This is a genomic window from Brevundimonas sp. (genome assembly GCF_041648115.1).
In the GTDB taxonomy this organism is placed as follows: Bacteria; Pseudomonadota; Alphaproteobacteria; order Caulobacterales; family Caulobacteraceae; genus Brevundimonas.
In genome coordinates, this window is sequence record NZ_JBAZPR010000009.1 from 1 (window position 1) to 57671 (window position 57671).

A 57671-nucleotide genomic window follows, 5' to 3' on the forward strand; every position below is an offset into this window, starting at 1 on the left:
GAGCGGCTTGAATCCCTGATGAGAAGGCCCCGCCGTTTCCGGCGGGGCCTCGATCTATTCAGCGGTGAGGCCGAAACTTGCTCACGCGGCCGTTGAGCGGATCTTCCCAACGTCGCCTAAGAGTCAGTGGCAGTCATTTCAGAACTGGTGCGGGCGTCCGAACTCGAACCAGCACTCCATAAGATCCGAGTTTTAAGCGCAGTGCGTCTACCATTTAGCCACGCCCGCCTGCGGGGTGCAGCCGGAAGCCACGACGAATTCATTGGCTCCGTCTCGACGCTACACAGCGAGCTCTATTCCAAATCCTTGGCCGAACCTTAGCCAGCTCACGGGAACCATTATGATTTTGTCCCGCCCCCGCTCGACTGTAGAATGGCGGAACGAGCGATACCCACGAAGGCCTCCACGCTCAGTAGTTAATGCTTGGGCGTTACGCCGCTATTGCACGGTCGGCGACGAACAGTTTCGGATCCCAACGACTGGTGGTCTGACCTACGGCGTTGCGGCCGAGCTCTATGATGTTCAGCCGGTCGCCTTCGAAGGCAGGGCTGAGTTCCAAAGCTAGATAGTCGAAGAGGGACCGCTCATGCACAGCGATGATCACCTGCCGCTTCATCTGCTTTGACAGCGTCCGGAGAAGCGCCGCGAATTGCGCGATATGGACCTCGTCCATGCTTTGAACCGGATCGTCGATCACCAGCATGGGCAACTTCGCGTCCATGGAAAGGTGGAGAGCGAGGAAGAGAGTCAGAGCAGCAGTGTTCAGATTTCCCGCGCTCAACATTGCTCGAGGGTTACCACCCTTGCCACCGCGTCTGTGGTGGGTCTCCAGAATAGCCTCAATATCTGCGGCGCCGACGTCCGGAATGGCGAAGGCGGGAATGAAAGGCTCCTCCGGGGCCAAGCGCACGAACAGGTCACGCCACACCGCGTTTAGTTCATCGTTGAACACCCGCCGGACAACGTGACCACGCGCTTCGCGGGTTTGCCTCACGAGATCCTTTCCAAGCTCGATAATGGCATCCGCCGAGCTCTTTTGATGGCGGAGGATCGTCAATCTGGCCTCGGCTTGCTGCCGGAGCTCGCCCAGTCGTTTGCGCTCGATAACGTCCTGGCTCAGGATGGACACGGCCTCTATTGCGGAACGGCGCGCGCCTTGTCGGCCAGTCAGCGCAACCTCCTTCTCGACGAGCTTGATCCGGACTGCGTCGAGCAGGGCGCTTGTCGGCATGCCGTCGAGGACGGCTACATCGAAGCGTGCCGCGAGCTCTTCTAGGCTCAACCTCAACACGACGGACGATTGATCCGCGCTTTGAACCGCTATGACAGATCGAGCGACGCGCTCCGCTTCGGAGCGAAGACCATCACCCGACTGCATCGCTGGCAACATCTGCACGAGTTGGGTGGCTACCTCGGAGAGATCCGCGGCACGGCGTTTGAGAAGGTTGAGATCCGTGTCCGCGACGACCTGGGCTGATGCGGCCACCAGTTCGCGTTCGAGCCGGTTCACCTCGGCGTTGTTTTGCGCTCGTCCCTGTACGAGCGACTGTAGCCGGCCAGACTGCTCGACCAACGAGGCGATCTTTGCAGTCACATAGGCGTGCAGCGGCGTCGTGGAAATCTGCGAAAAATCCCGGTCGCAGACTGGGCACTGTTCCCCGTGGATATGCTCAGCGAGTTCCGACAGCCCCTCCGCCAAGCCGCCATCGCTCTCGGCGGCGGCTTCAATCTCCATGTCCAACCGTGCGACACGCGCGCGAACTTCGTCGAGCTGTTGAGATATCTCGTTGCGCCGCGCGAGCGCCAGTTCGTGGCTTGAGATAAGCTGACCTACCCGAGTGAGGTCACCCGTGATCCGTGTTTCCAGAGATCTGGCTCGATCCACAAAGGACGCTTCCTCCGAAACAGAGAGGTCGGCGAATAAGCCGGCGGCGCGCGTCAGGAGGGCGTTGATCGCAGGAGCCTGCGATTGCCTCCAAGCCTCGAGATTACTGCGGGCGATTTGTTGGTCGGCCTCGGCCTTGGCCCGTTCAGCGGCTCCGGGTGACGTACTCGTTGCCGCCATGCTCGCTTGCGATACGTCAAGCTCGCGCCGCGCCCGAACCAGGTCCACAAGCTCGAGCTCTTCTGGGTCGGTCTTCAGGCGGCGTGCAAGTTCTGGAAGATCGGCGACGATGACGAGCAGCGACGGATCGACGGTCGAGAGCGTGTCCCGCAGCTTCGGCTCTGTTTCGGCCAGACGCGCAGCGATCTCATCGTCTTGTCGCCGGAGATCGGCGACGCTTTTCTCGATTACGGGAATGTCGTCTCGGGCGAGGCCATAGGCGGGCACCGGGATCTTGAGCCTGGCGATGTTTCCTGCAGAATACAGGCCGCCGATCATCGCTTCCATCCGATCCAACCCCAGCAGCTCCTTCACGAAGCGCGTCAGCGGCGAGTCCGATTTCTTGTCAGTGTGCTGATAGATCTCAAGAAGGCGACCTAGAGTCGACTGAGCGAGGTAGCTGCGCTCGCTGAAAAAACTGGCTTCAGGTTCCTGAAGAAGCGGCGCTCCTGAGATGCCGCCAGTCGTAACCCTGAACTCCCCGGAACGAATAGCGCCATCGGCCTCTGCGATCTCCAGACGGATTTCTCCGAACGGTCGATCCTTGTGGGGAAGATAGGCTAGATAATCCGGCTCTGCGCGCGACAGCGCAGGAACGCCACCCGTCAGAGCCAGTTCGATAGCCGATAGGAGGCTAGTCTTTCCGGCACCGTTTGGGCCGTGGATGAGAACGATCGGCGCATCGAGCGAGACGTCGACAACCCCGTCGATACTGCGAAAATCCTTCACGTAGAGCGACTTCAACCGATACATCAGACGGTCTCCCCGTCATCCGGATCGCCGGGATCGAAGATTTGGGATATGGCGGCGTGAAAACGGGCGCGCACCGAGTCTTCGCCGAACTTCGACGCCTCGAACAGCTCACGCGCGAGCGGGTCGTCAGGTAGCGCCAACGACTCGCCTGTTCCTAGGTCACGATCGAGCGAGAGCGAGGCAGGCAGCTCAAGCGGTAACAGGATCGCCAGCTGGTCCCTGAGGTCGGCGGGATTGGCGGCTTCCTCCACCGCCAGAACACGGCCGACCTGAGCCAGCGCTTCCAGCGCTTTACCCACAGGCCGGGGGCCGACGACGATCGTGGTTAGAGGGCGATGGGACCGCATCACATCGAGCGCTCTGGCGATTCCGTCTACCTGCAACAGAACCTTGCGCTCACCATCAGCCATATCACCGATGATGACGAGGTCCGCCGAATGATCGACACCGGTGAAGGCACCTGCCACATCGAAGGTGAGGCCGGCAATCTGAAGAGGCGTGCCGATCCGTCGGTATCCGGCGCTGACGAGAACGTCGGCCACGCGCTCTGCAGGAACAACAGCTGTCACAGCGCCACCTTGCTGCGGAAGCGTTCGAGAAGATCCTCAACCTCGGAACCTGAAGCCAGCAACTCCTCGAGGCTGACCTCTCGCACGGTCGCGAGGCCCGTTCGGCCAGGAGGCCGGCGCGGAGACCGCGGCATTGCCGGCGGATTCTCGTGACTGTGGATGATCACCGCGTCGTCATTGTCCGCAATCAGTCCATTTGTGCCGAGGCGGATCGCCGCGCGCTGACTGGCGGCGAAATAGACGCGGGCGGGTCCGCTCCGTCCGGACAGTAGAAGCGCGCCTGAAGTCGCATCCGCCGCGTCCGGCTTCTCCGCGGTCCACAGACCACGCTCCAGACCCAGGCCGATCAGGCCTGAAGCAATGGCGAACTCGCAGACGCCGCTGCCTGCCAGTGTCGGATCGGCGGGCATGCGGTCGATGGCATCCGGCGAGATCGGCTTATAAACGCCACCCGATGCGTCCGGCAGGGTTCCATCACGCAAGATGGTCATCGCGCGGCCTGAAAGGGTGAGAAGCTCGCTCACCGCAATGGCAGTCGGCTCAAGCCCTTCGGAGATATGATTGCGCGCGTGTTCGAGCCCTCTGTGCAGCTTTTCCCGATCTGCATCCGCCAGATCCGGCAGCTTGTGGGTCACCAGCATCTTCAGCTTCGCCGTGATGACAAAGAGGTACAGCGCGAGAAGTAGCGGCTTGGCGTAGGCCTGGACCAGAGCCTCGTCTTCCATCAGCGGTCGATGTTCGGGGGTGTAGTCAAGGTGGTAGACGTTCTGAAGCAGGCTTTCCTGATCGCCTCCGAGTGCATTCTCGGAGAAGGCGTACGCCGGCGGATGGGACGGCCAACGCCACGCCAGCTGAGCTTCGGCCGCAGCGAAGAGCCCCTGAATGTTTGAGTCCTGAGCCGACAGACCCAGCATGAGGGTGGGTCTGGTGACGATAAGATGAGTGAGGAACGGCGCCACGACAGGGTTGTTCGCCACCCAGCCATTGATCTGGCTCTGGCGCGCTATGAGATGCTTGCGGAATTCACCGGGGTTGTTGAGCGCAGCCAGGGCGCAGCCGTGAAACTTGTAGAGATTGGCGCGGCGCCGAGCGCTTCGGACATCCGACGGTGCGACTGCGACGCGCAATATCGGCTGTGCGCCAGCGAGCGAGCTTATCGCCCGCTCTACCAAGGGGTCCCAGTTCGCCGACGGCATTTCAGAGGCGGCGCCCTCAATCGCCAGCGCCGCAAGGCAGAGGTGTTCAGCATCCGGCTCTATCGTCGCGTCGGCGTAGATACTGGCCGCATTGAGAATGTCCCAGAGCAGATAGTCGGCCTCTTCCCCGTCCACGGTCACATTCAGCATGCGGGCGTAGTTGTTGATCAAGCGGGCGGCCAAAATATCAAACGCCGGCCACTGGTCGGGGGAGAGGGAGAAATCGATCCCCGACTGCTCATCATCGCTCGGAGTGGTGAGCGCAACGACAGCAGTAAGCGCCTTGCGGAAGCGGCAGGCGTTGTCCGCCGACACGACCCGCGCTTGCAGTTCGATCAGGATACGCTTCGCCAGGTCTCGGAGGTCAGGCATCCGCTCTCGCGAGATCCCTGACCCGAGCCAGAAGACGTAACGATCATTGGCGACGCCGTCCGCAAGTTCGCGTTTGGGTCCGTCCAGCATGTCGAGCGTGGCGCGGACCGATATCGTAGCTGCCGGCGGCGCGGGCATTCAGCTCGCCGCCCGAGATGGCGTGGAAACGACGCTTATGCATCTGGGCGCCTGCCGCCAGCTGCATGGTCCATATTCGGGGTGAAGCCGGGACTCAGTCATCCTCTCATCATTAAACAACCGGAAGGACACGTCGATGACCGTTTCGTCCTTGGCGCAAAATGCGGTCAGGTCGGAGGTGAGGCGGCGGCACCGCCTCACCTCCACATTTCGTCTACCTATGCCCAGACTTTGTTCAACACGACTGCCGCCAGCGCTGCCTTGTCCTGAGGAAGAAACCGGCCGTAGTGCGCCTGAACGGTGGCCGGCGTGTCCTGGATCGCATAGCTGGCCTGCTCATATGAGCCTGTCGTCTTCAGAATATGGGTCGCGAGCACATCTCGGACACTGTGAGGACCGTGCGGCAGGAGTCCTGGAATCGCACCCCTGCCGGTGTACGGGTTGTGAATCCCGTAGCGCTGGATGATCAGGCGCCATGCCTCATAGAAGGTGGTCTGATTGTAGGCCGCGTTTGTGGACGTCCTCTTCCGAGTCTTCACAAAAAGCGTGCCGGGATCCGAGGCTCCTGCGAGCAGGACGGCGCGGTGCCTCGCGACATAGGCTTCCAGATACAGGTAGAGATCGCCAAGGTTAGGAAGCAGGAGGCGAAACGGCTTCTTCGAGAAGTAGGCCGATCCTGCGTTCTTGAACGCGGCGCAAGGCACGAAGACTTCCCAGCCCTCGTCCCGATCGCTCCATCGCAATTCGCCGCACTTCAGCCGTTCAAGTTCGCGTTCGGTCGTCGGCGTGCGCTCCCTCGGGCACAAGAGCATTTGACGCAGATTCTTCTGGCGAAGGCCGAGGTGCAGACCCAGCCTGATCATCAACAGCGACCGAACGCTTTCGGCAGTGGCGCGCGGATAGCGTCTCTCATCCGGCATGCGCCTGAGTATCTCCTCGGTGATCTTGCGATACTCCCCGACGGGACTGGCGGCCTCAAGGATCGGCAACAGAGGCTCGAACGGGTCACGGTGGATGCGGGCAACACGCCCGATTTCCCTTGCCCTCTGCAGCGCGTGCACCTTCAGCCGTTCGCAAGCGCCCTCCCAATCGTCGCGAGCGGTATCGACGTCGTCCGCGCTGACCAGGCAATCCAGTGGAACCAGGCGATCCGCCAGGGCCGGACTCTGGCGAATCCACCCGGTTTTCTCGCGGGTGAGCGCGGCTGCCAGGAGCAGCATCTCTGCCTCCCAACCGGTAAAGAAGCCCCGACGACGCTCACGCCACTGAACGTACCAGTCCCAAACCGACGGGAAGACGAGGTGAGCGAACGAGAGGTGTTCGACATTCGCCCCGAAGCCCTTCACCTCCCCTGACGGGGACGCCGCCAGGGCACCGAACAGCAGCGCAAGGTGTTCTCCGCGCTGGGCTGCCGTTTCATCTCCCCAGACGCCGGACCGCTGATATCCAATCTCCGTCAGTGTCGAGGACTTGAACCGGATAAGGGCGATCATTTCGCGCTGGAGCTCCGGAGGGGCCACCAGCTCCACGCATCCCTTCATCCCCCGTCCGCGCCGTTGCGGAAGAACCTCGGCGTCGAAGCGGAGCGCGAAGCGGTGTTTGGAAACCGCCGAATGGTACTGGCTGTACGCGGTCCCCCCGGAGAGGACATTCGTCCTGACCCATGCCAGGATTTCCGCGCGCTCACGCGCTGTACGCCGCGTGAAGTCGTCCGGAAGATGCCAGGCCAGTCGCCTCGCTTCCGATGGCTCAATATTTGAAGGTGCCAGACCGGCTGTGGCGCGAGGCTGCGCGAGACGAGACCGGAGGTAGCGGTTCGGCAGTCGATAGCGCTCCTCGATCATATCGATGACCTTCAGGCTGGCCGGCGTCTGGGGCGTCTTTATCCCGCGTCGCCAGTCAAAGATTGTCTTGCGGTCCGTCAGTCCGCCGGCTGCCTTGAGGGCCCTGTGAAGCCGGTGGGCTGGCTCGCCGTGCCGCCGCATCTGCAGGTCGAGCGCCGCATGGAAATCCAGCGGGTGGACATCGACTGGCCACAGCGGCTCCGGATGGGGGATGATTGGAATAGGCGGGCGGCCTCTCGGCCGCTTCGTCTCAGGGGCAACACTCGGGACAGACATGGTTTCTCCGCGGATCGTCGCCTCATGGCGACGCGGAGAAGACGAGCGGGAAGCCGTGGGCCCCTAAATCAAGTCCCCCAATTCTGATCAGGTTTTCACCAGCAGCCAAAGTTGCCTGTCTGCCCGACGCAAGCCAGCAGCCGTTGGCGGGTGCGACTGTCTGCTGGCAATTGCAGGGTCTTTGCGTGCGGCCCCTGCCCCTAAAGCTCAGGTGAGCCTGGCCCAGGCCGGCATGCGCTGATCCCGGAGCTCCCTTCCGAAGAAGGTCGCAAAATCCAGCACGTTGGAGTGCCGGTCGTATTCGGTATCCTTGGACTTCTTCAAAGTCTCAGGCACGACCAGACGGATATTCATGGCGGCCATGGCTTCGATCGCGGTCGCCGCAATGTTCTCGTCAACAGTCGCAAGGAAGAGATCGGCGCCCCCTCCCATCTCGTTCTCGACCTGCTTCCAGCGCTCCCGAAGTGTGGTCTTGGCGCTCAGGATCAGGCCGCGCTCGGCCCCACTCAGCGGGCGTCTGAAATGCGGCAGAGAGGGCAGGACGAAATCAGGTCTGCGCTTCGTAGCGTCCATCACGACCTGTTTCCCGAACGGCACAGCGGCTGCAGTTAGCATCGCCTCGATCTGGTGCTCGAAGGAGTAGCCGGCGCGGGATTTTCGCTGCTGGCTGGCCGACAGCATGATGGCGTCGATCTCCGGGACCGCGTCGACGATCCGGCGAATGACAGCCTTCATACCTGGTTCACTGGGCGTATCGCCGAAAATGGAGCGGACAAGCTGGACGGCCCGTTCGCGACGCTGGAACTCGCGGAACAGATCCCACTCGATCACCCGGCTGATCTGGCGGATGGCGTCGCCTGGTTTCGCAATCACAAACGGGTCGAGCGCCTCCAGGCCTGCATCCTTCAGAAAGGCTGTTCGAGCGAGCCCAGCCAGGTCGGCCGTGGCCGGCATGATGGCCCGCGCATCGGCGAACGAAGCGATGCTCCCGCTTATCCAGGCGAAGGCCACCTCTTCCGCGAAGTCCATCAAAAGATCCCGCTCGTTCGCGGCGATCGTCGCAGGCTCCAGCACCCCCACGACGAAGTCTGCGTCGAGGCCGAGCATATCAAGCAGTTGCCCGGCGGTCTCCGAGGCGGAATCAATCGTAAGGCATTCGTACGTGGAGAGGTCAGGCGCGAGGGGAGCCATCACAAGCCATGACGCCGGAGCCAGGGCGCTGAACGCGGCCTTCGGCAGCCGGGTCATGTGGGTTTCCTCGCCCTTGCTGGTGTAGTTCACCAGCCGGGTGTCATCCTTGGCCTCTCCGGTCTGGGGCCATTCAGTGCGGACCCACGCTTCCCGGATCGGATCGGCTCCCGGATCGGCACGTGTCTTGGCGATCAGCGGCGGGAAGAATCCGCCGTCACGCTCGGCTGCCGGAATGTAGACGCCGCCCTGGTGCTTGTTCGGGTTTGTCGACCAGTCGCGATCGTTGTTCGAGAGCTTCTTGACGAACACGCGCCCAGCCCGCGCGAGAAGCGCGGTCAGGAGGGCCCCATCCGGGTCCCCGGCAGCGAACAGATCGGTCTGGTCAGTCATCGATTCCCCAGCGTTCTGACACCCGTCTTAGAACAGGCCACTGATCCCTCCAACGGCGGCCGGCTCTCCCCGGCCGTGTCCACCGGAACAGTCCGGTCCGCGCCCACAGCGGCGAATGCGGCGTCCCCCTCCAGAAAAGCCGCGCATGCGGCGAGCACCATCTCGAGGGGCTGCCGTTCCCGGCCGCGCAGGGCGCATTCCCAGACGTCCATCACCCGCCAGCCGGCGGCGACAAGTTCGGCCCGGACGCGTGCGTCGCGCGCGATGTTGCCGCCGATCTTGTCGCGCCAGAACTGCGGACGCGTGCCCGGCCAGCGAAACAGGTTGCAGTCATGCCCGTGCCAGAAACAGCCGTGGATGAAGATTACTGCACGCCGCGAGGGAAAGACGAGATCGGGCCGGCCAGGAAGCCGGCGATCGTGAAGGCGGTAGCGATACCCAAGGGCGTGGACACCTCGCCGGATCATCATCTCCGGGCGAGTATCCCGGGACCCGATGCCGGCCATCATCCGGCTGCGGACCTCGGGACTTACGACATCAGGCAACGGCCTTCAAAGCCTCCCGCGCGCGGTCGCGGGCCAGCATCTCAGTGAGAGAAGGTTCCATGTAGCGGGCGATCGCCTCAATGACCGGAACGGCGACTGCATTGCCGAATTGGCGATAGGCCTGGGTGTCGGACACGTCGGCAGGGATGGTCCACTCCCGCTGATGACGGTCCCTTCCCTCCCCCGTAACGTACTCGAAGCCCATCAGGCGCGCGCACTCGATTGGCGTCAGGCGACGGGGCCGGGGCTGCTGGTCGATCAGGATTTCCGATCCATCCTTGTGGTAGCGGGCGGACAGGGTGCGGGTGACGCCTTCAGGGCCGAACAGGCTGTATCCGAAACCGTTTCCGGCCTGTTCGTGCTTGGCGCGGTAGTCCTTCAGATACTGCCAGAGCTTTGGCGTGAGAGTGTATTTTGAGTCCACCTCATTGTGGGACTGCAGGATCGAACCGAGCTTCGGCCATGTCTTCTGGTCCGGGATCATCCGGTCGAAGCCGCTGAAGCTGAAACCCACATCTTCGCGGAAGCCCACGATGAAGATGCGCTCCCGCTTCTGCGGCACCCATGGCTCGGAGCTGATCACCCGAACATCGATTTTATAGTTGAGTTCATTTTCGAGGATGTCGCGGATCACCGCAAATGTCCGCCGTCCATCATGGCGCTCGAGATGTTTGACGTTCTCCAGCAGGAAGGCCGGTGGCCTGTGATGCTTGAGGATGTCCCGGATGTAGAAGAAGAGGTTGCCCTGCTTCTCGTCGTCAAACCCGTGGGCACGCCCGAGCGAGTTCTTCTTGGAGACGCCGGCGAGAGAAAACGGCTGGCAGGGGAAGCCCGCCAGAAGTACGTCATGGGCCGGGATCAGCGCAGGGTTGTCGCCATAGGGCCGAATGTCGCCGGCCAGAACATGGTCGTCGCCGTCGAGAAAGTTGGCTGCGTAAGTCTTGCTGGACCACCGGTCCCACTCACTGGTGAAGACGCAGCGCCCGCCGATGCCTTCGAACCCCAGACGCATCCCGCCGATGCCGGCGAACAGGTCAATAAACCGGAACTTCCCTTCAGGTCGCGTGGCGAGCCGTGCCTCCGCCAGGGCGCGAACCCGATCAGCCACCAGTTTGGGAACAGGCGCCTCGCCGGTCACGTAGCGGCCGACCTGTTTCCACGAATAGCCCAGCTCGTCCTGGACGGTTTCGGGAGTGATGCCGGACTGCTTCAGCCAGAGGGCAAAGGGTTTCTCGGTGCTCATGTCGGCCGAATCTCATAACTGGGAGTCCTGAGGACGGGATGGCACGGTCACACCCAGCCTGCAAGGCAGATGTTCCGGTTTTGTTTACGCGCGAGCCCCGGACCGGCAGGTCACCAGCAGCGCCTGGGTGGGTATCAGCTGGTGAATACGGCGCCGGTCCGGACCGGCGATCGTGCACAGCTTTCGGCGCAGTATCCTGACACCGTCCGAATCGACGAGGATGATCGCGCGATCATTGATGGATCGGACGCAGCTCCAGTGCTCCATCCGCCCCGAAAGCCGGATCAGGACCGAGCCCGGACCTTCGGCCTCCACATGGTCGGACAGCTTGCGCCAGAAAAGATCAAGGCTTTCGGGCGACTTTCCGAACGCCCTGCGGCACTCCAGCTGCAGCCCCCGCATGTGCAAAAGCCAAACGTGAGCGTCACGTGTCATGGCCTGGAAGGTCCGGATCGTCGTACCGTCCGTGAGCGCGTCAGCCAAAAGCCCTCCGTCGGCCAGAACGCCGCAGAGCTGTCTGAAAAGCTCACTGCATTCCCAACGTCGAAGGCTGAAGCCGCGGGTGTGGGCCACAGCCTTGACGCTGTTAATCACAGCGTAGACACCGCACAGGCTGTCGAGACTGCCCTGTCTGTACATGCGCTCCCTTCCGAATGCGGCCTCAGCGGCCGTCAGGCCATGCGCCGGACCGCCGCTTCAGCATCCACAAAGACCGCATCGACGATCTCCCGCAGTTCCTGGGCCGGCAGCGCCCCCAGCGCCATGATCTCATTCCGCATTCGGATGCGGATGACGGCCGAGCGCATGATGGGCTGCATTGCTGCGCGGCCGTAGCGCTCGGCGGCGGCCAGCCACCCCTCGGCAAGAGCGAGGGCCAGCGTCCGGTTCGCTGCGATGGCGGGCCGCTCCAGGATCGCGACAAAGGCGTCCTCGGTCAGACCTTCTACGAGTCCCCAGCGCTCGCCGTGGCCTGTTCCACGGTCAAGGACCGTTCCGCGCATCCACAGGCGCTGGAAGGTGTTGCGAACCCCGCCGTGATGACGATCGGGCGCCTCTGCGTATCGCCACAGGGTAATCGGCCGAAACAGATAGGCGGCCATGAAGGCCCATACGTCATCGCGATGCGCTTCACCCGACTGCAGGATCGGCACCTGCGCCAGATGCCGGGCGCAGGCGGCATCGAACGCAGCACGTGCCGCGACTGTCGTGGCAATTGGGTAGCCCGCCTCCCGCGCGACCTTTTCCACGCCCTCCTTGAGGACGATGAGGTCTGCGCCGTGCAGCCGGCTTCCGCCTACCGCGCCATAGGTGATGGCGTCAGGCAGGTCGATGACCCCCGCAGCGCTGGCGGATCCCGGAGTGCCGGACAGGAGCTGGTCCACGGCCGCGGCGCTTAGCCGGGGAAGAAGGGTGACCGCCATCGTCAGAGCCTCACACTGGCGAGAATGGCGGACCGGAACTCGCCGGGCCGGTTCTCAAGCGCGGTCTTCGCTGCGGCGACGTCCGGGAAAGCCTGCTCAAGCCAGTGCGCCACCCGACCGGCGACGGAAGCCGGTTCAGCGCTGTCGAAATCCTCATGCCAACCCGCCCTCAGCGCGGCTTCGCACATCTGCGACACGACATCACCCATGAGCGCCTGAAGCGTCAGTTCGTCTCCTTCCTGAACGCGCTCCACGAAATCCTCCTCGTCGGCGTTGAGGTAGAGGCGTGCGGCGCCGTGGAAGTCGCGCCCCGGACTGGCGGGGCTCCAGGAGAGCATCCAGGGCGCGGCTTCATGTGGGCGACCGGCGAACACGGTGGAGAAGCTTATGACCTCCATGGGGAATCGTGGATCATCACCCTCGATCCGGGTGACGCACCGCTCATCCCACAGACGGGACGCCGCACGCCGGGGCGCGAGAGGATCGCCCGGCTCCAGGGCGGATGCCAGCAGGACAGAGGTCCTCAGGCTGAGCTGCGCCGACAGTCGGGAGGGATCAACGTGGATGGCGATCGCGCAAGGCTCTCCGGGTTCCAGGGAAAGGCGCGTCTGCCGCACGACTTCCCGGGGCAGGTCGCCCGGCCCCGTGCCGACTTCGATCAGGACCTCCAGCGTGTAAGGTTCGTCAGCGAGCCCAAGTTCGGCTGCGGCCTTCAGGTGGTCAAGCGTGATGACCCGTTCGAGACTGACGGCACTGGCGTAATCCCAGTCAGGCGTGATCTCCCCGAGGGGAGCTGGCGACTGGTTACCCACGGTGATCATCCAGGGTCGGGCGACGATGGCCGCGTCCAGTCGGTTGAAGGGCGCAGCGGTCCGGCGGCTCATGCGGATTCCGCCGGAAGCAGGGAGGCCCTGAGGCCCACGGCGCAGTCATCCGGCACGGAGACGCGAACGGTGAGTTCGCCTTCGAAATCCCCGATGTCCACCAGCGGCTGGACCTGGAAGATGTCGTCGCCGTCGCCGTCAACCTCGATGACGACAGGCGGGCTGACGACGTCCAGTCCGGCAGCCGCCACGCCGCCGCCATCCATCGAGATCGTGGGGGTGAGGTCCAGCCGGGTCAGGGCTCCGCGGCCCAGGACGGTGAGGGTGAACAGGGCGGTGCGTTCGCCCTCGAACATCTCCAGCCGCTGAAACGTCGGCTGGCTGACGCGGCGGCGTCCTGACGGCCCGCCGCCGCCGCCGCCACCGCCCCGTGTTGGCCCGCCGGCGCCGACGCCTGCGAGGAAGGCGCCGAGCATGCCGGCGACCGCCGCGACCGACCCTGTCGATCCTTCGCTCCCGCCCGAGGCCGCCCCCGGAGCGGCGACTTCGCTGGCCGCCTCCTTCAGTCGGGCAAGAGCCATTCTCACCCAGGTCCGCGCCGGCCCCTTCGGCAGGGCGGATGGGTCCCAGACGTCGTGGGCGGCTGGCTCAGAGCTTGCGAAAGCCTCTTCGACCTCCTTCTGGTCGCTGGTCACGAAGACACCGGCCCATTCGGTCCGCTCGTCCGCAAGCACAGGCCCATCCATGTAGCAGACAACCATTTCCGCCGGACGCATGAGAGCGATGCACGACGATCGTTTTGGCAGGAGACCTTCGGCACGGAACGCCGGCAGGCGATCGGCGCGCACGCCCCGGCTGATCGCCAGGCGTCCGAGGAAGGTCTGGGGTCGGTAGCTTCTGATTTCACGCCCCTTCCCGTCCCGGATCTCGTTCATGGCCCGCGCGAAGAGGTCGAGCGGCGGGCAGTCTTCAGGCCTTGGAGTTTCGAGGGTTACGCTCTCGACCTCCACGGTCAGGTGAATGCGCCGGTGCTCTGGCGTCGTGCCGAGCATGCGCGGCCAGAAGTTCCAGAGCACCCGCTCCAGGATGTGGACGCCGATGTCTGACACATCCGCTGATCCTGCACTGCCTTCAGTCCCGTCCTGATCCACGACGTCCAGCCGCAGGTCGGGGTCAAGGATCAGGATCGAAGTTCCCGTCGCGCCAGCCATGGTCCGCAGAGGAGCTCCGAGGGCTTCGGAGAGCGCCGCTGCCGCGTCGCCTGTCTGCGGCTCGCCAACTTTTCCGGCGTCGTCCGCCGCTCCCTGCACGCCCCACCAGTGCCGCCCGGTGTAGCGGCTCAGGAAACCGTTGCCCTCATCACGCTCGCCGGATTCGCCCAGATGGCAGGCCATCAGTCGCCGGGCATCCGCCCCTGCGCCGGGATCCTCGGCCAAGGTGTCGACAAGGACCGTGGAACACCGGCTCGTCCGGTAAAGGGACGCCTTGCCAAATCCATAGGTGCCGCCGCCAAGATCAGTGTTCCGGCGCGTGCCGACGTTGCGCATGAAGTCGATGAAGTCGGTCCGGTCGACACCGGCCGGGATCCGGTCAGCCCGCGTGGGACCGCCGAGACCGGTCGTCCCGAAGTCGCAGATCTCGAGCACGCGAGGGGTCTCTGCGTCGAGGAAGGCCGTAAGCGCGTCTGCGGAACTGCTGATGAAAGGCAGCTCGGCCAGCACCTGATTGCGCAGCACCGCAAGCTGATCGGGCGTCAGCGTGCGAAGCCGGATCAGGATTCGCGGCCCTTTTCCGAGCTTGGCGGCGTCACAGCTGTTCTGGATCGCTTCGCGCAGCACAAGCTGCAGCCCGTCCAGACGCGGAGCTCCGAGGAGCCGTTCAAACCCTCCGTCGCCCATGTTGCCGGTCGGCGCGTAGGGCTCTGAAAACAGACCAAGACGCGTCATGGGAGGGAGGCCGCCAGTCGCGCTTCCTGCGCCTGCATCTCCGCCTCATCAACCCTGAAGGCATCCGCTACGGCCGGGTCCAGCTCATAGGACAGGCCCTGAATGCCGGCAGGTATGACCCCTGCCGTAAAGGCGGAGGCGACAATCCTCGGGAAGCCCGGCTCGACTGTCCAGGCGTCGATGGCCTCGCAGTTGAACGAAATGCGGTTCCAGTCTTCGTCATCCGGATCATGGCATCCAAGGGCGACGAGCCCGCTTCGCAATCCAGCTGAACGTCCGGAATGATGTTCGATGTCGGCCACAAGCGAGGATACGGTCGCGCCACCCTGGGTGCGCTCCAGCGCGACGCGCCAGAGCTGCAGGGTTCCACCGACTGGCGCCTCCAGCTGGTCGGCGGACGAGATGGTGACCCGCCCCGCCGTGCGGCTCGAGGACTTCACCTCGATGGCGTGTGATCCGCCGCGGAAGTCATGGCGCTCGGGAACGGGTCCGAACCAGAGCGCGGGCGCGCCGGAATGACGCGCTGTGAGCCGTCGAAGGACAATAAGCTCGGCGACAAGGCCGCGAATGATGCGGTCATCCACCGCATCGGCTTCGCGGCTGGCGAACAGGGCACCCAGATCATTGATCGCAGTGACCAGCGCATCTTTTGCTGGCTCCCCACTGACGACGCGGGTCAGCACCGCCTCCACCAGATCCGCGAACGCCCGGTCGAGCAGCGGGTCAACGCAGGTCACGACCAGATAGGCGCGACGCTGTCCTGCACCGGTCAGTGATGCGGCGCCGACTTCCAGGGCGGGTGGCGTGTCTAGGGCCGGCCGTCGCGTGCCCGCCGCCACGGGAAGGAGCAACTGGGCTTGCCCCCGCTCGTTCAGCGCAAGCGCGGTCAGGCCATGACCCGTGCCGATTGTCAGCGTGCTCACCGGCAGCCCGTCAGAAGTGGCGACGGCGCCGCTACGCAGGGAGGTCCAGCGGGCGTGGATCTCGTTGACCAGACTAGACATCGGCAGTCTCTTCGAGACCGGCGGCTTCTACCGCTTCCATGTCTTCCTGCTCCATCGCCTCGAGTTCCTCGGCGGATGGGGGCGCCAGCTCGACGCTGACGAGGTCGCCGCCGTGATCCTTGGAAAGGGGCATCACAAGCCCCAGGCCAATAATGTCGTGGACGGCGTCCATGGCGACCCGCGCCGTGCTTCCGTTTTTCGCCGGGGAGGCCCGGTCGATCGGGTAAAGAAGGAGAAGCGGACGCTCGCCCAGCGCTTCCCGACGTTCCGTTTTGAGCGCCTCCCAGTCGCCGTCACCGGCGTCTCCGGGGACATCAAAGGCAATGTCGGGACGCGACATGAGGCCCTTGATGTCGGCCAGCGCGTCGACACCCTTGAGCCGGGAGCGCCTGACCATGCTCACCGGGCCCAGATCCCCGAGGGGCTCGGCCGACGGCGTTCCGTCGAGCGCGGTGACGACCCCGACATTCCAGTGCTGTAGGGCCGGGTGATCCTGCTCCAGGAACTGCAGAAGAAGTCCGGTATCAAGATCTTGATGGGTCGGATCGATGCGATAGTCCCGGATGAACCGGATCACGGCGCTGCGCGGAACGTCGCGGAAGAGCAGGCGGGTGAAGCTGGCGTCGCGGCTGCCTTCCGCGCCTGCAGCCTCGACCAGCCGGCCGGCGGCCTTCCAGTTGGCTTCGAGCAGCTCCGCGTTGTTGCGGGCGAAGCGGATGGTCTGGAGATGTCTGCCCCAGTAGCCGATGCTGACACGACGGGCGTGCCGCATCTTGTTCCTCGCTACGATGGCCATTCCCGGTATCCTCCGGATCCGAACGGCGAAGTCCATGGGGGTCACCAGAGGCCTGCGACTGTAGCTGCCGATGTCCTCGCGGATCTCTGCTTCAACGGCGGCGAGAGACTGGAAGCGCACGCGCAGCGCTTCCGGCATCCAGAGCCGCGGCAGGTCCTCATAGCCATTCCGGTAGCCAAACCACCGCCCCATCTGAAGGAGGGTGTCGTACTGATTGGACGTCCGAAGGAAGTAACTGACGCAGAGGCCTTCGAGGGTCAGTCCCCGTGCCAGGATGCTGCCGCCCACCACGATGTAGGTGACCGGCCCTGAGGTGTAGTCGATCCGGTCATCGCTGGCGCCGTTTTCGACCGGCACGTGCAGGGCTCCCAGGACCGCGGGCACGAAGCTGCTGATCTGGCTGAAGCTCTCGGCGCCGCCAGAGCGGGCGACGCGCCCGGCCTCCTCGTTCCAGACCTGTTCAAGCGCCGTCCAGACGGCGCCCGTCCCGTTCACCAGCGCCTTGCGGTTCTCGTCCAGCCAGGCCTCGATCAGTGCGGCGACCCTTTCATGCATGACGATCGCCGACGATGTGTGGACCAGCATCGACATGTGTTCCTGCTCCTGACCTCTCGCCCGCCGGGCAGCGCAGGATGCGATGAAGTACAGGATCGCCTTCTCGAGGCTTGCGGTCATCTCAACCACAAAAGTGGCCTGGGCCTTCTGACTGGGCGCCTGAAGCCTGGCTTCCTCGTCGGCCGTCACCTCGCGCACGACATCCATGCCGTCCTCGTCCGGCTGCGGGTTCGCCGGATCGACCGGCGTGCGCCCGAACAGCTTCTGGGTCCCGAAATAACCATCGGGCAGCGGCAGGGCAGTGATGAAGTCCCGCGGATAGAGATCGTCCAGTGTGTCGGTCTGGTCGGCGTAGGGATTGATCAGGACATTGGCGAAGGGCGTGGCGGTGTAGCCGACGTAGGACACCGACGGCAGCGCCTTCAGGATCAAACGGATCTGTTCATTGATCCGGGACATGTCCATTTCCCGCGAGGCGGAGTTCACCGTCGCCTGGTCACATTCGTCATCGATCAGCAGAACCTTCAGCCGGCGCATGTCCGATGCAGGCGTTTTGGCGATCACCTTCAGCAGGCGTTCGAGCGGTGCGACGTTCTTCTTCATCACGGCGATCTGGGCGCGGTCCATGCCCATCAGGTGGCCCTGCGCCGGGATCTGGAACTCCCCCTTGATGTCCGTGGTCGTCAGCAGATGCCACAGGGTGGGATGGCGTTTGACGATGTCCGCCTCGAGCCGGCGCTGGGTCTGCTGACGCAGTTTGTCGGTCAGGCCGGCGAAGACGAGGATCAGACTGTAGCCGCGATCGACCGCCTTGGAGATCACCGCCGTCATATTGGCGGTCTTGCCAGACTGTACATATCCGACGACGAGACCGCGCGACGAGAAGGTTTGCTGCCGCGGATTTTCCAGCAGCGAGACCACCTCGCTCGACGCTTCGTCAATGACATCGACGGTATCTTCGTCCCAGCCCTTCGCCCCGGTCAGATAGGTCTTGAGCGCGCTCCAGTGGTGATCGCCCGGCTGGGGTCCGTGATACCACTCCGGCCGCTCGCGCAGGATCGAATTGCGGCGGAGAATGGTGATCCGGAACTCCTGCTTCAGAAGCTCTGCGGCCTCCGCAAGATCCGCCCACGCCGGTGTGTCGGGCGGCAACACCCCTTCCAGACTTCTGCGCACCGAGAGCACGGCTGCGTCGATATCCCCGGTCCCGGGCAGGGCATCCCGGACAAGTTTCAGGAAGTGAAGGGCCTGAGCAGACGGCAAGATTGTTTCTCCGTGAGAACAGGGTTCTGCTTGAACTGATTCGCAGCGGTCGAGAGGAGAAGGCGAACTGGCTGGGGCCGTCCCGCACCGGTTGCAGGCGACCAGCCGGCAAAAGCGTCCCGCACGAAGTCGAACAGGAGGATCGACTCCGGTCGGAGTGCGATCATAGACTGCGACGCGGCGGGCTCCGGAACGGATAGGCCCCGATCCTGAGCCGGGGGACGCATGGCGTCGGCGACGACCAGGGCTGAAGCGTCCGGCTTCCGTACAGAAGTTCCAGGCCCGCCCCCTTCCTCGTCAACGCACCAAACGGCTTAAGGAGTCTTCGGGTCGATGAGACCAGTGCGAACCGCAAAGGCGACGGCCTCGATCCGGGTCCTGACACGGAGTTTGGCGCAGGTCTTCTCGATGTAGCTGTCCACAGTCCTCGGTGACAGACCGACGATCTGGCCAATGTCGGCGGAGCTCTTGCCCCGACTGACCCACAACAGGCATTCGGATTCGCGCGGGCTCAACGGCGCCGGGTCACGGGGCTGGGGTGAGGTTCCGCATTCCATGAAAGCTCCTTGGGTGTTCATGATTCACGTTGGGCGGGAATCGCGGTTTCTGGCAACGACAGTGAATTGCGGAGCGCCCGCCAAAAACTTGCGGAGCGGGAGCGATGCGGGTTGCGACCGGGTGCGGCTTGCACATGCAGCCCCTTTGATTCATGCTTCCGTCGCCGACGCCTGCGTTGGTGGGGCCTGGAATCCCCTGTGCGACATCAAATCATCGACGACCCCGTGCGTGGCGCGGATGTCGGTTACCGACGCCTGAGGGGGCGTGTGCTGACGCGCGCGTATCCGCTCGCGCCGTCTCGCCCGGATTCCGGACCTCTTTTGAAGAGGCCGGAGAGCCGTGGTGGCAGACACGAAACAGCTGGGGGTGGAGGGGCAGGACGGTTTGAACCGTCTGTACCGTCAGTACGCCGTCTGGCTGCGGCGACGCCTGCGCGCGCGGATCGGCGCCGATGCGGCGGCCGATGTCGTCCAGGAAACCTACATCCGGGCCGCGCCGTACGCGCTCGCCGACATCCGGCACCCGAAGGCCTTTCTCCTGCGGATCGCCATGAATCTGTTGCGCGACGAGAGCCGTCGGCAGGGCCGGCACCAGCGTTATACCGAAACCACGGCGGCCCCGGAGAGCGAGGCCGCGTCACAGATTGACGCGCTGCTGCTATCGGAGATGATCCGTTCGATGCCGGCGCTCTACCGGAACGTCTTCGTTCTCAACCGCTTTGGCGGTATGACCTATCCCGAGATCGCCCGGACGCTCGACATCAGCGTAAAGACCGTGGAGTGGCGGATGGCCCGGGCGCTCGAGTACTGCGCGTCTCGGCTGGACCTTTAGGCAGGACGGATGACGATCGAGGCGGATGCCGACATCAGGCGCAAGGAAGCCGTCGAGTGGTTCGCTCGGCTCAATCAGCGCAAGGTCACGACGGCCGACGTGCGCGGTTTCAGCGACTGGCGACGCGACCCCGAAAACGCGCGAGCCTTCCAGAAGGTTGAGACGATGTGGGAGGCGGCGGGCGCCCTCGCCGGCAATCCCGACATGGCCGCCCTGACGGCCGAGGCGGTTCGCAGCGGCAAGGGGCGCAGACGGGCGACATCCGGCCTCCTCGTTCCACTAGGCGTGGCGGGGGCGGTGGCGGTCTGCGTGGTCAGCCTCGTCTGGTTTCAGCAACGCCCAGCATCCTACACGACGGAGATTGGCGAGCAGCGAACCGTCCAGCTGGACGACGGCTCGCGGATCGTTCTCGATACAAACTCGGCCGTCGCGGTCCGATACACGCGGGAAAGCCGCTCGGTCACCCTGACGTCCGGCCAGGCCATGTTCGAGGTCGAAGGCGATCCCCAGCGTCCTTTCATCGTGGCGGCGGGCGACACCCGTGTCACCGCCTTGGGTACGAGGTTCGACGTCCGTCGATCCGGGTCCGGGGCGCGTGTCATTCTCGTCTATGGTCGCGTGGCCGTTCGGCAGGAGGTGGCGCGTCCTTCCGGGTGGTCCCTCGAGCCGGGCCAGCAGGTGACCACATCGGCCGACAAGCCACGCGTGATCGAGGCCAACGTCCCCGCCGCGACCAGCTGGACGGTGGGACGGCTAACCTTCGAGAGCACGCCCATCTCGGTCGCCGTCGCGGAAGTGAACCGTTACAGCCGCGAGCCGATCGAACTGCGCGACCCCCGAATCTCTGAAATCCGGGTCAGCGGTGTCTTCAACGCAGGGGACATCGACGGATTCGTCGCCGCACTGACAGATCTCTATCCGCTTGAGGCGACCCGAAGCCCCGACGGTCGTATCGTCCTGGCTGGCGGCACCTGAAAAAATAATCTGCCCCCGGACTTAGGGGAAAGCCCGCGACCCAACGTCTCCTCCCCGCCCCGCAAGTTCGCGGGTAACTAACGGGGGAAACCATGGGCCACGGATACACTTCAACCGCGCTTGCCGCGCTGATGATGGCAGTCACGACGCCGGTCATCGCACAGTCGCCGGACAGCGTCCGGCGGTTCGACATCGCTGCCGGGCCGCTCGAACGCACCCTGCCCGCCTTCGGTCGCCAAAGCGGGCTTCAGATTCTGTATCCGAGTGCGCTTGTCGCCGGTCGCCAGTCCCCGGCCGTCAGCGGGGACTACACGCCGGAGGCAGCTCTCCAGCTGATCCTTCGGGAATCCGGGCTGACCTACCGGCAGAGCCGTCCCACAGTCTTCGTTCTCGTCGATCCTTCGTCCCGCGCCGAGACCGGTCCGACGACCGAACTGGATGAGGTGGTGGTCACCGGCACCTATCTGCGCGGCGCCGACAGTCCCTCGCCTGTGACGATCGTCACCCAGGCGGATGTCGACCGGCAGGGGCGCGGCACAGTCGCCGAAACCCTGGCGGCCATGCCTCAGAACTTCACCGGCGCGGCCCATGAAGGATCGACCAACACCGGAGCCGATCGCTCGGGGCGCAATGTCGGCTCTGCAACCGGCGTCAACCTTCGCGGTCTCGGTGCGGATGCGACCCTGGTCCTCGTCAACGGCCGGCGGGTCGCGGGAACCGGGAACGCTGGAGACTTCGCCGATATCTCGAACATACCGTCCAGCGCCATCTCCCGAGCGGACGTGCTTCTCGACGGCGCATCGGCGCTCTACGGCGCGGACGCCGTAGGCGGTGTCGTCAACATCATCCTGAAGTCCCGCTTTGAAGGCGCCGAGACCCGTGTCCGGGTCGGCGGAACCAGTGACGGCGGAGCGGAGGAAATCCTCTTCTCTCATGCCGGGGGGCTTAGCTGGGGGAGCGGGAGCGTGGTGGCCGCCTACGAGTATCACGAACGCGGCGAGCTCAGGGGGGCAGACCGGGACGCGACTTCTGACGCCGATCTGCGGCGGTTCGGCGGGACCGATCACCGGCCCCTCATGGCTTCGCCCGGAAACATCGTCCGCCTCGATGTGGCCACGGCGACTTATGTGCCCCTTTTCGCAATCCCGGCCGGACAGGACGGTGTCGGCCTCACCCCCGGAGACTTTATCCCAGGTCAGGTAAACCGCACCAACCAGCTCGAAGGTCAGTGGTTCCTGCCACGGCAGGAGCGCCAGAGCCTCTTTCTGGCCGCCCGACAGGACCTCCCCGCCGGATTCAGCGTCGACGGAGATATCCGCTACACCCAACGTGACTTCTTCCTGAGCACGAGTGCAGACGCGGGAACGCTGACTGTCACGCGCGCCAACCCGTATTTCGTCTCGCCGAACGGCTCGGCCTCCCATGACATCGCCTACTCCTGGATCAACGACCTCGGACCAGGTCGCTCGGATGGCACCTCGACGAGTTTGGGCGGCGCGCTTGGCGTCTCCGGCGAACTGGTCGGATGGAACATTTCCGCCTACGCCAGTGGTGCGGAGGAAACGACTGGCCGTCGTCTTTCGAACCGGGTCCAGACCACATTCCTCCAGGAGGCTCTGGGAGCTCGGGCTGACATCCCCACCACGTCTTTCACGACAGCGGCAGACGGCTTCTTCAACCCCTTCGGTGGCCCGGCCGCGAACTCGGCGGCGATCCTTGCGCACATTGGCTCCGGCTACACCGACACCGAATGGGTGAGCACGGTCGCCTCGTTCAACGTCAAGGTTGATGGCACAATCCTTGATCTTCCCGGCGGTCCGTTGCGGGCCGCATTCGGCCTGGACTTCCGCGCTGAGCAGTTCGAGACGGGGGGCGAAAGCTTTCTGTCAGGCACCGCGCCTCGCGTGACCGCGCCGGTGTCCTACGAACGGGATGTATCGTCGGCCTTTGCCGAACTCCGGATCCCGTTCGTCGGTCCGGAGAACGCACGCGCCGGCATCGAGCGACTGGAGCTGTCACTGGCTGGCCGGGTGGAGGACCATGAGCGGGTCGGGAGCACAGGCAATCCCAAAGTCGGTTTGTTGTACGGCCCAACGTCCGATCTGCTGCTGCGCGCGTCGTGGGGTACGTCCTTTCGCGCGCCATCCCTGAGGGAGCTGCAGAGCACCTACCAGATCGGCCCGTCGTTCCTGAGCAGAGGTGGGGGGAACGTCCTGACGCTCATCCAGTACGGCGGAAACCCCGACCTCCGACCGGAGACTGCGGAGTCCACCACGGCGGGCTTCGTCTGGACACCGGCGGCTTATGAAGGCCTCCGGCTCGAAGGAAGCTGGTTCAGGACGCGGTTCAACGACCGTATCGGCAATCCCATCATCCAGAATCTCGCCAATGCCCTGAACGATCCGTCCCTTGCGCCCTTCGTTCGAAATGTCTCGCCCACGACGTCCGCCGACGACCGGGCGCTCGTGCAGTCGCTGCTCGATCATCCCGGCAACTTCAATCCGACGGTCTTCCCGGCGACATCGTATGGCGTGATCGTCGATAACCGCTTCGTCAACGCTGCAGGTGTCGATGTTGAAGGTCTGGACCTGTCGGCGCGTTACCGCTTCGAAGTGTCGGACTGGCAGGCAACGATCGACGGAACGGTCACTCATCTCCTGACCAATGACCGCAAGGTCACCACGGCCGCGCCGGTTGAAGACCTTCTCGGCGACCCGAACTTTCCGGCGCAATGGCGCGGTCGCGTCGGGACCCAATGGGTGCGGGGGCCGCTGAGCCTGGGATTGATCGCGAATTACGTCGGCGGGGGCCGCGACCCTCTGACCAACCGTCAGATCGACGACTGGACCACCTTCGACGGTCAGGTCCGCTACGACTTCGCCACAGATTGGGGCGAAGGACTTTCCCTCGCTCTGAACATTCTGAATGTCGCCAACGCGACGCCGCCATTCTACGATTCGCCCAACGGGGTCGGTTTCGACGGGGCCAATACGAACGCGCTCGGGCGGCAGGTCTCGCTCCAGCTCACCAAGCGCTGGTGATCGATCATGCGCATCACGCTGATCAGCGCGCTGAGCGCGCTTGCCCTGGCCTGCCCGTCGTCGGTGCTTTCTGAACCCCTGACGCTCGAAACCCTGCTCGGCCTCGAGACCTTCGGACGCATCGAGATTGACCCTTCCGGCTCCGTCGCCGTTTTTGAGGAACGCCGCGCGAGAGGCGATCTTCCACGCTACGATCTGCAGCCCGAGGGCGCTGTCCGGTATGCGAGAATTTACCGGTTCAACACTGAGGCCCCATCGGAGATCCGCCCTCTTCTGCCGATGGAAGACGACGCGGGGTACACCATGGGGCCATTCTCCGCGGACGGTTCCCGGCTGGTTGTCTTTCGCCTTCAGGACCTGACGTTCCGGCTCGGAATCGTAGACCTGCGGGCTGGCACCGTCACCTGGAGCGATCTTTCGCCTGAGAGCGGCGCATGGGGGCGATCGGTCCAATGGATTTCGGACAACGAGCTTCTCGTACTCGGCATGCCGGACGGCGCCTTGCCGCCCCGTCTCGCGATGCAGAACGCCACCCAGACCCGCCTCCCTGGTCTCTGGGCGCAAGCCGCTCGAGGAGAGCCTGCCTTCGTCTCGGTCGGACAGGGCGCCTCGGCGGAGGTCCGCGAGACCCGCATCCTGTGGCGAGTGAACGCCGACACGGGGGATGCAGTCGTTCTGACACAGGGCGAGTTCCTGGATTTCGAAGCGTCGCCGGACGGAAGCCAGGTCGCTGTGCTGAGAGACGGTCCCTTGGCGCCTCCCCCCGGGCTCGACATGTCGACCGAGCTTCGCAGGGGGCGTTCATTGCGTCTTGTCGACACGCAGACGGGACTGTCAGTCGATCCTCCCGAGGCCGCAGACATTTCCACCAGCCTGCTCGGCTGGTCTGCGGATTCCTCGGCTCTTCTGGTGATGGACATCGGCGCAGCGCCCGCCCGTCTTCTCTCAGTCACCCCTTTGGGCGCGGTTCAGGATCGGACGCCGGCCGGGGTTACGCCTGATACGACAGTCGATGTCTTCGCAAGCCCCACGGCGCATGCCGCCTGGCTGGGCGACGGCGCCGTCGTTCGCGGAAGACGAAACGGACGGTTGGGCTGGTGGACTCAACGGGGGACGGAAGTCGCCGCTGTCAGAAATCTGAGTGAGGGCGGCCGGGTGTTAGCACAGGGTCAAGAGGCTGCTCTTCTTGAAGATCGCGGCCGTATTCTTCGCCTTCGACCCGATTTGTCATCGGAAGACCTCGGCCCGACAGGCAGCCTGTCACGCCCTTTGGGGATCTTCGGACATCGGCGCGCGACAGATCCAATGGGCGCCGACCAGGCGGAGGTCATTGCAGAAGGCGGCCGTCTGTGTCGCGTCTTCGCGGACGCCCAACCCTCACCGTCCACGTGCGTCGCCGCGTCGCCCGGCGCCAGCATCAACTGGGACCGCCAGATCAGTGTCGGCATTGGACGGGAAGGCCGCGCCCTCGACCGTCTTGAAATCCGCAGAGATGCAGGATCGGAGATCATTCGACGTCTCAATCCGGAGCTGGAGAATGTATATGTTCCGGAGCCCCACCTGATCACGGGCCCGACCGGAGCGCGAGGCTGGCTTTATCTGCCCGAGACCGCGACGGGCGAGCCCCCGCCGGTGATCGTCATTCCCTACCCGGGCAAGGCCTACCCCACCGCCCCTCGGGCCATGAGTCCCCAGGCGGTCCAGATGACACTGAATGGGGGGCTACTGGTCGCAGCGGGCTATGCGGTGATCTATCCGGATCTGCCCACGAACGCCGAACCGTCGGCCGGCCTCGCGGAGCGGATCCTGGCCGTCGTCGATGCGGCCGCCACGGATCGCTTGATCGATGGCGATCGTATTGGCCTCTGGGGCCACAGCTTCGGAGCATGGTCAGTCGTGATGAGCGCCGCGCAGTCCTCACGTTTCAAGGCGGTCGTTGCAGTCAATGGCCCCTACAATCTGCCGCTCTTTCTGGCCGGCATGTCTCCGCACCAGAGAATGCAGGGTGGAAACACCATCGACGCTATCGGGGGTGCGCGGTGGCTGGAGACCGGCCAGGCCGGGATGGTTCAGGCCTACTGGAGTGATCCGGAGCGTTACAGACGGGGCAGCCCTTTTGAACACGCCGACCGGATCACAGCGCCTATCCTCCTGTTCCATGGTGAAATGGACATCGCGCCCGTACAGGCAGAGCAAATGTATGCCGCGCTTGTGCGTCTCCAGCGACCGGCAGCCCTGACCTACCTGTTCGGTGAGGATCACAGCATCCACAATCCGGGCAACGCCCGGATCTACTATGAGCAGCTGACCGCCTGGTTCGACCGGTACCTCAAACCCGAGACGACGCGATCCGGGCCTGCCATCGCCGCAGCCACGCTTCCGTCAACGCCAGAGTGAGCAATCGCGAGAACCCGCCTCGCCAGACCAGGGCCTCGCGCGTCATATCGTCCGCGAGACCCTGCGGCAGGAGTCCCGCACCGGCCAGCTCGCCGTCGAGCAGGTAGTTTCGGAGGAAGTCGAGGTTCCGGGCTACGGCTTCACCATAGAAGGCGCCCAGCTCTCCCTTGGATCGCCGGTTGAAGATGGAGGGCGGGATAACGTCGGCGTAGGCGGCTCGCGCCGCGTAACGGTCTCGCCCACCCCACGTGAGATCAACCGAGGACCAGGCCAGACCGGCCTCCATGACCGGTTGGCTCAGGAGGGGATTGACGCATGGCCCGTGCCGGCTACGCACGGCGCCTCCCTGATAGGCTTGGCCCTTGACCAGCCCCAGTATCTGCATCGCCTTCGCGGGGGGCACGCCCTTGAGGTCGTCGAGCCAAGGGTGTTTCCGGTCACTCATCAGTGTGTGATGGGCTCGGCGGGCCCTGAGCCAGGTCTTCGGCCACAGCGACTGGCCCGTCCAGCGCGCCGCGCCATGGAGAACTTCCGCACGCGCTCGCAGACCCCTCTCCTGCACTTCGTCGAACGCGATCAGGAAGGTCGGCATCTGAAAGAAGACCACGTCGCCACCCTGCCCCGTTAGAGAGCCCCAGGCGCCCGAACTCTGCACCCTGGCCGCAATGTCATCGTTGTAGTCGGTGTCGAGGTCGTTGACCGGTGGCCGAAAACTGTCGGCCGACTCCGCGAGGCGGGGCGCCGAAAGCGTCAATCCATCCCGTCTCACCTCCGTGAGCCGGTAGCCGTATCGCTCGACCACAGGGCGCGCGAACTCGCGTTCGTCTCCTTCCGGGTCGTCCACGAAATGATTGACCCAGTGCGTGACCCGGGCCCGCTGGTGATCACTGAGCGCGCCTGCCACGATCGCCGAGTCCAGCCCACCGCTGACTTCTGCGACCCAGTTTCGGTCCCCCGCCAGTGCTTGCACCGCCCGATCGACCACCTCGCGAAGATCTGGTCGACGCCGATCCCGCGCGGTCCGGTAGACTTCGGATGGACGCCAGATTTGTCGGGACCGGACACCGGCTGGACCGATGCTGAGCAGTGCGCCGGAGGCCACCGGCGTGAACCCTGACAAAGCCAGTTCGTGGCGATAGCCGCCGCTCCTTCGCATGAGCCCTTTCACCGAGCCCCAGTCGATGGCGAGGTCATCAGGCATAAGACAGTTCAGGGCGGGCGGGGCGTTCGGCGCGATTACGCTCACGCCGTCCTTTCGCCAGGTCACCGCCTCGACGGCTCCGGATGGATCGCGCAGGATCGCTACATCGCCTGAGGTCCGACGAATGAGCACGTAGCGGCCCCAGCAGGAGGACACGATGTCCGTCGCGCGGTCTGCGTCGAGAGCGCGGCAGGCCATGACGCCCCTCTCGGCGGTCGAGAGCGGTCGCCCGGCGTGATCAAACATCTCGCCGATGATGGCGCCGTGGCCGTCGAGAGCCGCCACAATATCAAGCCTGGAGGTAGAGGGCGCATAGACCGCGATGAAGGGGTCGGCCACGCGGCGGCTCCACCCTGCCCCGGCGAGGCGGCGAGCGTTGGACCGGGACAGCGCCTCCAGCGCTGCGGCATTGTCCCCCACCAGAACGACATAGGCGTCCGCGGTCATGGTCAGATCGCCATGATGGGACGGTATATCGTCAGGGTATCCGGAGCCTGGCTCACGCAATGCTCGCCCACCTGGAGCCAGCAGTGCGCAAGGAACGGCCACACCCTGACGCCGAAGACCCACTCTGCATCCAGGTCTGCAGCGTTCAGGAACCGAAGCAGGAGTTCAGCCTGAAACAGGCAGGCGCCGACGGCCGGCGCATAGGGAAGCATCTGACGAAACAGGCCGACGCGCGAAGAGAGGGCCATGAGGTCATCCCGACGGCCACGTCGCCCGTAGACCTGGCGTGAGAGATCCTGAAGCGTCGGCTTGCGTCGCACCGTGTCTGCCCAAAGGATGGCGAATGTGGCCATGTCCCCGGCAGTGGGTCTGCCAACCGGCGCCTCCGGAAGTCGTCGAAGCGGAACTGACGGCGGCGGCAGGCGATGACGTTGCGTCCGGCCCGACTGGAGAAGCTCGCCGGCGGCCAGATCCAGCATCAGATCCATCGGTGCCTGCAGGTTCCCTCCCTCGACACGCACGTCGCCGCACTCCGGGACGAGAAGATAACCGTCCGTCGCCAGATCGAGCAGGACCAGATCCGACCCTACCTTCACCGCGTGAACCGCCTCGTCGAGCTCTCCGCGCTCGAGATGATCCTGGAATGGATTTGAGATGGCGGTCTGCATGTGGTTGTCCCGAACGAGATCTGACTGTCATTGGGCTTCGCGGGAGGGGGGCAGATCGGGCCGTCAACGATGACGGCCCGTCCGTAGTCAGCCGACCGGCATGTCCCACTTCATGTGGGAGTTGAGCTCGACCAGCTCGCCGTCCAATGCGGCGCGTGTCAGGCGTCGCGCGTGACCCAGCCGCAGCACTCGGTTGGTGGCTTTCATCGCCATTCTCCGTGTTGTCGTGACACCCCTCATGTTCGACGCCTCGTTCGGGGCATTCCGGGCGTCCGGGCCGCCCTCGCGGACGGCCCTCTCCGTCAGGCGCCCGGCGTGATGTCGTAGCGCTCGATGCCGTTCAGTTCGACGAACTCGCCTTCGACGCCAGCGCGGGTGAGCTGGCGAGCGGCGCCCAGGCGAACGAGGCGCGAGATGCTCTTGGTGGTCATAGTCGTCTCCTCTTTCTGAAGGTCGACAGAAGGTCGACGACGGACCATCAGCGCCCGATCCCAAATCGATTCAAACGATATTGCGCGTATATTCCGAGTGGCCGGGATCGAGCCGGCGGACGCGGGCGGCCAGCATGCCGGCAGCGATCCGCCACCGCGCGTAGTAGGCGCCCAGACGATCGTCGCTCTCCGCGGCCGCTGGTTGCGCCGGCGCCTCGCCGAGGCGACGCAGGGGCGCCAGCCGGCTGCGGACGCGCAGGAGGCTCTCGATCAGCGGCTGGCTTTCGCAATGCGCCATGACATCGGCGATCCACAGTTCAATCGTCGGATCAGTCGCGTCGATCGGATCGGCCAGTCCGGTGTCCCGCGCAGCAAGTCTGACATGGATGGCTTCCAGGTCCAGAAGGCCGAGGATGTCCTCGAGCGGCGTTGGGCGGGTGAAGTAACCAAGGCCTCTGCGATCCTCGACAAGGCCCTCGCCGCAAAGCCGTGAAAGCGCTTCGCGAACAGGACTGGTGCTGAGGCTGAGCGAAGCGGCGATATCAGCCACCGACAGGTGTTGGCCCGGCGCGAGACCGCCCTCGATGGCCGTGCGCAGACTCGCCAGCGCCATGCCGAAGGGATCACGCTGTCTCACCAAGGCCTCGCAACGTTCGGCACAGGTCCCCGTAGACGGACGACCGGCGGATTCGGGGGCACGCACGCGGGAGAGTGGCGTCTATACTGGTCTCCGCAAGAATATTGCGTCATGGCCGCAGCTTTTATGCTGTTGATCTTTATAGGCTTTCATTTGACGCAGGTCTGAGGCATTTTTCAACCTGTAGGGGTGCAGAGGTATTGATCGCGTGTTGTGGATGACGGGGGCATAGATCGACAGATGGACTCCCGGCACCGTTCATCCCCCAACGCCGTCCTCTCCTCGAGCCTGCGGCTGATCCGAAGCCATCGGCGCATGCGTACGATCGACGTCGCCCAGGGAATGAACATGGCGCTCCGGTCCTACGAGCATTTCGAGTCCGGGGCGGGCCGTATCAACATCGAACGTATCCACCGCTTCGCCGAGGTGACCGACAGCGATCCACACGGGATCCTAGCCGCACTCGCGATCGGATCGCCCGCCTTCGCCTTGCGGTGCGCCGACAACAAACTGGCGACCATTATGGCCGTGGTGCTGCAGGAGTTTGACGAAGAAGCGGGCGACGCCATCATCGATCTCGATGCCCGCACCCTGATCAACACCTTCACCAAGACCCTGAAGGATCTGGCCGTCCAGTCCGTCCATCGCGACGCCGAGGCTGACGCCTGGCTCGAGGAGCGCCGGGCGAAGCTGATGCGGCCCGTGCGGGAAGACGGCAGCTGAGGTCGATCCGCTCCACCGTAGGCCTTCGGTCGTAAGGTTGCGGACTTTTCGCCGACCGGTTCCGCGCGGTTGGATGGTCCATGACCCGCGTCCCGATCCCCAAGGGCTCGACGTCCTCCCTCGTTGACGCCCTCTCGGACCGCCAGTTCGAATGCCTTTGCCTGGCGGCGTCCGGCCTCGCCTCCGCCGGCATAGCCGAGCGGATCGGCATATCCCCTCGCACGGTTGACGAGCATCTGGCCGCCGCCTGCGAGGCGCTCGGCGTTCGCACCCGCATCCAGGCGGTCGCGCGCCTCGCCATGGACGCCCGCGCCGCGGGGGAGCCCCGAATCTTCCTACCGTAGATCTCCGACGGAGCGCTCACGGGTCGCAGGGGGCGTCGCGCATCTGGTGAGGTGGAGCCTGCTCGCCGGAGGACCCGATGCTCGAACTCGCCGCCGTTCTCGCCCTTGCCCAGGCCTGCGCCCCCTCGGTGGCGCCTGAAACCCTGGCGGCGATCGCTCACGTCGAGAGCCGCTTCGACCCGCTTGCGATCGGAGTGAACCGCGGCGGACAGCGGCCACGACGCGCACGCGACGCGGCGGAAGCTTCGCGGGTCGCCCGGGAGTTGCTGGCCCGTGGCGCGAACATCGATCTCGGTCTGGCGCAGATCAACAGCAGCAACCTGTCCTGGCTGGGCCTGTCAGTCGAAGACGCGTTCGACCCGTGCCGCAATCTCGAAGCGGCCTCGACGGTCCTGAGAGCCGGTTATCGCGTCTCTGGCGACACAGCGGCTGACCGCCAGTCCGCGCTACGGATCGCCCTGTCCCGCTACAACACGGGCGACGCCGGCAGAGGCTTCCGGAACGGCTATGTCGGACGGGTCGAAGCGGCGTCCGTAACGCTGCGGCTGGCCGCGCCCCCAAGGCCACAGCCGCAGCCGACGCTCTTTGCCGTCGGTGCCCAGCCCGCCCCAGTTCCGTTCACGGTCGCGCCCTCGCCGGCCTGGGACATCTTCGGCCGCCCCGCCGCCGAACTCGTCGTCTTTTCAACCTCAGTCGAACGGTGAACCCGATGACCTCCAACGTGCATGCTCGCCGGCCGGCCCGGCATCTCGGGGCGCTCGTTTGCATCGCCCTCGCCACAACGGCCATCACGGCCCAGCCGGCCCTGGCGTCGGCGAACGTCGAGGGCCTGCTCCAGAACGTGGTGGACATGCTGACGGGCAACACCGCCCGACTGCTGGCGGTCCTGGCCGTCGTCGTCGTCGGCATCCTCTGGATGTTCGGTCTTTTCGACCTCAGACGCGCGGCGATTGTCGTCCTCGGGATCGTCGTGGTGTTCGGTGCGGCCGAGATCGTCAATCTGATCACCGGGGGCGCCTGATGCCGACCCCTGCGGCCATCACTCTTGGAACGGCGACCCTGGTGGTCGTGGCGCTCGGCCTGGCTCAGTTCCTTGGGCTGATTTCGCCGAAGCGGTTCGCCCAGCTGCTCGGCGGCGCGGCGTGCGGCCTCACCCTTGTCTGCACGGGCGTCTGGCTCGCCGATGGAGGCGGCCATGGGTGAGGAACGGCTGACCGAGGATCCCCTCTTCCTCGCCTGCACCCGCCCGGCGATGGTGATGGGCGTGCCGATGGAGGCGATGGGCGTCAACGTCATCGTCTCCGGCGTGGTCTTCCTGATCGGAGGAAGCCTGCTCTACCTGCTGGTCGCGCCCGCACTGCATCTGGTGTTCCGCGCCATCTGTCGTGCCGACCACAACGCCTTTCGTCTTCTCTTCGTTTACGTCGACACCAAGGGACGCAGCCGCAACGCCGCCCTGTGGGGCGGCAGTTCCGTTTCCCCTCTGCCGCTGGTGCGCCGTTACCGTCCTGCGGAGCTCATCCGTGGCTGACGACAGCATCTCCCCCGCCCGCCTGCGACGAGAAACCGAGGTCCGCTCCCAGCTTCCCTATGCGCGGCATTTGAACGACCATGTCGTCGCCCTCGACAGCGGCGCCCTGATGATGGTGTTTCAGGTCGGTGGCGCAAGCTTTGAGACGGCCGACGCCCGCGATCTCAACGACTGGCACGTCAAGCTGAACCAGGCCTGGCGCAATCTCGCAGACGACCGGCTCGCCGTCTGGCACCATATCGTCCGCCGGGAGGTCGCTCCCACGACCTCCGAGGGATACCGGTCGGCCTTCGCCGCCGGACTGGGCGCCGACTACGAGGCCCAGATGGCGGGCCGCCGCCTCTGGGTAAACGAGCTGTTCGTTACCCTCGTCCTGCATCCCGGACGAGACGGCGCAGACCGCGCCGCCGCCCTTATGCGACGGCTGCGTCAGGCGCGGCGCGATGATGGAGAGCTGATGACGGCCCAGGTCCGTCGGCTGGAAGAGGCCGGCCGTGACCTCGCCCAGTATCTGGACCGCTATTCGCCCCGGCGGCTGGGGCTCTTCGAGCGGGCAGGGCTTTGGTTCTCCGAGCCTCTCGAGATCATGGCCCTGATCCTCACAGGACGGCGTTCCCCCGCCCCTCTGGTTTTCGGCCACCTCGGCGCCGCCGCCTACACTGTCCGCGCGATCTTCGGACGCGAGACTCTGGAGTTGCGGGATACCGCGGGAGAACGGTTCGGCGGCATCCTCGCGATCAAGGAGTACCCGGCCACGACGCGGCCCGGTCTCTGGGACGCCCTGCTCAAGGCGCGGTTCGGCTTCGTGATGTCGCAGTCGTTCGCCTTCCTCTCCAAGCCGGCCGCGCGCGCCGTCATGGAGCGCAAGCAGAACCAGATGGTCTCGGCGAGGGACCGGGCCGTATCCCAGATCGCGGGCCTGTCGGAGGCGCTCGACGATCTCGTCAGCAACCGCTTCGTCATGGGCGAACACCAGGCGTCGATTGTGGTCCACGGCGACACGCCGGCCGATCTCGCCGATCATCTTTCGAAGGCGCGCGCCGTTCTGGCGGACTCTGGCCTGGTGGTCGCCCGCGAAGATCTCGGCCTGGAAGCCGCCTTCTGGTCCCAGTTCCCCGGGGTATTTTCGAAACGGACGCGGCCGGCGGCGATCACATCCCGGAATTTCGCCGCTCTGGCGCCCCTGCACGCTCATCCGGTCGGCAAGGCGGAAGGCAATCACTGGGGACCGGCCGTCGCCCGGCTCAGAACCACGGCCGGTTCGCCGTTTCATTTCAACTTTCATGTCGGCGACCTCGGCCACACCTTCATCTGCGGCCCGTCGGGCTCAGGAAAGACGGTGGTCCAGAACTTCATGCTCGCGCAGCTCGAGCGGTTCGGAGCCCAGCAGCTGTTCATCGACAAGGATCGCGGCGCCGAGATTTTCGTCCGCGCAAGCGGCGGCGCCTATCTCGCCCTGCGCAACGGGGAGCCGACCGGTTTCGCCCCCTTCAAGGCGCTCACCCCTTCCGCCGGCAACCGGGCGTTCCTGATCCGGCTGATCCGGACCCTGGTGACGCGCCCGGATGAAACCCTGAGCGTGGCGCAGGCGCGGGCCATCGACGAGGGCGTCATCGCCCTCGAGGCCCTCCCCCGCGAGCGCCGCTCGATCGCGGCCCTGCGAAGCCTGCTGGGCCAGGCGGATGCTGGAGGGATCGGCGCGCGGCTCGAGCGTTGGCAGAAGGGCGGTCCCCTTGGCTGGGTTCTCGACAACGACGAGGACGCGATCAGCCTCGACACCCGCTTCGCCGGCTTCGACATGACCCATGTGCTGGATCACGACGAGGTCCGCACGCCGGCGATGCTTTATCTCTTCCACCGGATCGCCGAGCGCGTCGATGGGCGCAGGCTGGTTCTCGACATCGACGAATTCTGGAAGGCGCTGGGCGACGCGGCCTTCACAGACCTTGCGCAGGACGGGCTGAAGACCTGGCGCAAGCAGAACGCCTTCATGGTCTTCGGCACCCAGTCGCCGGCCGACGTTCTCAGGTCACCGATCGCCCACGCGATTCTCGAGCAGTGCGCGACCAAGATCTTCCTGCCGAATGCGCACGGACAGGCGCGCGAATACGTCGAGGGATTCGGACTGACCCAGGAGGAATTCCGGCTCGTGCGCGAGGAGCTTACGCCCGAGTCGCACCGCTTTCTCGTCAAGCAGGGCCACGACAGCGTGGTCGTCGAGCTCGACCTTGCAGGTCAGGAGGACGTCCTGGCGATCCTCTCCGGCCGCGCCGAGACGGTCGCCCTGCTGGACCGGATCCGCGCCGAGGTCGGCGATGACTATGCGCAATGGCGCGCCCCCTTCCACGCCCAGAGGAGACTCTTGTGACCCTCCGTCATCTGGCGGCGTCAGCCGCACTCGCTTCCGCTCTGCTCTTCGGGGCGCCCGCCGCCCACGCCCAGTACGTCGTTCATGATCCCCGTGCGCTGGTCCAGATGATCGAGGATGCGCGAACCAGTCTTGAGCAGCTCCAGGCCCTGCAGGCGCAGATCGAGGAACAGCGCGCCCTGTTCGACAGCCTGAATGACCTGTCGGATGTGAATGGCCTGGCGATGGCGCTCGGCCTGCCCGAGGTCCGTAATCCCCTGCCCGACAGCCGCGCCCTGCGCGCCGCCGCCGACGGTGATCTAACCGCCCTGGGCGCGCTCGCCGACCGGGCCGGCGCGATCCGGCGCGAGACCCGACTGTTTACCCCCTCGTCCGGCGAACTGTCCGAGGCCGACGCCTATTATCGCGACAACCTCGAGCGGGCCGGCGCCCGGACCGCCCGTGACCTCGCGATCGGCGAGGCTGTCGGCGAGGCCTCCGACCGACGGCTGGAGGGCCTGGAGACCTTGCGGCGGGCGCTCGACACCGCTCCAAATGCACGGGCGGTGATGGACCTTGAGGCGCGTCTCGCCGCCGAGCAGGCGCTGATCCAGAACGAACAGCTGCGTCTCCAGGGCCTCGCGGTCACCCAGGCGGCCGAGGCCCGGCTTGAGGAACAGAGACACCGCGAGCGCGCAGAGGCGGCTCGCGCCGCCCGCCAGGCTACCTACGAACGGGCATTCCAGTGAACCGCGGCCCGGTGCCTGGACTGTTCTGGCTTTTGAGCCTCGCTGCCTGCTCCCCTGCGGAACGGGACGCTGCAGCATTCGCCGCCGACCCCGAAGCGGCCGTGCGCACGACCGCGGACTGTGACGCTGGCGAGCGGCGTCGCGACTGCACAGCCGCGCGCGAAGGTCTGGCCGAAGCGCGCCGTCGAGAACGCATGGACGCCTACGCCCGGACGTTCGGTGAGCCCTGATCATGTCCTTCCGCGTCTTCGAGCCCAGCTACGACTTCATCGACGAACGCCTCAATGTGTTCCTGGGGGAGCGGCTCTCGTCGGTCATCGCCGAGGTCGATGGCCCGTTGCGCGTTGCCCTGCTGCTTTATGTGGTGCTCTACGGCATCGCCATTCTGCGCGGGGCGATCAGCGAACCCGTGATGGATTTCGCCGTCCGCTCCATCAAGCTGGCCCTGCTCTACGCGCTCGCCACGACGCCGGCCTATTCGACCTTCGTCACCGAACCGCTGTTCACCAGCATGCCCAACGCCCTGACCCGTGCGGTGAGCGGATCCGAGACGCCCAGCGTCGGGGCCGCCTTCGACCAGTTCTTCGCCTACGCCGCCTGGCTCGGCGAGGACATTTCGCGCGATGCCTCGGCCTTCAATCCCGCGCCCTATATCGTCGCCGCCGCCGTGTTCATCATCGGCGCCCTAGCGGCGGCGCTCGGATTCGGCGTGGTTCTGATCGCCAAGCTGGCCCTGGCCCTGCTCGTCGCCCTCGGCCCGATCTTCATCGCCTGCGCCCTGTTCGACGCCACGCGCCGCTACTTCTTCGGGTGGCTCAGCCAGGCCGTGAACTATCTGGTCCTGTTCGCCCTGATCATCGTGATCTTCCAGCTGGTCCTGTCGCTGGTGCGCGATCAATGGGGCACGATCCAGGGATCCGATCCCATGATCGGCGGTCTGATCTTCATCGCCCTGTGCCTCCTGGGCGCGATCTTCTTCCTCCAGACACCCGCCATCGCGGCCGGCGTCGCGGGCGGCGCCAGCGCGGGTCTAGCCGACTTCGCCAATGCCGCCGCGCTGGGCTCTGGCTCGTCCGGACGCGCCCGGGGTCCCCTGGAGGCCAGCCGTCAGCCGCCGAAAGGCGGCGGGACCATCCGACCCAATGGAGCCTGACATGAGCCTTCGCCTGCTTCTGATCCTGAGCGGCCTGCTCGGCGGTTGCGCCACCGCTCGCGGAGACGTGCCGCCGACCTGCGACGGCCGTGATCGCCGTCCAGCCAATCCTTACGGATCGGTCCTCCTGCCGTCGCAGTCGGCCACCCCGGTCACGCCCGCTCCGGTCGTTCCGGCCTCGGGGGGCTGCGCATGAGTGGCGTCCCCTCGGACGAGTTGAAGCGGTATTTCGCCGACGCGAGACGCTGGGATCAGGACCGTCTCGCCAGCGCGCTCCGGTCGCGCCGGCTGGCCTGGGTCGCCGCCGGCGTCGCAGGGGCGCTGGCCATCGCGGCCACGGCGGCCGTCACCTTCCTGACGCCCCTGAAGACGAGCGAGCCCTTCGTCATCCGCGTCGATCAGGCCACGGGCTCCGTCGATGTGGTCCGGGGTCTCTCCGCTGACGACGGACCGCTCCAGTATGACGAAGCGGTCAGCAAATACTTTCTTGGCCAGTACGTGAGGAGCCGGGAGGGCTATCTCGACCCGGCCGCCGAAGACGCGTTCCGCCAGGTCTCGATCCTGTCGGGCCCGGGCGAGCAGAGACGCTGGGCAGATCTCTATCGAGGCTCGAACCCGCAAAGTCCGCAGAACCTGTATGGACGGGACGGCGAGGCCGTCGTGTCGATCCGGGCCATCGGCTTCATCAACGACGACGTGGCCAACGTGCGCTTCCGCCGAACGGTGCGACGCGCCCAGCAGGTCACCGACAGCGACTGGATCGCCACGATCGCCTTCACCTACACCCGCGCGCCGATGGCGGAATCCGATCGCCTCAGGAACCCGCTCGGCTTCCAGGTGACATCCTACCGCGCCGACCCGGAGGTCATCCGATGAAAGCCTTCACCGTTCCAGTTGCTGTCGCCGTTCTGACGCTGGCTCAGCCCGCCCTCGCCCAATCCGGCGCAGGCGGGCGCATCCAGGAGTTTACGTACGCGCCGGAGGGCGTCTACCAGGTCTCGGGCGCCTTTCGCACGGCGACGCAGATCATCTTCTCTCCCGAGGAAACGATCCGCCATGCCGCGATCGGCGACAGCGTGGCGTGGGAGATCGCTGCGGAAGGTTCGGTCCTATTTCTGAAGCCCCGCGAACGGCATCAGTCCACCAACCTTCTGGTCGTGACCGAGCGCGGCGGCCTCGCCCGGCACTATGTCTTCGAGCTGCTCGCCCAGGATCGCACGGCGCGCACGGCCGCCTACCAGATCCGCTTCCGCTATCCTGCGGATGAGCAGGCGCGCGCCGCCGCGAGTCTGGCGGCCTCCGCCCAGGCCGCCGAGGAGCGCCTTGTCGGACTGGAACTTCAGGCGGGCGCGGTCGAGGGCCGGCGCAACCTCGCCTATTCCGTCCAGGGCGACGCCCGAGTTCAGCCGAGCGAGGTCACGGACAACGGCCGTTTCACGGTGATGCGCTTTCCCGGCAATCAACCGATCCCGGCCATCTTCGAAGTGGCGAGCGACGGTTCGGAACGGCTCGTTCCCTTTGACGTGCGCGGCGAATTTGTTGTGATCCACGGGGTAGTGGCGGGTCTTCGGCTCCGCCACGGCGGGACGGTTCTCTGCGTGTTCAACGACGCCTTCGATCCGCGCAGCGCGGCCACCGGGACCGGAACCGCCTCGCCGGTCGTGGATCGCACGGTGACGGGAGACCGGTCGTGAGCGCCGAGACCCCGGCCCCGCCCTCCCCGCCGGAGGAGACGCGTGATCCCGCACCGGCGCATGACCGCGGCGTCTCTCCCATCGCCGGCCGTATCGGAGGCCGTCAGGGCCGGATGGTCACGCTCGCCGCCCTTGCTGCCGGCTGCGGCGTGTTTCTGTTCGCGACCTGGGATCGGGGCGACGCGCGCGATCGGGAGCGACCGGCCGATGACACGCCGCCCCGTCAGCTGGCGCCGTTCGAGCCCGCCCGCCGATCGGACCCGCCCCTGCTGGAGACGGCGCAGACCGATCCGCTCGCACCGACCCTGGCGGACGAAGGAAACGCTGTTCCCGCGATCGAGCCCTCCTCGTCAGCGTCTCCGTCCGGCCCTACGCCGGCCGAACAACGCCGGGCGCTGGCCGAGAGCGCGCAACGCGCTCCCGTCCTGGCGTACAGCCGGCCGGGCGCCGCTCCGGCTGGTCAGCCTCGCGCCGAAGCCCCCCTCCCCGTCGCCGCCAACGGCGACGGCGCCGGTCATGCGCTCGATGAGTTGCGCCGGGTCAGCCCGATCGGAGAAGCGCGGGCGGGTCGCCTGCCAGACCGGAATCTTCTCATCACCGCAGGGGCGAGCGTGCCCTGCGTGCTGCAGACGGCGATGGACAGCAGCACGCCGGGCTATGTGAGCTGCCTGATTTCCCGGGATGTCTATTCCGAGAACGGCGCTGTGGTCCTGATGGAACGCGGGACGCGCGTGCTGGGCGAGTACCGTGGGGCGGTTCAGCCCGGCCGGGGTCGACTCTTCGTTCTCTGGACCCGCGCGGTCACGCCCAATGGCGTCGCCATCGCCTTGGCCTCCCCGGCGGCCGATGCGCTGGGCCGCGCCGGGCTGTCAGGGTCGATCGACACCCATTTCTGGGATCGCTTCGGCGGCGCCCTGTTGCTGTCGATCGTCGATGACGCTGCCTACGCCGCAGCCGGCGGTGGCCAGCAGCTCCAGTCTACCGCGCGCGTCCCCTCCGACGCCGCAGCGGTCGCCCTGCAGGGCTCGATCGGAATCCCGCCGACCCTGCGGAAGGCTCAGGGATCAGAGGTCTCGATCTTCGTCGCACAGGATCTCAACTTCGCGGATGTCTACCGCCTCCGGCCGAGATGATGCGCGACACCTCCGTCATCGAACACTATCTCGCGCCGCTGCGGCCCTTCCTCGACCCGCCGACGGTGACCGAAGTGGTCGTCAACCGGCCGGGCGAGGTCGGCGTGGAGGGACCGGAGGGCTGGCGCTGGCATGAGACCCCGGAGCTCACCGAAGGCTGGTTGCGAACCCTGGCGGTGGCGGCTGCCGCATACAGCGGACAGGATGTCGATGCGGAACGACCGATCTGTTCGACGGTCCTGCCCGGCGACGAACGCTGCCAGATCGTCCTGCCGCCCGTCGTTCCAAACGGCACGGTGTCGCTGACGATCCGCAAGCCTTCAGGTCGACGCATGGGTCTGGACGAGTTTCATGCTGCCGGTCTGTTCGCCTCTGCCGAGATTGTCCGGGGCGGCGAGACGGATGAGACCGATGCGACGCTAATTCGTCTGCGCGAGGCCGGCGACTGGGTCGCCTTCTTCCGCCTCGCGGTCGAGAGCCGCCGCAATATCCTGATCTCCGGCGCGACCGGCTCGGGCAAGACGACCTTCGCCAAGGGTCTGGTGGAGCTCATTCCTGAACACGAACGGCTGCTGACGATCGAGGACACCCGTGAGCTGATCCTGCCGCAGCGCAACGTCGTACATCTCCTCTATTCGAAGGATGGTCAGGGTCTGGCAAAGGTCGGTCCCAAGGCGCTGCTCGAGAGCGCCTTGCGGATGCGGCCCGACCGCATCCTCCTCCAGGAACTGCGCGACGGCACCGCCTTCTTCTTTCTGCGCAACGTCAACTCAGGGCACCCCGGGTCAATCACTACGGTCCACGCGGATTCCGCGACCCTGGCGTTCGAGCAGCTCACCTTGCTGGTGCGGGAATCCGAAGGCGGGCGTGACCTGCCGCGCGACGACATCCGCACCATGCTGCACCTGATGGTGGACGTGGTGGTCCAGATGAAGAAGAGCGGCGGCCGCTTCCAGATGACGGAGGTCTGGCATGACCCGCTTCGCAAGCGCCACGCCGGAGACTAGGGGGAAACTGATCGCAGCCGGGCTGGTGGCCGCCGTCGTCCTTTTCGTCGTCGGCGTGCTGGTCATCGCCCTCATCGGACTGGGCCGCTTCTCGGGCGACATCGACCCGGCCCGCGTCCCGGCCTGGTTCATCTACTACCGTCATGATCCGGAGGTGCATCGCTGGCTGGCGATTGGAGCCGGCGTCATGGCCCTTTTCCTCCTCATCCTCGCCACGGCTGTCGCGCTGGGAATACGTCGCCCCCTGCACGGCGCGGCCCGCTGGTCGACGCGGGCGGAGCAACGCCGTCACCGGCTAAGAGCGCGGACCGGAATCCTGCTGGGCGAGACATCGGACGGCCTGCTGGTCGCCGACGGCCCCGACCATGTGCTTCTCTACGCCCCGACACGGACCGGCAAGGGTGTCGGGGTCGTCATCCCCAACCTCCTTGCCTGGCCGTCCTCCGTCGTGGTGCTGGACATCAAGCGAGAGAATTTCAACGCCACGGCAGGCTTTCGTGCGGGCGCGGGTCAGACCGTCCATCTCTTCGACCCGCTGGCCCCGGAAGGCCGCACCGCGCGGTTCAACCCACTCGGCCACATTGATCGCACGGCGCCCGTTGTCGTTCTGGACGAACTGCAGCGGATCGCGGGCATGCTGTTTCCCGCGCACAGTCATGCCGACCCGTTCTGGGCTGAAGCGGCCCGTACCGGCTTCATCGGTGTGGGCGCCTATGTCGCCGCGACCCCGGACCTGCCCTTCACCCTGGGCGAGATCTACCGCCAGCTGACCGACGGCGACCCGCGCGACCGGCTGCCCAAACTGCTGGAGCAGCGCCGCAAGGAAGGCGATCCCCTGCCCGCCGGAGCGGTGACGGCCCTGAACGACTTCTGCAGTTCGGGCGAAAACACTTTTGCATCGATCCGGCAGTCGATCACCACCCGCATGGGGCTCTGGCTCAATCCGCTGGTGGATGCTGCGACCAGCCACAGCGACTTCGATCTGCGCGGGATCCGCGGCGGCCGGCTGTCGCTCTATCTGGCGGCCTCGCCCGAGAACATGGATCGGGTCGCTCCGCTGTACGCCCTTCTGTTCCAGCAGCTCGTCGATCTCAACAGCCGCGCCCTGCCTGACGCGAGCGATCCCCAGACCCTGGTGCTGCTGGATGAGTTCGCGCGGCTCGGTCGCGCGCCTGTGCTGGCGCACGCCTTCGCTTGGGTTGCCGGATACGGCCTGCGTCTGCTGCCGGTCATCCAGAGCCCCTCCCAACTCCGGGCGCTTTATGGTCCCGACGTGACCGAGGATATTCTCACCAACTGCGGGCTGGAGATCGTCTTCGCGCCCAAGGAGCTCAAGGTGGCGCAGGAGCTGAGCGAACGGCTCGGCTACTACACCTACCGAGGACGCAGCCGCAGCCGGCCGATGGGACTGGGGCAGGGCCGGCGAAGTCTCACCGATTCCGATCAGAAGCGCGCCCTCATGCTGCCGCAGGAGCTGATGCAGTTTCCGCAACACGCCCTGATCGTGTTGAAGGCGGGCCTTGCTCCGACGCGCGGACGCAAGCTCGTCTACTTCTCGGACCGCCGCTTCACCGCCAGGCAGCGCCCACCGCCGGATGTGCCGGTCGCGCCCACGCCGCCGCGTTCGACAGCGACCGTCCCACCCACAACGATGTCCTCAGATGGGGAGACAGACATGGATTTCGACAGCATCGTTCGCCGCTTCACCACCGAAGGCCTGACGCCCCCGCCGCCCGGCGCCTCCGAGAAGGACGTGCAGGCGTGGCTCGATCGGGTAGTCACCGCTCCGGCCGCCGCACTCCCCTCGCGGGGGCGTAGATCGTGACCGCAGTTCGTCCATCGACATCCTCGACCAACCGGATATCTCCGCGAACCACCGAGCCCCGCGAGCGGCGCTCGCTCGACAAGGGTGACGTGCCGGCCCAGCTCCTGGATCGCTATCTGATAGAGCGGGATCGGCAGGGCCGCCCGGAGCGCTACTACCGCGATCACAAGACGGCGGACCCGGCGTTCCGGGATCATGGCCGCGCCCTGTCTTCGCCCCAGGCCTATCCGGACTCGGTCGCGGCCATGTTGCGGATCGCCCAGCACCGCGGGTGGACGAGCATCAAGGTGGCGGGCGACGACGCCTTCCGTCGCGAAGTCTGGGTGCAGGCGCGGACACTCGGCCTGGAGGTCGCTGGGTACAAGCCGACCGAGCGAGACCGCCAGGCGGCCAGTGAAGGGTCTAAGCGAGACGCCGATCGCCGCGCTGCCCGCGCGAATGAGCCCTCGCACGACGACGTGAAACGGCGCCTCGCAATGGCCGCCGTGGTCGTCCGAACGCTCATCGCTGACCCAGCGGCTCAGGCGCGGCTGATGGAGCGGGCCTGGGTCCGCGCGCGACCGGAAGCTGACCGGACGCGCGAACGACCTGACAGAAACCAGAACATGCGGGCGGAGCGACGCCGGGACCGCTAGGGTCGTCCAGCGCCACGGTGGAGTCGCCTTTTGTCCAAACGGATCATCGACGTTTGGAACGTCGCCACCTTCGATCCCGCGCTACAGCGGATCCTCGACGACCACACCGACCTTCTGCGAAATTACCACGCAACGGCGCGCGAGAACCTGATCCAGCGGGAGCTGTCGGATCGCACCGGCCCCTATCCGGATAATGCGTTTGCCGGAGATTACATCGCGCTGGTGGAGTCCCTGATGGAGGTTATGAACCAACGCACCATCCGGGGCTGGCACTACAGCCGCATGACGGATGTGGAGGTGGAACAGTTGCGACGGGACGGCATCTGCATGCCCTCCCCAATCTCGATCCGCATCCGTCTTGACGCCCAGGTCGCGGCAGGAGCTTTCACCGCCGCCCAAGCCGACGCCCTCTACGCCGCCAGTCCCTTCCAGCGCGGACAGTCCGAGATCCGGTCGGGACGGTTCTGGATGGTGTCGCACCCGCTCGAGATCGAGGATGGCGGAGTGGAGCTTCTGTTGGGCAACTGGGGCGGTGAAGGCGTCTATTTCTGGCTCTCCGACGAAGCGCTCAAGGCGCGGGTCGCCACGCTGGGCCGACCCCGGGCCGTGGAGGTCGCCGCCCCGCTTTCGAAGAGCCCCCACGGCTTCTACGCCGCCGAAGCCGTTATGGCCGCCTTTGCGCGCTCGCTGGGGTGTTCGGTCGAGTCGAAAGCGTTTGACCTGTATGTAACTGAGCCACTGGGGCTCGAGGCCGTCCTCGCCGTGCACACGGCCGGAGAGCCGCCTTTCCACCATCTCGCCCGCGGCTATCCGGACACCTACGTCGATGCGGATCTGGGTCGCTGGGACGAGATCGCCGCCGAGATCGACCGCAGACGGACCTAACGGGATCGCCCCATGGGCGCTTGTGGCTTCTCGCGATCGACAGCGAGCGCCCGGGCAAGGATATCCCGCCGCGTCGCCACCGGCGGCAGGGTGCGGATGAAGTGCTCCAGGTCCTGTCCCAGCTGGCGGTCCTCCCCCGCCCTGGATGCCTGGAGACGTAACGCTTCGACGACCAACGCCCGTCGGATGGACGCCTGCTTCTCACGTAGCGGGGTCTCCCACGGCGGCTCGTCGGCGCGGGGCTTGGCTGCCGACTCGAGCGCCCCCTTCAGGGTTTCCGGCATCGCTCCCTCGCCGCGTTCGAACCGCTCGCGGAGTTTCCTTACCGTCGTCCGCTCGGCCTTGCGCACGACCCCGCGCGCGCGCCGCGGCGTCGCCTCGGCCTCGACGCCGCGATCCCGCAGCGCCGCCGCGAAGGTCTCCCGCCACAGCTGAAGATCCGCCTTGCGCGGATTGAGCCGCTCGCCGTCGCGTCCGAGCGCCCTTACCGTCAGATGGACATGGGGGTGGCGATCATCCGTATGCAGGGCGAAGACATAGGGATGCCGATCCCCGAACAGGGTGGCGGCGAAGGCGCGGGCCGCATCATGGACCCGTCCGGGATCGACGCCTGCCGGCATGCTCAGAATGATCGAGAAGGAAACCGGCGCGTCGCGACGGGACTTCACCACCGCCAGTTCGGCACGCCAGTCCTCGGCCAGCGCCTGCACCTCCGGACGGCCGACCAGACGTTCACCGTCAGGCCCCTCGAGGACCAGTTTTCCATTGCGCGTGATGTAGTCGAGATGACGCTGGAGGTGGCCTCCATCTCGCGTCCGGCCGGTGATCTTGACCATGACCTCGGGCGTCCGACGCACAATGCGTTCGAGCTTCGCGCGGGCCGTGCCGGCCTCCCCACCCCGGCCGACCCGCAGCACGGCCGGGGCGAGCCTTGCCCGGCGCATTCGGACCGGCGGACGCAGGGCGTCCTCAAAACCGAACGGCACGCGAAAGTCAGTCATGAGCCTGGCGCCCAGTAGGCGAGATTGCCTTCGAAGGCGTCCCGAACCCCGACCAGATGCGCGCGGATTTCTGTCGAATAGGCGGCGAGCTGGGCGACCTCCAGGTCCAGCACCGCCCCCTCCATCACGGCGGTGTTCACCGCCCGGGCGATCTGGTTGATGTTGACGCCGATGCGTCGCAGCTCGCGCTGGACTTCGACGAAGGTCATCGCCTCGTCCCGGTTTAGCTGCGGGCGGCCATGAATGCGCGCGCGGATCAGGGCGACCGCCCACTGCGTTCGGGACTGCCCCCTGGACGCCGCTTCGCGCTCCAGCACGGCCAGGTCGGCGAAGGTCAGCCGCAACCCTAGTTTGGCTTCAAGCCTTCCCGATGGCGCCTGCAGCGGCTCAGGAAAAGGCGCCTTTGCAGCCTCTTCCATCAGCCGCCGGAGCAGCCGCGAGCGGCCGCCCTTCGAAGCCGCAGCGGCGTCGAAGCGGCGGATCAGATCGGGCGGGACGCGGAGGGTGAGGCGATCCATGAAGGTGTCGGTCTGTCAGACATTGCCGGCGCAAAGCCTATCCTGCCCTAGACTGTCACCCCCTTCGCCCCGTAGGCCTACGGGGCTGCCCGCCCTCCCCTCGGCGGCCCGTTCCGGCCGCGCGCCCACCGCCCTGAAGGGCGCCCCCAGCCGGGCGGTCCGCAGTTCTGCGACCGCTTGGTCATCGGCGACAGAGTCGCGCCTTGCCTCACGAAACGAAATCTGATTTCATTTTTGCATGAAACTCATCGATCTTTTGCCCGTCGTTTCCGAGACCCTGGGCCTCCCCTTGGCGTCGGTCCGCGTCCTCGCCATGAACCTCCGCAAGCACGGCCTGATCTCCAGCGGCGGGCGCGGTCGCGGCGGAGCCGAGATGAAGGCGAGCGACCTCACGAACCTTCTGCTGGCGGCGATGTCAGGCGGCGCGGCGAAGGATGCGCACACTGCCGTCCAGCGTCTGCGGGAGGCCTCGGTCGATCCGACGCACACGCATCACGGGGAAACGGCCCGCCCGATCGAGGACCATCCGATGTTCATGCGTCAGCATGCGCTCGGGGACGCCCTTGACGCCATCTTCCTCAGCTATGCCTCCGGAGACGAGCTCAGCGACGAAGGCTACGGCTTCCCGATCACCAATCTCTTCCTCACCGTCCACTCCCCGCACACCCTCAACTATGCGGCTGACCTCTGGCTGGACAACGGCAGCGAGGACTGGACGCTTCGCTACCATCGCAACCATCCGGCCTTCGATGGCCTCCCTCAGGCGAAGTGGTCGGAGACGGCGCGCGGTCTGATGGCCGGCAATGGGGACCTCGCCTACACCGCGCGCGTCACCTCGACGACCTTCTACGACCTCGCCGACGCGCTGGGGCAGGCGGCCGACGCGGACGCGAAGCAGCAGCTGAAGGCGACCCTGGGGAAGGCCCGCGCCTCGTCCGCGCCTAAAGCCTGACCTGTCGGAAACCCTCGCCCGTCACGAACCCCTCCTCGAAGCAGGCCCGCCGGACAAACCCGGTCCGCGTTCCATTGTCGAGGGCTCGGGCGTCCCGACGCACCGCGAGGAACCCCGGCCACCGCGCGGGTCGAGGGCGTAGGATCTCGGTGTGGATCAGAACCTTTCGCCCGGCGTCGGGGTCGATCTCCTCGAGCGGCGCGACGGCGTAGCGGGTGTGTTGGCCGACGGTCCGATCCTGCACCGCATAGGTGGTCCGGTGGCGTCGTTCGGGTCGATCCTGCGCCGCCGCACGAACTGCCTCTGCGACCTGATCCCGACGCGCCCAGTCCTGGAAGAAGACATTGGCCGCGCAGTTGAGGATCTGGTGTGTGTTGAGCGCTTCGGCGTCACGATCGCGATCGATCGTGACGACGCCTTGGCGATGGGCGATCGTATAGACGTCGGGATCATGAAGCATCGCCAGCACGCGCGGCGACAGCGGCAGCAGCATCACCAGACCCGCGTGCCTCAGGCTGAAGGGCCGATATCGCCCTTTGGGATTCTGGAGATGCCACCGGTTCGTCAGCACGGCGGGATCGTCCGATGTGATGAAGGGCGTCCGGCTTTCGTTGCGGACCACCGTGACCCGAAGATCATCGACGATCCGCATCTGCCGGGCATAGATCAGCATGGCCTCTTCGACCGCGACGCGCATGGCCTTCTTGACGTCGAAGTCTTCGCCGGGCGGCAGGACGCCAGGCAGCTGCGCCATCGCGGCCAGGACCTGGCTCGCGCTGGCGGCGGCCGCTTCGGTCCTCAAATGTTGGAGCAGGATGAACCGCCGCAGCACCGTTCGGTCCAGGGCGTCGGGGAGCGCGCCGTTGGGAAGGACACGCGCGAGCATCTGACCATAGGGCCCTTCGACGCTCTGGATGGCGGCCTCGAGCTGCGCATCCTGGCCGTAGAAATAATCGCTGGAGCACTGGTTGCGCACCGGGGCGTTCGGGATCGCGCGGTCCCTGTCGAGGTTGAACAGGTGAATGGCCTTGCCCCCTCCCTCCACCGAGAAGGGTTTGAGATGGGCCTTCGGTACGAAATGCTGATTCTTGTTGTCGGCCATGATCCCGCGTCCTCACCGAGGCTGCCCCGGAGAAGACGCAGGCGCCAGTTCAAACTGGCTGGAGCCGATGCAGATGATCGACGGCCTTCTGCGCGTGAGACGCCGCTGAGACGATGAACCGCTTGTCGTCCTTGAGCACCTGGAGCCAGTGACCGATGTAGGCCGCGTGATCCTCGCGCGGTTCGAGGGCGAGACCGAGATCCGCGCAGAGGAAGGCGGCTCCGAGTTCGGCGACCAGTTCCTCGCGGGCGTAACCCGGATCGCCGAAGCGCTGGCGGCCGAAGTCCCGGTCGAGGCGGGTGGGGTGACGCGTCCAGTGCGTCATCTCATGGCCGAGGGTGCTGTAGTAAGCATCGGCATCCTCGAAGCATTCGAACGACGGCATCTGCACATGGTCCGGCGCCGGGGCGTAATAGGCGCTCCCGCCGCCGTGACGGATGTCCGCGCCGCAGTTCCCGAAGAAGGCGTCAATGCGCGCGATCCGTTCGTCGGCATTGATGTCCTGGACTTCGGGTTCGCCGTAGCGATCCGGCAGCCCCTCGATCTGATCGACGTTGAAGACGGTGTAGGCCTTGAGGAACGGGATACGCTGTTCGACGCCTTCGCCGGTCTCGTCTGTGTCCTCGCGGACGATCTGGTTTGCGTAGACCACCGTCGCGCCGCGCTCACCCTTGCGAACGTGAGCGCCGAGCGCCAGCGCCTGACGGAAGGTCATCCAGGTCGACCGGGTAAACCCCCGACCGGCCGCTTCGGCCCAGAGCAGGACGACGTTGATGCCGTTGTAGGGCGTGCCGTCATGGCGAAGCGGGCGGCTGACCGAAGTGGCGCTCTTCCAGGGCTGGGCCCATGGACGGACGCCGGTTTCGAGCTGGGCGAGGATCTGTTGGGTGATCCGGGTGTAGACGTCCGGGCGTGCGGGATCGGCGGGGCGCGTCATGGCGGCCTCCTCGAAAGGGATTGTGGAAAGAAGGAGCGGCGGCGCGGTCCCCGCGCCGCCGCGGCTCTTGGGTCAGCGGGACCAGATCAGGCTATGTCCGCCCTCGACCTCCACCAGGGAGGCATAGATCGGCGCCGGGAAGCTGGGATCGTCGAGCTTGACCGAGAGGTACTCGCGGTTTTGCTGGCTCGTCTTCTTCCAGGCGGCGCCGAACTCGGTCTGGCCGGCGAAGATCCGGAAGTCGGGGGCCTTGTCGTCGGTCTTCTCGTTGGGCCGCAGAACCGCCGCCTTGACGTTGAGGGTGAGGGTCTTGATCGAACCGGTGTAGCCGTCGCCTTGAGCGGTGAAGGTGCCGATGGTGGCCATGTCAGTCTCTCCTTTGCTTCGGGCCACGCCTGCCGCGGCCTCGATGGCGATCGGGAGACCGGGGCGCGGGCGGCGCGCAGGGAGAGAGAAACGAGCCCCCGTAGCGAAGCGGAGGACCGCGGCAAGAGACTTTCTTGTTTCGCGAGGAAGGCCGTCAGGCCGGGGATGAAAGTCGCGTGAGCGGTTGCGCCAGCCGACCGGGTTTCGGTCAGATCCGCCTCATCTAGAGGCCGCGCCGGCTGGCGCGAGCAAGATGCGAGACAGGGGCCGCCTCGGGATCCCCCACCGCAGTCGACGCCTCACGGTGCTCGAGACCCGCTCACAGTCCAGTGGCTCAGGCCGCGATCGGGAAGACCTTTTCGACGTCAAGGCTCCCTGCGGGCAGAGCTCGCAACAGCTCGGCCTCGGGCTTCTGAAGATTGAGCCAGGCCGCACCGTCCTCGGGGCGCAGGAGCACGATCTGTCGGTCATGATAGGGGGCGATATCCGCCCCCGGCTCGGTGGTCAGCATGGCGAAAGCACTGTCCTTGATCAGGCCCGCCACCCAGAAGAGCCGCTGGTCGGACAGGGTGAAGCGCCACTTGGTCTTTCGCTTCTGTCCCGGTTCGGGGTCGGTGAACTCGAAGAAGCCGTCCGCCGGGATCAGGCACCGGTGTGACCCTTCAAACGACCGCCCGTCCGATCGGAAGTTGAAGACCGGTCGTCCGCCCGGCCCCTTCCATGCCCAGGGCGTCATCACTGCTTCCGGCCCCTCCGGTCCCATCTGGATGATGGCCGCCCGGTCGCCGATACGAATGGAGGCCATAGGTCCGAAATTCGGCATGCCGCCCGGAAACACCAGCCGGTTTCCGCTCAGCTTGAACGCCTCGATGATGTCGTCGAACGGAAGGATGAGCTGGTATTCGTTGCACATCGCGCGACCTCCATTGACCCATTGCCGAGGATTTCACGGCTCCGGCGTCGCCGCAAATCGAAGGGGATAAGGCGACTACCGGATTGACTCCGACGCCGGCTTCGAACCAGAACATTTCAGGAACATTATAGACGCTAGGAGGAGTTCGTCCATGCCGGCCGCCGGTTCGGCCCATCTCGAGGATCTGCGCGCCCAAGTGCGCGCAATGGAGCAGGCTGACCGTAAATCGGTCGGCGTGCTTCCGTTCGAGGTGGAGGCTCTGGACGCCGCGCTTCCCGGCGGAGGCCTCGCCCTGGGCGCGCTTCACGAGGTGGCGGGCGGCGGCGGCGACGCCGTGGGCGGCGCCGCCGCCGCATTGTTCGCTGCAGGGGTCGTCGCCCGCCTGCCGGGCCCCGTGCTCTGGTGCGTCACGCGGCCGGACCTGTTCGCACCGGCCCTCAGCCACGCCGGGCTGGGGCCGGACCGCGTCATCTATGTCGAGGCCGGCGATGAAAAGGCTCTGATGGCCTGTTTCGAGGAAGGCCTCCGCCATGGCGGCCTGGCGGGGGTCGTTTGCGAGACGTCGCGCCTGACCATGACGGCCTCACGTCGGCTCCAGCTCGCGGCCGAGACGTCGGGCGTTATCGGCCTGGTGGTCCGACGATGGCGACGGGCCGCCGACGCGGCCGACTTCGGCCAGCCGACCGCCGCCGCGACGCGCTGGCGCGTAAGCGCCGAGCCATCGGCGCCCCTGCCGGTTCCCGGCATCGGGCGAGCGCGGTGGCGGATCGAACTTATGCGTTGCCGCGGCGCCGACGCGGCGGACTTCATTCTGGACGCTTGCGATGAGACGGGTCGTCTCGCTTTTCCTGCCGAACTGGCCCGTCGAGCGGTTGCGCCGACGGCTGGGCGCCGCCGCGCCGCCGCCTGACCGCGCCCTCGTCCTGACCGGCCGGCTCGGCCGCAAGCGGGTCGTCACGGCCTGCAACGGCGCCGCCGCCGCTTGCGGCGCGCGTGTCGGCATGGCCGCGACCCAGGCTCAGGCCCTCATTCCTGACCTGGACGTCAGGGACGCCGATCCGGTCGGAGACACGGACGCTTTGGATCGTCTCGCCCTCTGGGCGATGCACCGCTACGCCCCCGTCTGCCAGGCCGACCCGCCGGACGGACTGGCGATCGACATTACCGGAGCCGCCCATCTGAAGGGGGGCGAAGCCGCGCTGTTGCGCGATCTGGCGGCGCGGCTTCAACGGGTCGGGGTGACCGGCCGAGGCGTGGTCGCGCCGACCTACGGCGCCGCCCATGCAGCCGCCCGGTTCCGCACAGAAACACAGGTCATCGACGACGACGGGGTCGATGCCGCCCTCGCCCCGCTGCCGCTGGAGGCCCTGCGCCTCCCGACGGACCTGCCGGCCGGGCTTCGGCGCATGGGGTTCGAACGGATCGGCGACATCGCCCACCGACCGCGTGCGCCGCTCCAGCTGCGTTTCGGCGCGGAACTGGGGCGACGGCTCGACCAGGCCTATGGCCGGTCGGCCGAGCCCCTGATCCCGGTTGAGGCACCCGAGACGCCCCGCGTCGAACAGGTCTTCGCCGAGCCGATCGGCGCACCGGAGACAATCGCCCGCTATGCAGGGGCGCTCGTCGAGACCCTGTGCGGCCTTCTGGAAACGCGCAGCCTCGGCGCGCGGCGGCTCGACTGGCTCTGTTATCGGGTCGACAACAGGATCGAGGCCGTTCGCGTCGGCCTCGCCCAGCCGGTGCGGGACATTCGCCGGTTGACCCGATTGCTGACCGACAGGATCGAAACCATCGAGCCGGGGTTCGGCATCGAACGGATGACGCTCGCGGCCAGCGCGGCCGAACCGCTGAACTGGCGTCCGGCCGCCGCGCGCCTCGGCGCGGAGGCGGAACCGGACGTTTCCTTGCTCGTGGATACCCTGTCGAACCGGATCGGAGCCGACCGGCTGTACCGGCTGGCGCCGGTCGAGAGCGACGTCCCTGAGCGATCGATCCGGAAGGTCGCGCCACTGGCCGCCCCGACGGGGCTGGCGTGGACGCCGGAGTGGCCGCGCCCTGCGCGCCTGTTCCGCAGCCCGGAGCCGATCGAGACCATGGCCTTGCTGCCCGACAATCCACCGACCCACTTTACCTGGCGCGGCGTCCGTCGCCGGATCCGCCGGGCCGACGGCCCGGAACGGATCTTCGGCGAATGGGGACGCCGCGACGCCGAGCTATGGGCGGTCCGGGACTATTTTCAGGTCGAGGACGACGCCGGTGAACGTTTCTGGCTCTTCCGCGCCGGCGACGGCGAGGACGCCTCGACCGGCTCCCAGGCCTGGTTCATTCACGGACGTTTCGGCTGAGCGCCACCCGCCTCAAGAGCGCGCTCGACCACTGTCCTCGATCAGGCGATGAAAGGCCCATGATCCTCACGCCCTTCACCGCCGCCCTCCAACACGACGCCGGCGCGGCGCGATGAAAAAACAGTTCCCCTACTGTGACGGCTCGGGACCTTTCACCCGCGAGCACATCTGGCCGGACTGGGTCCATCGCGAGACCGGCTATGGCGTCAATTTCTCGTCACGCGTGGGCAAGGTCCTGCCGAGCGCTCTCGTCATTCGCGATGTCTGCGGCCCATGCAACAACGGTCCCCTGAGCGGGCTCGATGACAGCGCGGCGGCGCTCTATCGGGACCACTTTCAGCATTGGGTCTCGGCGGGCGAGAGAGTTCTGTTCCGATATGACCACGGCCGCCAGCTACGCTGGCTGCTCAAGGTATCCTTCAACTCGGCCCGGACCACGGGCTTGGACGCCGCCATCCTTGGTCGCTACCGGCGGGTCATCGGCAGTCCGTATGACTGCACCCCGACGTCCGTCTTCGCGGCGGTCCGTACGATCAAGCCTGCCTACAAGACCGAGAGAGGGCTAGTCATCCCGGTCCAGCCTCGTGGTGCGAGGTGCGGCCGCATCCTTGTTCCGGATCACTTCGACGACACCCGGTTCGTGGCCCGGATGGTGTCGCTCAATGCCTATTTCTTCTCGATCTTCCTCGTGGACGATGACGACATGCCTCCGGCGGAGATCGCTTCCCTTCTTCATCGCTTCGGGATTCCGCTGACGCCGGACGGCGCAACCCTCATCCCGCCTCCGACCATTGACACCCAGGAAGCCATGCGCGGCGTGGAGAACTGGCCCGGCCTCTAAGTGGGTGTTCGCTGGGACTCGTATTCCTCGACAGATGAGAACATAAGGCGAACATTGTGTCCGCCCCTCGCTATGCCGAACTTCAATGCGCCTCTCACTTCTCGTTCCTGCGCGGCGCGAGCGGGTGCGACGAACTGTTCGCCCAGGCCGCAGCTTGCGGACTCGAGGCGCTCGCGATCACGGACATCAACAGCGTCGCCGGCATCGTGCGGGCGCACGAGGCCGCCAAGGCGACTGGCGTCCGGTTGATCGTCGGGTGTCGGCTTCAGCTGACCGACGGCGCCAATCTCCTTGTCTATCCGACCGACCGGGCGGCCTACAGCCGGCTCTGTCGGCTTCTCACGCTCGGCAAGGGTCGGGCCGGCAAAGGCGCCTGTCATCTCGACTGGTCCGATGTGGCCGATCACGCCCAGGGCCTGATTGCCGCACTCGTGGCGGATCAGGCCGACAGCGCCTGCCGCCGACGGCTCACGGCCCTGTCCGGCATCTTCGGCGCGGATGCCTATTGCGCCCTGACCCTGCGCCGTCGCCCCCGCGATCAGATGCGGCTGCACCAGCTTTCCGAGCTCGCGATCGAGCTCGGAGCGAAGACCGTCGTCACCAACGACGTCCTGTTCCATCACCCCGACCGCCGCATTCTCCAAGACGTCCTGACCTGCATACGGGAGGGCTGCACGATCGACGACGTCGGCTTCAAGCGCGAGCGGTCCGCCGACCGTCACCTGAAGCGGGCGGCGGAGATGCATCGCCTGTTCCCCCGACATCCCGACGCACTGCGGCGCACGCTCGAGATCGCCGAGCGGTGTCGGTTCAGCCTCGATGAACTGGCCTATCAGTATCCCAAGGAGGCCGCCCTCCCCGGCCTGACGCCGCAACAGGCGCTGGAACAGCTGACCTGGGAAGGTGCGGCCGCGCGCTATCCGGACGGGCTGCCGGACAAGGTCCGCGCCAGCCTCCGGCATGAGCTGACCCTGATCGAGGCCCTCGGCTACGCGCCTTATTTCCTGACAGTGAACTCGATCGTCCGGTTCGCCCGCAGCCGCCACATCCTCTGTCAGGGTCGGGGCTCGGCCGCCAACTCGGCGGTGTGCTTCGTCCTCGGCATCACCTCGATCGACCCCGGCCGCAACGACCTATTGTTCGAACGCTTCGTCAGCCAGGAGCGAAAGGAGCCGCCGGACATCGACGTCGACTTCGAGCACGAGCGGCGCGAGGAGGTGATCCAGTGGGTCTATGACACCTACGGCCGCAACCGGGCGGCCCTCTGCGCCACGGTGATCCGGTATCGGTCACGCGGCGCCCTGCGCGATGTCGGCAAGGCGCTCGGTCTCAGCGAGGATCTGATCAAGACCCTGTCGTCCCAAGTCTGGAGCTACTCCAGCGAAGGCGTCGAAGACCGCCACGCGGAGGAGCTGAATCTCAACCTCCAGGATCGTCGCCTGCGTTTGGCGCTGGACCTGTCGCGCCAGCTGATCGGCTTTCCCCGACATCTGAGCCAGCATCCGGGCGGGTTCGTCCTGACGGACGAGCGTCTGGACGATCTGGTCCCGATCGAACCCGCCGCCATGAAGGACCGTCAGATCATCGAATGGGACAAGGACGACATCGACGCCCTGAAGTTCATGAAGGTCGATGTGCTGGCCCTGGGCATGCTGAGCTGCATGCGACGCGGTCTCGACCTGCTGCGTGAGCACAAGGGCGTCGCCCTCGAGCTGGCGACCATCCCGGCCGAGGATCCGAAGACCTACGCGATGATACGTAAGGCGGACACGCTGGGGGTCTTCCAGATCGAGAGCCGGGCGCAGATGGCCATGCTGCCCCGGATCAAGCCGCGCACCTTTTATGACCTCGTCATCGAGGTGGCGATCGTCCGTCCGGGGCCGATCCAGGGGGATATGGTCCATCCCTATCTGCGACGGCGCGAGGGTCGCGAGCCCGTCGACTATCCGACGCCCGAGCTGGAGCGGGTGCTCGGCAAGACGCTCGGCGTCCCCCTGTTTCAGGAACAGGCGATGCGGGTCGCCATCGAATGCGCCGGCTTCACGGCCTCGGAGGCCGACCAACTCCGGCGCGCCATGGCGACCTTCAAGTTCACGGGCGGCGTCAGCCATTTCCGGGACAAGCTGGTCTCGGGCATGCTGGAACGGGGCTATACGGCGGAGTTCGCCGAGAAGACCTTTGGTCAGCTAGAGGGCTTCGGCTCCTATGGCTTCCCCGAGAGCCATGCGGCGTCCTTCGCCCTGATCGCCTACGCCTCGTCCTGGCTGAAATGCCATCACCCAGACGTCTTCTGCGCCGCCCTGCTCAACGCCCAGCCGATGGGGTTCTACGCTCCGGCCCAAATTGTCCGCGACGCGCGAGAGCATGGCGTCGAAATCCGGCCGGTCTGCGTCAACGCCAGCCGCTGGGACTGCACGCTGGAGCCGACCGACCGCGAGGATCGGTTCGCGGTACGCCTAGGCCTGCGCATGGTGCGTGGCCTGGCCAATGCGGACGCCGCCCGCCTCGTCGCCCAACGCGACAGCGGCGTCTTCGCCTCTGTCGAGGATTTGTGGCGACGGGCCTCGACGCCCGTCGGCGCCCTGACCCGCCTCGCCGAGGCGGACGCTTTCCTCTCGGCATTCGGGCTGCAGCGGAGAGAAGCCCTGTGGGCGATCAAGGCGCTCCGCGACGCCCCCCTGCCCCTGTTCGCCGTCGTTCAGGACGACGGTACGACGACGCCAGAGACCACCGAACCGGCGCTGACCCTGCCGGTCATGCCAGAGGGGCAGGAGGTTGTGGAGGACTACAGCCACGTCGGTCTGACCCTGCGCGACCACCCGGTGACCTTCGTGCGGGACACCCTCCAGTCACGCCACGTCATGACTTGCGCCGACGCCTCGGCGATGCGCGACCGCAGGCTGACCCGCGTCGCCGGTCTGGTTCTGGTGCGTCAGAAGCCCGGCTCGGCGAAAGGCGTTATGTTCATCACCATCGAGGACGAGACCGGCGTCGCCAATCTGGTGATCTGGCCGAGTCTCTACGAACAGCAGCGTCGGGTCGTCCTGAGCGCCAGTCTGCTCGTCGTCGATGGTAAAGTTCAGCGCGAGGGAGACGTCGTCCACATCGTGGCGACCCGCCTGTATGACGGGTCTGAGCTACTCGCCTCAGTCGGCCGGCGCGCCTCATTCCCCCTGCCCCATGGCCGCGGTGACGAAGTCTATCGCGGCAGCGCCCCGGACGCCCGGTCTCTCAAGGTTCGCGACATCTACATCCCTGATCTCTCGCTTGAAGCGATCCGGGTGCGGACGCGCGACTTCAGATGAGCACCTCAGACTGAGTAGAAGTTATCCGCTTGGCTGGCGTAGCGACAAGTGATCAACAACATTGCAATCCATGACCAACACCGAACAGCCGGATGAGACGCCCGAGCCCAGTCCCGTCGTCATCGCCACGCGCGAAGATTTCGACGGCTTGGACCTGACCGCCATGATGGCCAGCATCGGCGACGCCGACGAGTGGCTCTTGCGGCGACACTTCGCTGAGGCCGCCGAGGAAGCGAAAGCCAGCGGCGCAGATGGGCACGCCCGAGCGCTAGAGTTGATCGGACATCTGATCGGGCTGCCGCTTCGTCCCGAAGATCCCTCTGGGCCATTTGGCGCCCGAAGGGTCGGCTTGGACGCCCGTAGCCACATCGCCAGCGATTTCAGGGATGAGCAGAGTCGAATCCTAGCCGAGCTCTCGCCCAACATCGGCCACTCGGTGATCCGAGCCCGGCTGGCGGATGTCGCTTGGGAGAACCATCACAGCCTGACGACTGCCGGCCAGACGGCAGTCTCGGCCTATGTTGAGACTGTCCGCCACCAGCTTGCAAACGAGGCAGAGGACGATCTTGGCGTAGGCCGACCCTCAATCGATCTCGTCCATCGCGCCATGCAGATTTCAGCGCGGCTTCACGGTCGTCGTAAGATGCCGACTATGGTGAGTGAAGCCTTCAAGAGCCTCTTAGAACTCGCGCACCGCCGAACTGATTTCAGCGCCTACAACCGACTGGCGCAGATTGGCGCGGAACACGGCGTGGTGACATGGGCGGAGATCGCACCAAATGCCAAAGCGCTAGCGTCGGCTCCAGGTCCAGATAGCTGGGCCATGGCGAGGAAGATGGCATGGGCGCTCGCAGCCGAAGCGTATCGACGCTCAGGCGACGCGGAAGCAGCGATCTCGTGCACCGAGCGGATGGTCGATCTGACCCTGCACCTCAGGGAAGATGTGTCCTTGGCGAACGCCAAGGCCTACTGGACCCAGATGGCGATCGGTGAACTCCGTCGAGGCAACGGGGACAAGGATCGCATTCGGCGGCTTCGGTCCGAACTTCGTGATCTCCAAGACGAAGGGTTGGACGAGTTTGTCAGCCAGCCGATCCCACTCGATCTCGACGACGATCGTCAGGCAACATTCGATCTTTACGCGAACTTCGACCTTGCCGAGGCGCTCCTCCAGTTCGCCCTCATCGTGGAGCCGACCAACCCTGAGGCGCTACGTGAGGAAGCGCGCAAGAATCTGAACCGCTTCGCCTTCAAACGCCTCTTCGGCAACTCCTACTCGGACCTGGAGGGTAAAACGACTTCCGAAACCAGCGCCCCGGCCGACGAGCCGAGCGACGCCTGGTTCAAGGAAGACTCGCTAACCGACCTAGACATCCACAGGGCAATCGCCGTCGGCGGTGCCATCGACCCCGCCCGCCAGGCCATCTCCGACCGGTTCCCGATCGAACAAAGGCATTTCGGCACGATCGTCGCTTCAAGTCCGTTCATTCCTTCCGGACATGAATTCCTCTTCGCGTTAGGCTTCGCGCGCTTTTTCCAAGGCGACCTCGCGAGCGCCGTCTATCTTCTGACGCCGCTTATCGAACATGGCATTCGACACGTCATGCTCAACTCGGGCATCGACACATCCAAAATGAAACCCAACCTGCTGCAGCAGGACAGGACGCTGAGCGCCCTGCTCACCTCCGAACTCCGTCCAGACATGGATCGGATTTTCGGAGCCGATCTGATGTTCGATGTCGAGATGCT

The 57671-nt window shown here is 65.9% G+C and carries 51 protein-coding genes (1 of these 51 running past the window's edge); 27 read left to right on the forward strand and 24 right to left on the reverse strand.

Features of this window, described 5'->3' with window-relative positions:
- Positions 1-430: 430 nt before the first annotated feature.
- The 14 genes from WC597_RS09370 to WC597_RS09435 all read right to left on the reverse strand — a co-directional run bounded on the left by WC597_RS09370 (position 431) and on the right by WC597_RS09435 (position 19008).
- Positions 431-2857, reverse strand: coding sequence for an AAA family ATPase (locus WC597_RS09370; RefSeq protein ID WP_372693085.1), 2427 nt, complete (start codon positions 2855-2857; stop codon positions 431-433).
- The gene (locus tag WC597_RS09375) at positions 2857-3399 is read right to left on the reverse strand and encodes a hypothetical protein (protein WP_339870517.1); all 543 of its coding nucleotides are present in this window, start codon (positions 3397-3399) and stop codon (positions 2857-2859) included. The genes WC597_RS09370 and WC597_RS09375 overlap by 1 nt, the downstream gene beginning before the upstream one ends.
- Positions 3400-3422: 23 nt before the next feature.
- On the reverse strand, positions 3423-5132 hold the full coding sequence (locus WC597_RS09380) for an SIR2 family protein (protein ID WP_372693086.1): 1710 nt from the start codon (positions 5130-5132) through the stop codon (positions 3423-3425).
- Positions 5133-5350: 218 nt separating this feature from the next.
- A complete protein-coding gene (locus WC597_RS09385) occupies positions 5351-7252 on the reverse strand; it encodes a hypothetical protein (RefSeq protein ID WP_372693087.1) in 1902 nt (633 codons plus the stop codon).
- A 207-nt stretch (positions 7253-7459) separates the two neighbouring features.
- Positions 7460-8833 carry a type II restriction endonuclease gene (locus tag WC597_RS09390; RefSeq protein ID WP_372693088.1) on the reverse strand — a complete coding sequence of 458 codons (1374 nt, stop codon included), beginning with the start codon at positions 8831-8833 and terminating at the stop codon, positions 7460-7462.
- The gene (locus WC597_RS09395) at positions 8830-9378 is read right to left on the reverse strand and encodes a very short patch repair endonuclease (RefSeq protein WP_339870522.1); all 549 of its coding nucleotides are present in this window, start codon (positions 9376-9378) and stop codon (positions 8830-8832) included. The genes WC597_RS09390 and WC597_RS09395 overlap by 4 nt, the downstream gene beginning before the upstream one ends.
- Positions 9371-10621, reverse strand: coding sequence for a DNA (cytosine-5-)-methyltransferase (gene dcm, locus WC597_RS09400; RefSeq protein ID WP_339870523.1), 1251 nt, complete (start codon positions 10619-10621; stop codon positions 9371-9373). Before dcm ends, WC597_RS09395 begins: the two co-directional genes overlap by 8 nt.
- Positions 10622-10705: 84 nt before the next feature.
- Positions 10706-11260, reverse strand: coding sequence for a hypothetical protein (locus WC597_RS09405; protein ID WP_339870524.1), 555 nt, complete (start codon positions 11258-11260; stop codon positions 10706-10708).
- A gap of 32 nt (positions 11261-11292) precedes the next feature.
- Entirely contained in the window at positions 11293-12042 is a 750-nt protein-coding gene (locus WC597_RS09410) for a hypothetical protein (RefSeq protein WP_372693089.1), read from the reverse strand.
- A gap of 2 nt (positions 12043-12044) precedes the next feature.
- Positions 12045-12926 carry a hypothetical protein gene (locus WC597_RS09415; RefSeq protein ID WP_339870527.1) on the reverse strand — a complete coding sequence of 294 codons (882 nt, stop codon included), beginning with the start codon at positions 12924-12926 and terminating at the stop codon, positions 12045-12047.
- Positions 12923-14812 carry a hypothetical protein gene (locus tag WC597_RS09420; RefSeq protein ID WP_372693090.1) on the reverse strand — a complete coding sequence of 630 codons (1890 nt, stop codon included), beginning with the start codon at positions 14810-14812 and terminating at the stop codon, positions 12923-12925. Before WC597_RS09420 ends, WC597_RS09415 begins: the two co-directional genes overlap by 4 nt.
- Complete coding sequence (locus WC597_RS09425; RefSeq protein WP_339870530.1) at positions 14809-15816, reverse strand: PD-(D/E)XK motif protein; 1008 nt, start codon at positions 15814-15816, stop codon at positions 14809-14811. The genes WC597_RS09420 and WC597_RS09425 overlap by 4 nt, the downstream gene beginning before the upstream one ends.
- Positions 15809-18430 (reverse strand): Z1 domain-containing protein, encoded by a 2622-nt coding sequence (locus tag WC597_RS09430; RefSeq protein ID WP_339870531.1) that lies wholly within the window; start codon positions 18428-18430, stop codon positions 15809-15811. The genes WC597_RS09425 and WC597_RS09430 overlap by 8 nt, the downstream gene beginning before the upstream one ends.
- Before the next feature lie 314 nt (positions 18431-18744).
- Positions 18745-19008 carry a helix-turn-helix transcriptional regulator gene (locus WC597_RS09435; protein WP_372693091.1) on the reverse strand — a complete coding sequence of 88 codons (264 nt, stop codon included), beginning with the start codon at positions 19006-19008 and terminating at the stop codon, positions 18745-18747.
- Positions 19009-19330: 322 nt separating this feature from the next.
- Between WC597_RS09435 and WC597_RS09440 the strand changes: the two genes are divergently transcribed.
- The 4 genes from WC597_RS09440 (at position 19331) to WC597_RS09455 (ending at position 26232) form a co-directional block, all read left to right on the forward strand.
- Positions 19331-19819: an RNA polymerase sigma factor gene (locus WC597_RS09440; protein WP_339870533.1), complete on the forward strand. Its 489-nt coding sequence runs from the start codon at positions 19331-19333 to the stop codon at positions 19817-19819.
- 9 nt (positions 19820-19828) lie between these two features.
- Positions 19829-20794 carry a FecR domain-containing protein gene (locus WC597_RS09445; RefSeq protein WP_372693092.1) on the forward strand — a complete coding sequence of 322 codons (966 nt, stop codon included), beginning with the start codon at positions 19829-19831 and terminating at the stop codon, positions 20792-20794.
- Positions 20795-20886: 92 nt separating this feature from the next.
- Positions 20887-23835, forward strand: coding sequence for a TonB-dependent receptor domain-containing protein (locus tag WC597_RS09450; RefSeq protein ID WP_372693093.1), 2949 nt, complete (start codon positions 20887-20889; stop codon positions 23833-23835).
- Positions 23836-23841: 6 nt separating this feature from the next.
- The gene (locus tag WC597_RS09455) at positions 23842-26232 is read left to right on the forward strand and encodes a prolyl oligopeptidase family serine peptidase (RefSeq protein WP_372693094.1); all 2391 of its coding nucleotides are present in this window, start codon (positions 23842-23844) and stop codon (positions 26230-26232) included.
- Here the strand turns inward: WC597_RS09455 and WC597_RS09460 are convergent.
- The 4 genes from WC597_RS09460 to WC597_RS09475 form a co-directional block, all read right to left on the reverse strand.
- Entirely contained in the window at positions 26165-27880 is a 1716-nt protein-coding gene (locus WC597_RS09460) for an asparagine synthase-related protein (protein ID WP_372693095.1), read from the reverse strand. The genes WC597_RS09455 and WC597_RS09460 overlap by 68 nt on opposite strands.
- Before the next feature lie 2 nt (positions 27881-27882).
- Positions 27883-28548: a lasso peptide biosynthesis B2 protein gene (locus WC597_RS09465; protein ID WP_372693096.1), complete on the reverse strand. Its 666-nt coding sequence runs from the start codon at positions 28546-28548 to the stop codon at positions 27883-27885.
- 302 nt (positions 28549-28850) lie between these two features.
- The gene (locus tag WC597_RS09470; protein WP_293826810.1) at positions 28851-28979 is read right to left on the reverse strand and encodes a hypothetical protein; all 129 of its coding nucleotides are present in this window, start codon (positions 28977-28979) and stop codon (positions 28851-28853) included.
- Positions 28980-29049: 70 nt separating this feature from the next.
- The gene (locus tag WC597_RS09475; RefSeq protein ID WP_372693097.1) at positions 29050-29616 is read right to left on the reverse strand and encodes a GntR family transcriptional regulator; all 567 of its coding nucleotides are present in this window, start codon (positions 29614-29616) and stop codon (positions 29050-29052) included.
- A gap of 240 nt (positions 29617-29856) precedes the next feature.
- Here WC597_RS09475 and WC597_RS09480 point away from each other — a divergent pair, with 240 nt between their 5' ends.
- From WC597_RS09480 to WC597_RS09560, 17 genes are all read left to right on the forward strand, one after another.
- Complete coding sequence (locus tag WC597_RS09480; protein ID WP_372693098.1) at positions 29857-30339, forward strand: XRE family transcriptional regulator; 483 nt, start codon at positions 29857-29859, stop codon at positions 30337-30339.
- Positions 30340-30419: 80 nt separating this feature from the next.
- A complete protein-coding gene (locus WC597_RS09485; RefSeq protein ID WP_339870541.1) occupies positions 30420-30683 on the forward strand; it encodes a helix-turn-helix transcriptional regulator in 264 nt (87 codons plus the stop codon).
- 77 nt (positions 30684-30760) lie between these two features.
- Positions 30761-31387 carry a lytic transglycosylase domain-containing protein gene (locus WC597_RS09490; protein ID WP_339870542.1) on the forward strand — a complete coding sequence of 209 codons (627 nt, stop codon included), beginning with the start codon at positions 30761-30763 and terminating at the stop codon, positions 31385-31387.
- A gap of 5 nt (positions 31388-31392) precedes the next feature.
- Positions 31393-31704: a TrbC/VirB2 family protein gene (locus WC597_RS09495; protein ID WP_339870543.1), complete on the forward strand. Its 312-nt coding sequence runs from the start codon at positions 31393-31395 to the stop codon at positions 31702-31704.
- Positions 31704-31886, forward strand: a complete 183-nt coding sequence (locus tag WC597_RS09500; protein WP_339870544.1) for a hypothetical protein — start codon at positions 31704-31706, stop codon at positions 31884-31886. Before WC597_RS09495 ends, WC597_RS09500 begins: the two co-directional genes overlap by 1 nt.
- A complete protein-coding gene (locus WC597_RS09505) occupies positions 31879-32214 on the forward strand; it encodes a type IV secretion system protein VirB3 (RefSeq protein ID WP_339870545.1) in 336 nt (111 codons plus the stop codon). The genes WC597_RS09500 and WC597_RS09505 overlap by 8 nt, the downstream gene beginning before the upstream one ends.
- On the forward strand, positions 32207-34582 hold the full coding sequence (locus WC597_RS09510) for a VirB4 family type IV secretion/conjugal transfer ATPase (RefSeq protein WP_372693099.1): 2376 nt from the start codon (positions 32207-32209) through the stop codon (positions 34580-34582). The genes WC597_RS09505 and WC597_RS09510 overlap by 8 nt, the downstream gene beginning before the upstream one ends.
- On the forward strand, positions 34579-35310 hold the full coding sequence (locus tag WC597_RS09515; protein WP_372693100.1) for a type IV secretion system protein: 732 nt from the start codon (positions 34579-34581) through the stop codon (positions 35308-35310). Before WC597_RS09510 ends, WC597_RS09515 begins: the two co-directional genes overlap by 4 nt.
- Positions 35311-35542: 232 nt before the next feature.
- A complete protein-coding gene (locus tag WC597_RS09520; protein WP_372693101.1) occupies positions 35543-36463 on the forward strand; it encodes a type IV secretion system protein in 921 nt (306 codons plus the stop codon).
- 1 nt (position 36464) lies between these two features.
- The gene (locus WC597_RS09525) at positions 36465-36659 is read left to right on the forward strand and encodes a hypothetical protein (protein WP_339870550.1); all 195 of its coding nucleotides are present in this window, start codon (positions 36465-36467) and stop codon (positions 36657-36659) included.
- Positions 36656-37339 carry a virB8 family protein gene (locus WC597_RS09530; protein ID WP_372693102.1) on the forward strand — a complete coding sequence of 228 codons (684 nt, stop codon included), beginning with the start codon at positions 36656-36658 and terminating at the stop codon, positions 37337-37339. The genes WC597_RS09525 and WC597_RS09530 overlap by 4 nt, the downstream gene beginning before the upstream one ends.
- The gene (locus WC597_RS09535; protein WP_372693103.1) at positions 37336-38157 is read left to right on the forward strand and encodes a TrbG/VirB9 family P-type conjugative transfer protein; all 822 of its coding nucleotides are present in this window, start codon (positions 37336-37338) and stop codon (positions 38155-38157) included. The genes WC597_RS09530 and WC597_RS09535 overlap by 4 nt, the downstream gene beginning before the upstream one ends.
- Positions 38154-39290, forward strand: coding sequence for a type IV secretion system protein VirB10 (gene virB10 / locus WC597_RS09540; protein ID WP_372693104.1), 1137 nt, complete (start codon positions 38154-38156; stop codon positions 39288-39290). Before WC597_RS09535 ends, virB10 begins: the two co-directional genes overlap by 4 nt.
- Positions 39290-40297, forward strand: a complete 1008-nt coding sequence (virB11, locus tag WC597_RS09545) for a P-type DNA transfer ATPase VirB11 (protein WP_339870555.1) — start codon at positions 39290-39292, stop codon at positions 40295-40297. The genes virB10 and virB11 overlap by 1 nt, the downstream gene beginning before the upstream one ends.
- Entirely contained in the window at positions 40263-42122 is a 1860-nt protein-coding gene (locus WC597_RS09550; RefSeq protein WP_372693105.1) for a type IV secretory system conjugative DNA transfer family protein, read from the forward strand. The genes virB11 and WC597_RS09550 overlap by 35 nt, the downstream gene beginning before the upstream one ends.
- Positions 42119-42757: an LPD7 domain-containing protein gene (locus WC597_RS09555; protein WP_372693106.1), complete on the forward strand. Its 639-nt coding sequence runs from the start codon at positions 42119-42121 to the stop codon at positions 42755-42757. Before WC597_RS09550 ends, WC597_RS09555 begins: the two co-directional genes overlap by 4 nt.
- A gap of 30 nt (positions 42758-42787) precedes the next feature.
- Positions 42788-43642: a hypothetical protein gene (locus WC597_RS09560; RefSeq protein ID WP_372693107.1), complete on the forward strand. Its 855-nt coding sequence runs from the start codon at positions 42788-42790 to the stop codon at positions 43640-43642.
- Here the strand turns inward: WC597_RS09560 and WC597_RS09565 are convergent.
- Positions 43639-44643 carry a relaxase/mobilization nuclease domain-containing protein gene (locus WC597_RS09565; protein ID WP_372693108.1) on the reverse strand — a complete coding sequence of 335 codons (1005 nt, stop codon included), beginning with the start codon at positions 44641-44643 and terminating at the stop codon, positions 43639-43641. The genes WC597_RS09560 and WC597_RS09565 overlap by 4 nt on opposite strands.
- On the reverse strand, positions 44640-45161 hold the full coding sequence (gene mobC / locus WC597_RS09570; RefSeq protein ID WP_372693109.1) for a plasmid mobilization relaxosome protein MobC: 522 nt from the start codon (positions 45159-45161) through the stop codon (positions 44640-44642). The genes WC597_RS09565 and mobC overlap by 4 nt, the downstream gene beginning before the upstream one ends.
- Before the next feature lie 238 nt (positions 45162-45399).
- Between mobC and WC597_RS09575 the strand changes: the two genes are divergently transcribed.
- Complete coding sequence (locus WC597_RS09575) at positions 45400-46113, forward strand: hypothetical protein (RefSeq protein WP_372693110.1); 714 nt, start codon at positions 45400-45402, stop codon at positions 46111-46113.
- Here the strand turns inward: WC597_RS09575 and WC597_RS09580 are convergent.
- The 4 genes from WC597_RS09580 to WC597_RS09595 all read right to left on the reverse strand — a co-directional run bounded on the left by WC597_RS09580 (position 46103) and on the right by WC597_RS09595 (position 49431).
- On the reverse strand, positions 46103-47215 hold the full coding sequence (locus WC597_RS09580; RefSeq protein ID WP_372693111.1) for a DUF4238 domain-containing protein: 1113 nt from the start codon (positions 47213-47215) through the stop codon (positions 46103-46105). The two genes, WC597_RS09575 and WC597_RS09580, sit on opposite strands and share 11 nt — an antisense overlap.
- A gap of 49 nt (positions 47216-47264) precedes the next feature.
- The gene (locus tag WC597_RS09585; protein WP_372693112.1) at positions 47265-48152 is read right to left on the reverse strand and encodes an ArdC family protein; all 888 of its coding nucleotides are present in this window, start codon (positions 48150-48152) and stop codon (positions 47265-47267) included.
- A gap of 72 nt (positions 48153-48224) precedes the next feature.
- Positions 48225-48518, reverse strand: coding sequence for a DUF736 domain-containing protein (locus WC597_RS09590; protein ID WP_054765292.1), 294 nt, complete (start codon positions 48516-48518; stop codon positions 48225-48227).
- A gap of 334 nt (positions 48519-48852) precedes the next feature.
- On the reverse strand, positions 48853-49431 hold the full coding sequence (locus tag WC597_RS09595; RefSeq protein WP_372693113.1) for an SOS response-associated peptidase: 579 nt from the start codon (positions 49429-49431) through the stop codon (positions 48853-48855).
- Positions 49432-49582: 151 nt separating this feature from the next.
- Between WC597_RS09595 and WC597_RS09600 the strand changes: the two genes are divergently transcribed.
- The 5 genes from WC597_RS09600 to WC597_RS09620 form a co-directional block, all read left to right on the forward strand.
- Complete coding sequence (locus tag WC597_RS09600) at positions 49583-50341, forward strand: ImuA family protein (protein WP_372693114.1); 759 nt, start codon at positions 49583-49585, stop codon at positions 50339-50341.
- Entirely contained in the window at positions 50256-51776 is a 1521-nt protein-coding gene (locus WC597_RS09605) for a DNA polymerase Y family protein (protein WP_372693115.1), read from the forward strand. Before WC597_RS09600 ends, WC597_RS09605 begins: the two co-directional genes overlap by 86 nt.
- Before the next feature lie 112 nt (positions 51777-51888).
- On the forward strand, positions 51889-52617 hold the full coding sequence (locus WC597_RS09610; protein ID WP_372693116.1) for a hypothetical protein: 729 nt from the start codon (positions 51889-51891) through the stop codon (positions 52615-52617).
- 56 nt (positions 52618-52673) lie between these two features.
- Positions 52674-55922, forward strand: a complete 3249-nt coding sequence (locus WC597_RS09615) for an error-prone DNA polymerase (protein WP_372693117.1) — start codon at positions 52674-52676, stop codon at positions 55920-55922.
- 70 nt (positions 55923-55992) lie between these two features.
- A protein-coding gene (locus WC597_RS09620; protein WP_372693118.1) for a DUF4209 domain-containing protein crosses the window boundary here: on the forward strand, positions 55993-57671 show its 5' portion. 181 nt of this gene lie beyond the right edge of the window; only the first 1679 of its 1860 coding nucleotides appear in the window; its start codon is at positions 55993-55995; its stop codon lies off the right edge, out of view.

What these genes read in the sequence shown, in the direction of transcription:
- WC597_RS09455 (WP_372693094.1), top strand. Translation starts at nt 23,842, where the DNA reads ATGCGCATCACGCTGATCAGCGCGCTGAGCGCGCTTGCCCTGGCCTGC.
- WC597_RS09495 (WP_339870543.1), top strand. Translation starts at nt 31,393, where the DNA reads ATGACCTCCAACGTGCATGCTCGCCGGCCGGCCCGGCATCTCGGGGCG.
- WC597_RS09585 (WP_372693112.1), bottom strand. Translation starts at nt 48,152, where the DNA reads ATGACGCGCCCCGCCGATCCCGCACGCCCGGACGTCTACACCCGGATC.
- WC597_RS09380 (WP_372693086.1), bottom strand. Translation starts at nt 5,132, where the DNA reads ATGCCCGCGCCGCCGGCAGCTACGATATCGGTCCGCGCCACGCTCGAC.
- WC597_RS09525 (WP_339870550.1), top strand. Translation starts at nt 36,465, where the DNA reads ATGAGCCTTCGCCTGCTTCTGATCCTGAGCGGCCTGCTCGGCGGTTGC.
- WC597_RS09485 (WP_339870541.1), top strand. Translation starts at nt 30,420, where the DNA reads ATGACCCGCGTCCCGATCCCCAAGGGCTCGACGTCCTCCCTCGTTGAC.
- dcm (WP_339870523.1), bottom strand. Translation starts at nt 10,621, where the DNA reads ATGAGCACCGAGAAACCCTTTGCCCTCTGGCTGAAGCAGTCCGGCATC.
- WC597_RS09575 (WP_372693110.1), top strand. Translation starts at nt 45,400, where the DNA reads ATGAAACTCATCGATCTTTTGCCCGTCGTTTCCGAGACCCTGGGCCTC.
- virB11 (WP_339870555.1), top strand. Translation starts at nt 39,290, where the DNA reads ATGCGCGACACCTCCGTCATCGAACACTATCTCGCGCCGCTGCGGCCC.
- WC597_RS09520 (WP_372693101.1), top strand. Translation starts at nt 35,543, where the DNA reads ATGTCCTTCCGCGTCTTCGAGCCCAGCTACGACTTCATCGACGAACGC.
- WC597_RS09405 (WP_339870524.1), bottom strand. Translation starts at nt 11,260, where the DNA reads ATGTACAGACAGGGCAGTCTCGACAGCCTGTGCGGTGTCTACGCTGTG.
- WC597_RS09595 (WP_372693113.1), bottom strand. Translation starts at nt 49,431, where the DNA reads ATGTGCAACGAATACCAGCTCATCCTTCCGTTCGACGACATCATCGAG.
- WC597_RS09530 (WP_372693102.1), top strand. Translation starts at nt 36,656, where the DNA reads ATGAGTGGCGTCCCCTCGGACGAGTTGAAGCGGTATTTCGCCGACGCG.
- WC597_RS09610 (WP_372693116.1), top strand. Translation starts at nt 51,889, where the DNA reads ATGAAAAAACAGTTCCCCTACTGTGACGGCTCGGGACCTTTCACCCGC.
- WC597_RS09500 (WP_339870544.1), top strand. Translation starts at nt 31,704, where the DNA reads ATGCCGACCCCTGCGGCCATCACTCTTGGAACGGCGACCCTGGTGGTC.
- WC597_RS09505 (WP_339870545.1), top strand. Translation starts at nt 31,879, where the DNA reads ATGGGTGAGGAACGGCTGACCGAGGATCCCCTCTTCCTCGCCTGCACC.
- WC597_RS09590 (WP_054765292.1), bottom strand. Translation starts at nt 48,518, where the DNA reads ATGGCCACCATCGGCACCTTCACCGCTCAAGGCGACGGCTACACCGGT.
- WC597_RS09565 (WP_372693108.1), bottom strand. Translation starts at nt 44,643, where the DNA reads ATGACTGACTTTCGCGTGCCGTTCGGTTTTGAGGACGCCCTGCGTCCG.
- WC597_RS09490 (WP_339870542.1), top strand. Translation starts at nt 30,761, where the DNA reads ATGCTCGAACTCGCCGCCGTTCTCGCCCTTGCCCAGGCCTGCGCCCCC.
- WC597_RS09445 (WP_372693092.1), top strand. Translation starts at nt 19,829, where the DNA reads ATGACGATCGAGGCGGATGCCGACATCAGGCGCAAGGAAGCCGTCGAG.
- WC597_RS09535 (WP_372693103.1), top strand. Translation starts at nt 37,336, where the DNA reads ATGAAAGCCTTCACCGTTCCAGTTGCTGTCGCCGTTCTGACGCTGGCT.
- WC597_RS09415 (WP_339870527.1), bottom strand. Translation starts at nt 12,926, where the DNA reads ATGAGCCGCCGGACCGCTGCGCCCTTCAACCGACTGGACGCGGCCATC.
- WC597_RS09370 (WP_372693085.1), bottom strand. Translation starts at nt 2,857, where the DNA reads ATGTATCGGTTGAAGTCGCTCTACGTGAAGGATTTTCGCAGTATCGAC.
- WC597_RS09450 (WP_372693093.1), top strand. Translation starts at nt 20,887, where the DNA reads ATGGGCCACGGATACACTTCAACCGCGCTTGCCGCGCTGATGATGGCA.
- WC597_RS09605 (WP_372693115.1), top strand. Translation starts at nt 50,256, where the DNA reads ATGAGACGGGTCGTCTCGCTTTTCCTGCCGAACTGGCCCGTCGAGCGG.
- WC597_RS09425 (WP_339870530.1), bottom strand. Translation starts at nt 15,816, where the DNA reads ATGTCTAGTCTGGTCAACGAGATCCACGCCCGCTGGACCTCCCTGCGT.
- WC597_RS09460 (WP_372693095.1), bottom strand. Translation starts at nt 27,880, where the DNA reads ATGACCGCGGACGCCTATGTCGTTCTGGTGGGGGACAATGCCGCAGCG.
- mobC (WP_372693109.1), bottom strand. Translation starts at nt 45,161, where the DNA reads ATGGATCGCCTCACCCTCCGCGTCCCGCCCGATCTGATCCGCCGCTTC.
- WC597_RS09550 (WP_372693105.1), top strand. Translation starts at nt 40,263, where the DNA reads ATGACCCGCTTCGCAAGCGCCACGCCGGAGACTAGGGGGAAACTGATC.
- WC597_RS09465 (WP_372693096.1), bottom strand. Translation starts at nt 28,548, where the DNA reads ATGCAGACCGCCATCTCAAATCCATTCCAGGATCATCTCGAGCGCGGA.
- WC597_RS09385 (WP_372693087.1), bottom strand. Translation starts at nt 7,252, where the DNA reads ATGTCTGTCCCGAGTGTTGCCCCTGAGACGAAGCGGCCGAGAGGCCGC.
- WC597_RS09390 (WP_372693088.1), bottom strand. Translation starts at nt 8,833, where the DNA reads ATGACTGACCAGACCGATCTGTTCGCTGCCGGGGACCCGGATGGGGCC.
- WC597_RS09470 (WP_293826810.1), bottom strand. Translation starts at nt 28,979, where the DNA reads ATGACCACCAAGAGCATCTCGCGCCTCGTTCGCCTGGGCGCCGCTCGC.
- WC597_RS09480 (WP_372693098.1), top strand. Translation starts at nt 29,857, where the DNA reads ATGGACTCCCGGCACCGTTCATCCCCCAACGCCGTCCTCTCCTCGAGC.
- WC597_RS09435 (WP_372693091.1), bottom strand. Translation starts at nt 19,008, where the DNA reads ATGAACACCCAAGGAGCTTTCATGGAATGCGGAACCTCACCCCAGCCC.
- WC597_RS09580 (WP_372693111.1), bottom strand. Translation starts at nt 47,215, where the DNA reads ATGGCCGACAACAAGAATCAGCATTTCGTACCGAAGGCCCATCTCAAA.
- WC597_RS09420 (WP_372693090.1), bottom strand. Translation starts at nt 14,812, where the DNA reads ATGACGCGTCTTGGTCTGTTTTCAGAGCCCTACGCGCCGACCGGCAAC.
- WC597_RS09600 (WP_372693114.1), top strand. Translation starts at nt 49,583, where the DNA reads ATGCCGGCCGCCGGTTCGGCCCATCTCGAGGATCTGCGCGCCCAAGTG.
- WC597_RS09410 (WP_372693089.1), bottom strand. Translation starts at nt 12,042, where the DNA reads ATGGCGGTCACCCTTCTTCCCCGGCTAAGCGCCGCGGCCGTGGACCAG.